At 67.7% G+C, this 56028-nt stretch carries 53 protein-coding genes and 1 pseudogene (1 of these 54 only partly in view); 18 read left to right on the top strand and 36 right to left on the bottom strand.

Annotated features, from left to right (window positions below; genetic code table 11):
* Both ACYSM9_RS11340 and ACYSM9_RS11335 read right to left on the bottom strand, forming a co-directional pair.
* Positions 1-281: the 5' end (the start) of a serine hydrolase gene (locus ACYSM9_RS11340; protein ID WP_461857058.1), read on the bottom strand. Its footprint begins 652 nt before the window's first position; only the first 281 of its 933 coding nucleotides appear in the window; the start codon lies at positions 279-281; the stop codon falls past the left edge of the window.
* Positions 282-420: 139 nt separating this feature from the next.
* Positions 421-774 carry a GNAT family N-acetyltransferase gene (locus ACYSM9_RS11335; protein WP_461857057.1) on the bottom strand — a complete coding sequence of 118 codons (354 nt, stop codon included), beginning with the start codon at positions 772-774 and terminating at the stop codon, positions 421-423.
* Between the two features lie 202 nt (positions 775-976).
* Here ACYSM9_RS11335 and ACYSM9_RS11330 point away from each other — a divergent pair, with 202 nt between their 5' ends.
* The 4 genes from ACYSM9_RS11330 (at position 977) to ACYSM9_RS11315 (ending at position 5377) form a co-directional block, all read left to right on the top strand.
* Positions 977-1951, top strand: coding sequence for an aldo/keto reductase (locus ACYSM9_RS11330; RefSeq protein ID WP_461857056.1), 975 nt, complete (start codon positions 977-979; stop codon positions 1949-1951).
* Positions 1952-1983: 32 nt separating this feature from the next.
* Positions 1984-2289, top strand: a complete 306-nt coding sequence (locus tag ACYSM9_RS11325) for a DUF6457 domain-containing protein (RefSeq protein WP_461857055.1) — start codon at positions 1984-1986, stop codon at positions 2287-2289.
* Positions 2290-2472: 183 nt separating this feature from the next.
* On the top strand, positions 2473-4140 hold the full coding sequence (locus ACYSM9_RS11320) for a RecQ family ATP-dependent DNA helicase (protein ID WP_461857054.1): 1668 nt from the start codon (positions 2473-2475) through the stop codon (positions 4138-4140).
* A 37-nt stretch (positions 4141-4177) separates the two neighbouring features.
* Positions 4178-5377 (top strand): TerC family protein, encoded by a 1200-nt coding sequence (locus ACYSM9_RS11315; protein ID WP_461857053.1) that lies wholly within the window; start codon positions 4178-4180, stop codon positions 5375-5377.
* A gap of 14 nt (positions 5378-5391) precedes the next feature.
* Here ACYSM9_RS11315 and eda read toward each other — a convergent pair whose 3' ends face one another.
* The 6 genes from eda to ACYSM9_RS11285 form a co-directional block, all read right to left on the bottom strand.
* On the bottom strand, positions 5392-6018 hold the full coding sequence (gene eda / locus ACYSM9_RS11310) for a bifunctional 4-hydroxy-2-oxoglutarate aldolase/2-dehydro-3-deoxy-phosphogluconate aldolase (protein ID WP_461857052.1): 627 nt from the start codon (positions 6016-6018) through the stop codon (positions 5392-5394).
* Positions 6011-7402 carry a mannitol dehydrogenase family protein gene (locus tag ACYSM9_RS11305; RefSeq protein WP_461857107.1) on the bottom strand — a complete coding sequence of 464 codons (1392 nt, stop codon included), beginning with the start codon at positions 7400-7402 and terminating at the stop codon, positions 6011-6013. Before ACYSM9_RS11305 ends, eda begins: the two co-directional genes overlap by 8 nt.
* A gap of 74 nt (positions 7403-7476) precedes the next feature.
* Positions 7477-8436, bottom strand: a complete 960-nt coding sequence (locus tag ACYSM9_RS11300; protein ID WP_461857051.1) for a sugar kinase — start codon at positions 8434-8436, stop codon at positions 7477-7479.
* A complete protein-coding gene (manD, locus tag ACYSM9_RS11295) occupies positions 8433-9644 on the bottom strand; it encodes a D-mannonate dehydratase ManD (protein ID WP_461857050.1) in 1212 nt (403 codons plus the stop codon). The genes ACYSM9_RS11300 and manD overlap by 4 nt, the downstream gene beginning before the upstream one ends.
* 91 nt (positions 9645-9735) lie before the next feature.
* A complete protein-coding gene (locus ACYSM9_RS11290; RefSeq protein WP_461857049.1) occupies positions 9736-10758 on the bottom strand; it encodes an L-idonate 5-dehydrogenase in 1023 nt (340 codons plus the stop codon).
* Positions 10755-12149: an MFS transporter gene (locus tag ACYSM9_RS11285; RefSeq protein WP_461857048.1), complete on the bottom strand. Its 1395-nt coding sequence runs from the start codon at positions 12147-12149 to the stop codon at positions 10755-10757. The genes ACYSM9_RS11290 and ACYSM9_RS11285 overlap by 4 nt, the downstream gene beginning before the upstream one ends.
* Before the next feature lie 191 nt (positions 12150-12340).
* Between ACYSM9_RS11285 and ACYSM9_RS11280 the strand changes: the two genes are divergently transcribed.
* Positions 12341-13066 carry a GntR family transcriptional regulator gene (locus ACYSM9_RS11280; protein WP_461857047.1) on the top strand — a complete coding sequence of 242 codons (726 nt, stop codon included), beginning with the start codon at positions 12341-12343 and terminating at the stop codon, positions 13064-13066.
* Positions 13067-13157: 91 nt separating this feature from the next.
* Here the strand turns inward: ACYSM9_RS11280 and ACYSM9_RS11275 are convergent, their stop codons facing one another.
* Positions 13158-13421, bottom strand: a complete 264-nt coding sequence (locus ACYSM9_RS11275; protein WP_461857046.1) for a hypothetical protein — start codon at positions 13419-13421, stop codon at positions 13158-13160.
* Between the two features lie 347 nt (positions 13422-13768).
* Between ACYSM9_RS11275 and ACYSM9_RS11270 the strand changes: the two genes are divergently transcribed.
* Positions 13769-17401: a TM0106 family RecB-like putative nuclease gene (locus ACYSM9_RS11270; protein ID WP_461857045.1), complete on the top strand. Its 3633-nt coding sequence runs from the start codon at positions 13769-13771 to the stop codon at positions 17399-17401.
* Between the two features lie 12 nt (positions 17402-17413).
* Here the strand turns inward: ACYSM9_RS11270 and ACYSM9_RS11265 are convergent, their stop codons facing one another.
* The 3 genes from ACYSM9_RS11265 to ACYSM9_RS11255 all read right to left on the bottom strand — a co-directional run bounded on the left by ACYSM9_RS11265 (position 17414) and on the right by ACYSM9_RS11255 (position 20092).
* Positions 17414-17743 (bottom strand): acylphosphatase, encoded by a 330-nt coding sequence (locus ACYSM9_RS11265; protein ID WP_461857044.1) that lies wholly within the window; start codon positions 17741-17743, stop codon positions 17414-17416.
* A 100-nt stretch (positions 17744-17843) separates the two neighbouring features.
* Complete coding sequence (locus ACYSM9_RS11260) at positions 17844-18767, bottom strand: pullulanase X25 domain-containing protein (protein WP_461857043.1); 924 nt, start codon at positions 18765-18767, stop codon at positions 17844-17846.
* A 263-nt stretch (positions 18768-19030) separates the two neighbouring features.
* Positions 19031-20092 carry an adenosine deaminase gene (locus ACYSM9_RS11255; RefSeq protein WP_461857042.1) on the bottom strand — a complete coding sequence of 354 codons (1062 nt, stop codon included), beginning with the start codon at positions 20090-20092 and terminating at the stop codon, positions 19031-19033.
* 233 nt (positions 20093-20325) lie between these two features.
* On the opposite strand from ACYSM9_RS11255, the gene ACYSM9_RS11250 reads away from it, so the two are divergent.
* Positions 20326-20967 (top strand): transglycosylase family protein, encoded by a 642-nt coding sequence (locus ACYSM9_RS11250; protein WP_461857041.1) that lies wholly within the window; start codon positions 20326-20328, stop codon positions 20965-20967.
* Positions 20968-21108: 141 nt separating this feature from the next.
* Here ACYSM9_RS11250 and ACYSM9_RS11245 read toward each other — a convergent pair whose 3' ends face one another.
* Complete coding sequence (locus ACYSM9_RS11245; RefSeq protein ID WP_461857040.1) at positions 21109-21696, bottom strand: hypothetical protein; 588 nt, start codon at positions 21694-21696, stop codon at positions 21109-21111.
* A 156-nt stretch (positions 21697-21852) separates the two neighbouring features.
* Here ACYSM9_RS11245 and ACYSM9_RS11240 point away from each other — a divergent pair, with 156 nt between their 5' ends.
* From ACYSM9_RS11240 to ACYSM9_RS11230, 3 genes are all read left to right on the top strand, one after another.
* Entirely contained in the window at positions 21853-22767 is a 915-nt protein-coding gene (locus ACYSM9_RS11240; protein WP_461857039.1) for an MSMEG_6728 family protein, read from the top strand.
* Between the two features lie 3 nt (positions 22768-22770).
* A complete protein-coding gene (locus tag ACYSM9_RS11235) occupies positions 22771-23631 on the top strand; it encodes an NAD-dependent epimerase/dehydratase family protein (protein ID WP_461857038.1) in 861 nt (286 codons plus the stop codon).
* 160 nt (positions 23632-23791) lie between these two features.
* On the top strand, positions 23792-24601 hold the full coding sequence (locus ACYSM9_RS11230) for a glycoside hydrolase family 16 protein (RefSeq protein WP_461857037.1): 810 nt from the start codon (positions 23792-23794) through the stop codon (positions 24599-24601).
* Here the strand turns inward: ACYSM9_RS11230 and ACYSM9_RS11225 are convergent.
* The 9 genes from ACYSM9_RS11225 to ACYSM9_RS11185 form a co-directional block, all read right to left on the bottom strand.
* Positions 24598-25656 (bottom strand): hypothetical protein, encoded by a 1059-nt coding sequence (locus ACYSM9_RS11225; RefSeq protein ID WP_461857036.1) that lies wholly within the window; start codon positions 25654-25656, stop codon positions 24598-24600. The genes ACYSM9_RS11230 and ACYSM9_RS11225 overlap by 4 nt on opposite strands.
* Positions 25653-25859 carry a hypothetical protein gene (locus ACYSM9_RS11220; protein WP_461857035.1) on the bottom strand — a complete coding sequence of 69 codons (207 nt, stop codon included), beginning with the start codon at positions 25857-25859 and terminating at the stop codon, positions 25653-25655. The genes ACYSM9_RS11225 and ACYSM9_RS11220 overlap by 4 nt, the downstream gene beginning before the upstream one ends.
* Entirely contained in the window at positions 25856-26191 is a 336-nt protein-coding gene (locus ACYSM9_RS11215) for a hypothetical protein (protein WP_461857034.1), read from the bottom strand. The genes ACYSM9_RS11220 and ACYSM9_RS11215 overlap by 4 nt, the downstream gene beginning before the upstream one ends.
* Positions 26188-27996, bottom strand: a complete 1809-nt coding sequence (locus tag ACYSM9_RS11210) for a glycosyltransferase (protein ID WP_461857033.1) — start codon at positions 27994-27996, stop codon at positions 26188-26190. Before ACYSM9_RS11210 ends, ACYSM9_RS11215 begins: the two co-directional genes overlap by 4 nt.
* Positions 27993-29252 carry a polysaccharide biosynthesis protein gene (locus tag ACYSM9_RS11205; RefSeq protein WP_461857032.1) on the bottom strand — a complete coding sequence of 420 codons (1260 nt, stop codon included), beginning with the start codon at positions 29250-29252 and terminating at the stop codon, positions 27993-27995. Before ACYSM9_RS11205 ends, ACYSM9_RS11210 begins: the two co-directional genes overlap by 4 nt.
* 20 nt (positions 29253-29272) lie before the next feature.
* The gene (locus ACYSM9_RS11200; RefSeq protein WP_461857031.1) at positions 29273-30085 is read right to left on the bottom strand and encodes a glycosyltransferase; all 813 of its coding nucleotides are present in this window, start codon (positions 30083-30085) and stop codon (positions 29273-29275) included.
* Between the two features lie 13 nt (positions 30086-30098).
* Entirely contained in the window at positions 30099-31190 is a 1092-nt protein-coding gene (locus ACYSM9_RS11195; protein ID WP_461857030.1) for a hypothetical protein, read from the bottom strand.
* Positions 31191-31293: 103 nt separating this feature from the next.
* Entirely contained in the window at positions 31294-32289 is a 996-nt protein-coding gene (locus ACYSM9_RS11190; RefSeq protein ID WP_461857029.1) for a glycosyltransferase family 2 protein, read from the bottom strand.
* Between the two features lies 1 nt (position 32290).
* Positions 32291-33016 (bottom strand): glycosyltransferase family 2 protein, encoded by a 726-nt coding sequence (locus ACYSM9_RS11185; protein ID WP_461857028.1) that lies wholly within the window; start codon positions 33014-33016, stop codon positions 32291-32293.
* Between the two features lie 19 nt (positions 33017-33035).
* On the opposite strand from ACYSM9_RS11185, the gene ACYSM9_RS11180 reads away from it, so the two are divergent.
* On the top strand, positions 33036-33221 hold the full coding sequence (locus tag ACYSM9_RS11180; RefSeq protein WP_461857027.1) for a hypothetical protein: 186 nt from the start codon (positions 33036-33038) through the stop codon (positions 33219-33221).
* Between the two features lie 271 nt (positions 33222-33492).
* Entirely contained in the window at positions 33493-33687 is a 195-nt protein-coding gene (locus ACYSM9_RS11175) for a DUF2071 domain-containing protein (protein ID WP_461857026.1), read from the top strand.
* On the opposite strand, the gene ACYSM9_RS11170 is transcribed toward ACYSM9_RS11175, so the two are convergent.
* Both ACYSM9_RS11170 and ACYSM9_RS11165 read right to left on the bottom strand, forming a co-directional pair.
* Positions 33656-33976 carry a hypothetical protein gene (locus ACYSM9_RS11170; protein WP_461857025.1) on the bottom strand — a complete coding sequence of 107 codons (321 nt, stop codon included), beginning with the start codon at positions 33974-33976 and terminating at the stop codon, positions 33656-33658. The genes ACYSM9_RS11175 and ACYSM9_RS11170 overlap by 32 nt on opposite strands.
* Positions 33977-34025: 49 nt before the next feature.
* Complete coding sequence (locus tag ACYSM9_RS11165) at positions 34026-36449, bottom strand: Tex family protein (protein ID WP_461857024.1); 2424 nt, start codon at positions 36447-36449, stop codon at positions 34026-34028.
* Between the two features lie 152 nt (positions 36450-36601).
* On the opposite strand from ACYSM9_RS11165, the gene ACYSM9_RS11160 reads away from it, so the two are divergent.
* Entirely contained in the window at positions 36602-36898 is a 297-nt protein-coding gene (locus ACYSM9_RS11160) for a hypothetical protein (RefSeq protein ID WP_461857023.1), read from the top strand.
* Between the two features lie 235 nt (positions 36899-37133).
* On the opposite strand, the gene ACYSM9_RS11155 is transcribed toward ACYSM9_RS11160, so the two are convergent.
* The 4 genes from ACYSM9_RS11155 to ACYSM9_RS11140 form a co-directional block, all read right to left on the bottom strand.
* Entirely contained in the window at positions 37134-38204 is a 1071-nt protein-coding gene (locus tag ACYSM9_RS11155) for an alkene reductase (RefSeq protein WP_461857022.1), read from the bottom strand.
* A 95-nt stretch (positions 38205-38299) separates the two neighbouring features.
* Positions 38300-39064, bottom strand: a complete 765-nt coding sequence (locus ACYSM9_RS11150) for a hypothetical protein (protein WP_461857021.1) — start codon at positions 39062-39064, stop codon at positions 38300-38302.
* A gap of 164 nt (positions 39065-39228) precedes the next feature.
* On the bottom strand, positions 39229-39888 hold the full coding sequence (locus ACYSM9_RS11145; protein ID WP_461857020.1) for a DUF6318 family protein: 660 nt from the start codon (positions 39886-39888) through the stop codon (positions 39229-39231).
* Between the two features lie 161 nt (positions 39889-40049).
* The gene (locus tag ACYSM9_RS11140; protein ID WP_461857019.1) at positions 40050-41777 is read right to left on the bottom strand and encodes a purine-cytosine permease family protein; all 1728 of its coding nucleotides are present in this window, start codon (positions 41775-41777) and stop codon (positions 40050-40052) included.
* A 221-nt stretch (positions 41778-41998) separates the two neighbouring features.
* Here ACYSM9_RS11140 and bsaP point away from each other — a divergent pair.
* The 3 genes and pseudogenes from bsaP (at position 41999) to ACYSM9_RS11125 (ending at position 43525) form a co-directional block, all read left to right on the top strand.
* A pseudogene (bsaP, locus tag ACYSM9_RS11135) lies at positions 41999-42583 on the top strand (biotin synthase auxiliary protein BsaP).
* A gap of 32 nt (positions 42584-42615) precedes the next feature.
* Entirely contained in the window at positions 42616-43050 is a 435-nt protein-coding gene (locus ACYSM9_RS11130) for a pyridoxamine 5'-phosphate oxidase family protein (RefSeq protein ID WP_461857018.1), read from the top strand.
* A gap of 19 nt (positions 43051-43069) precedes the next feature.
* Entirely contained in the window at positions 43070-43525 is a 456-nt protein-coding gene (locus tag ACYSM9_RS11125) for a very short patch repair endonuclease (protein ID WP_461857017.1), read from the top strand.
* A gap of 7 nt (positions 43526-43532) precedes the next feature.
* On the opposite strand, the gene ACYSM9_RS11120 is transcribed toward ACYSM9_RS11125, so the two are convergent.
* Positions 43533-44759: a glycoside hydrolase family 26 protein gene (locus ACYSM9_RS11120; RefSeq protein ID WP_461857016.1), complete on the bottom strand. Its 1227-nt coding sequence runs from the start codon at positions 44757-44759 to the stop codon at positions 43533-43535.
* Between the two features lie 223 nt (positions 44760-44982).
* On the opposite strand from ACYSM9_RS11120, the gene ACYSM9_RS11115 reads away from it, so the two are divergent.
* Positions 44983-45393: an Hpt domain-containing protein gene (locus ACYSM9_RS11115; protein ID WP_461857015.1), complete on the top strand. Its 411-nt coding sequence runs from the start codon at positions 44983-44985 to the stop codon at positions 45391-45393.
* Here ACYSM9_RS11115 and ACYSM9_RS11110 read toward each other — a convergent pair.
* Positions 45366-46130: a response regulator transcription factor gene (locus tag ACYSM9_RS11110; protein WP_461857014.1), complete on the bottom strand. Its 765-nt coding sequence runs from the start codon at positions 46128-46130 to the stop codon at positions 45366-45368. The two genes, ACYSM9_RS11115 and ACYSM9_RS11110, sit on opposite strands and share 28 nt — an antisense overlap.
* Before the next feature lie 94 nt (positions 46131-46224).
* Between ACYSM9_RS11110 and ACYSM9_RS11105 the strand changes: the two genes are divergently transcribed.
* Positions 46225-47889 (top strand): sensor histidine kinase, encoded by a 1665-nt coding sequence (locus tag ACYSM9_RS11105; RefSeq protein WP_461857013.1) that lies wholly within the window; start codon positions 46225-46227, stop codon positions 47887-47889.
* On the opposite strand, the gene ACYSM9_RS11100 is transcribed toward ACYSM9_RS11105, so the two are convergent.
* The 6 genes from ACYSM9_RS11100 to ACYSM9_RS11075 form a co-directional block, all read right to left on the bottom strand.
* Positions 47858-49120, bottom strand: a complete 1263-nt coding sequence (locus tag ACYSM9_RS11100) for a 5-methylcytosine restriction system specificity protein McrC (protein ID WP_461857012.1) — start codon at positions 49118-49120, stop codon at positions 47858-47860. The genes ACYSM9_RS11105 and ACYSM9_RS11100 overlap by 32 nt on opposite strands.
* Positions 49107-51338, bottom strand: a complete 2232-nt coding sequence (locus ACYSM9_RS11095; RefSeq protein ID WP_461857011.1) for an McrB family protein — start codon at positions 51336-51338, stop codon at positions 49107-49109. The genes ACYSM9_RS11100 and ACYSM9_RS11095 overlap by 14 nt, the downstream gene beginning before the upstream one ends.
* Before the next feature lie 73 nt (positions 51339-51411).
* Complete coding sequence (locus ACYSM9_RS11090) at positions 51412-51666, bottom strand: hypothetical protein (RefSeq protein WP_461857010.1); 255 nt, start codon at positions 51664-51666, stop codon at positions 51412-51414.
* An 81-nt stretch (positions 51667-51747) separates the two neighbouring features.
* Complete coding sequence (locus ACYSM9_RS11085; protein ID WP_461857106.1) at positions 51748-52164, bottom strand: acyl-CoA thioesterase; 417 nt, start codon at positions 52162-52164, stop codon at positions 51748-51750.
* Positions 52165-52202: 38 nt separating this feature from the next.
* Positions 52203-54233, bottom strand: a complete 2031-nt coding sequence (locus ACYSM9_RS11080; RefSeq protein ID WP_461857009.1) for an ABC transporter ATP-binding protein — start codon at positions 54231-54233, stop codon at positions 52203-52205.
* Positions 54230-55963, bottom strand: coding sequence for an ABC transporter ATP-binding protein (locus tag ACYSM9_RS11075; protein WP_461857008.1), 1734 nt, complete (start codon positions 55961-55963; stop codon positions 54230-54232). The genes ACYSM9_RS11080 and ACYSM9_RS11075 overlap by 4 nt, the downstream gene beginning before the upstream one ends.
* Between the last annotated feature and the right edge of the window lie 65 nt (positions 55964-56028).

Genomic DNA, 56028 nt, shown 5'->3' with positions numbered 1-56028 from the left:
TATTCGTCCGCCTCGTCCAGGATGGAGTCCACGCTCGCCTGCAACGACGCCGGTGCTGCCGCCACCGGGGAGGCAGGCACCGCCGGCTGCGCCGGAACCGCGCCACCCGTGCGCGGTTCCGAGCGGACCACGGCGAGCGTGATGGTGCCGGCGATCACCAGCACCACCGCGATGAACAGGAGGGCCAGCCGCTGTGCCGCCTGCCGTGCACCGGGCAGCGGGCCAGGTGCTGGCGGGGGTACGTCGCGGTGCGGCGGGGGCACCATGGGGTGCTCGGACATGCGGGGGCTCCTGTCCCGGAACGGTGGTCACAAACAACGTCAGCGTGGCCCGGAGCCACGCTGGCAGGAGTGATTAAATCACCGGTTTTTGGGAGCTTCCTGATGGCCGGCGGAGTGTCGTCTTCCGGGTCCCTTCGGGCTAGGCGCGGGTGCGTGCCGCGAGCGCCGATTCCAGGAATTCCAGGTGCGCCGGGGTGACCGCTGCCACGCTGCCCAGGTACTCCGGATGCTTGGCCACGAACTTCTTGATGAACGGGCAGACCGGGACGATCCCGATCCCGGCCTCCACGGTGCTGTCCAGCGCGGCCTCCGCCAGCCGGCCCGCGAGCCCCTGGCCGCCGTATTCCTCGTTGATCACGGTGTGGTAGAAAATCCGCTGCGGCGCCGTGCCGCCGTCGTAATCCTTGTATGCCGCCTTGCCGATCCTGTTGCCGGCGTCCAGGATTTCGAAACGCTCGCGCCCGGGGTTGTGGCGGACGGTGATCTCAGTCAAGGGAAACTCCTTCGTTGCGGGGTACTGCTGCCCGTGCAAAGCCTAACCCGGCCCGGGCAGCGCATATTTCCGCGCGGGAGCTTCCCTTGTTGATGGTCGCGTCCGGGAGGGGACCTGCCTATAGTGGCTTACGCTGCACCAGCCGGTTTCCGCGCAGGCCGCGGGCCGGTCCCCGGCACGTTCCACGCCTAAGGAGAACCGCATGAAAACCCGTACCATCGGGCAACTGACCGTCTCCGCCCTGGGCCTTGGCTGCATGGGCATGAGCGAGTTCTACGGCGAGGGCGACGAGCAGGAATCGCTCGCCACCATCCACGACTTCCTGGACGCCGGCGGAACCCTGCTGGACACCGCCGACATGTATGGCCCGTTCACCAACGAAGAGCTGGTGGGACGTGCCATCGCCGGCCGCCGCGACGAGGTGGTGGTGGCCACCAAGTTCGGCAACGAACGCCGGCAGGACGGGTCCTGGGTGGGTATCAACGGCCGCCCCGAGTATGTCCGCTCCGCCTGCGACGCCAGCCTCCGCCGGCTGGGGGTGGACCACATCGACCTCTACTACCAGCACCGCGTGGACAAGACCGTGCCGATCGAGGACACCGTGGGCGCCATGGCCGAACTGGTGCAGGCCGGAAAAGTCCGGCACCTGGGCCTGTCCGAGGCGTCGGCGGAGACCATCCGCCGGGCCCATGCCGTGCACCCCATCACCGCGCTGCAGACCGAGTACTCGCTGTGGGAGCGGGAGCCCGAGACCAAGGTGTTTCCCGTGCTTGCGGAGCTGGGCATCGGGTTTGTCCCGTACAGCCCACTGGGCCGAGGCTTCCTCACCGGGCAGATCCGCAGCGCCGACGACTTCGCGGAGGATGACTTCCGCCGGCACTCGCCCCGGTTCCAGGGCGACAACTTCACCCGCAACCTCGAACTCGTGGACCGGGTCAGGGAACTCGCGGGCCGGAAGCAGTGCACTCCCGGCCAGCTGGCCCTGGCGTGGCTGCTGGCCCAGGGCAGCCACATCGTGCCGATTCCCGGGACCAAGAAGCGGGACCGGCTGCGCGAGAACCTGGGCGCAGTGGATGTGGAGCTGAGCCAGGACGACCTCCAGTTGCTCGACCAGCTGGCACCCGCCGGAGCCACGGCCGGCGCCCGCTACCCCAACATGTCCACCATCGACACCTAAACCCCCGCCCACCCACCAGCAAGGGAGAACCCATGGCCATGAACGACGACGAAGCGCAGGTCCTGGACCAGTGGAGCAGCCGGCTGGCCCAGGCATTGCAGATTCCGGACCTGGACGTGGACCATGAACTGCTCCTGGACCTCGCCCGCAAATCCTCGGACAACGTCATCCATGCCGCCGCCCCCATCACCACCTTCCTGGTGGGGTACGCCGCGGCGCTTGAGGCCGGGACGGGAAGCCCCGGGGACCGGGAGGCAGCGGCCGCCGCAGTGGCCCAAGCCGCTCGGGTGGCGTTCCAGCTGATCGGCGAAGGCGGGCGGGGCATGCCCGCGCAGTAGCCGGCAGGACATGGGCTGCCCCTCCCCGCATAACCGTTGGGTGGCAGCACCGTCTATGCGGGCTGGGGCCGGTCATGCGGGGTGCGGGTTCCACGTACGACGGCGGCACGCGGCTGGCGTAGGCTGGTTGCCAAGGCTGAAGCCACCGGCCGTGTTTCCTTCCTGCCGTGCGGAGCCTGCTACATGTCCGACGAACCCGCCCTTCGCGCCCTCGCCGCGTCCGCCTTCTCCCTCCCGGACCTTCGTGCAGGCCAGCTGGACGGCATGGCCGCCCTGACGGATGGCCGTGACGTCCTGGCCGTGATGCCCACGGGCTACGGCAAATCGGCCATCTACCAGGTGGCGGCACTGCACCTGCACCGCGCAACGGGACGCCCCGCCGTCGTGGTGAGCCCCCTCATCGCGCTGCAGGAGGACCAGCTGGACGGGCTGGCCGACGACCTGGGCCCGGAGGCGGCCGTCGCCATCAACTCGTCCCACAGCGACTCCGAGGTGGCCGCGGCGTGGAAGGCTGCAGAGGACGGCAAGGCAGCGTTCCTCTTCCTCGCCCCAGAGCAGCTGGCCAAGCAGTCCACCGTGGACCGGATCGCAGCCCTGGATATCTCCCTGTTCGTGGTGGATGAAGCGCACTGCGTCTCCTCCTGGGGCCATGACTTCCGCCCTGACTACCTGGGGCTTGGCAACGTCCGCACGCAGCTGGGAAATCCGCCGGTCGCCGCGCTGACGGCCACCGCATCACCACCCGTGCGGGACGAAATCGTGGAGCGGCTCGGCATGGTTGACCCGCTGGTCCTGGTCCGCGGCTTCGACCGGCCCAACATCAGCCTGGACGTGGTCCGCCACCACGAGGACAAGGGCAAACGCAAGGCGGTGCTGGCGCAGGTACTGGACTTCGCCAGGCAGGGCCCGGGGCTGCTGTATGCCGCCACGCGGAAGGACACCGAAAAGTATGCCGCCAAGCTGGCCAAGGAAGGGCTCCGCGCGGAGGCCTACCACGCCGGCCGTTCCGCCCGCGACCGGGAACGCATCCACGAAGAGTTCCTCAACGGCGACCTGGACGTGGTGGTGGCCACCACCGCATTCGGGATGGGGATCGACAAGCCCAACGTCCGCTTCGTGGTCCACTCCGACATCCCGGAGTCCCTCGACGCCTACTACCAGGAAATCGGGCGTGCCGGCCGGGACGGCGGGCACGCGTCCGCCGTCCTGCATTACCGCTCGGAGGACCTGGGGCTGCGGAAGTTCTTCGGCACCCACTCCCCCGACCCGGACTCGCTCCTCGCGGTCCTGAAGGTCCTCAAGGCAGCCGACGGCCCGGCACCCAGGTCGTCCCTGGCGGAACTGACAGGGTTCCCGGCCCGGCGCATCACCGCCCTGCTCAACCAGCTGCAGGAGGCCGGCGCCGTCAGCCCCGGCAAGCGGGGCGTCCGGCTGGCCTCCAAGGCCAAGCTGCCCGCACTGGTGGAGGCCGCCGTCGAACGCTCCGAAGCCCGGCAGCGGGTAGAGCATTCCCGGCTCACCATGATGCGCGCCTACGCGGAGGCGGACGGCTGCCGCCGGCAGTTCCTGCTGGGCTACTTCGGCGAGGACCTGCCCGGGCCGTGCGGCAACTGCGACGGGTGCGCCGAGGCCAACCGGCATGTCCCGCGCAAGGCGTCCGACGGCGGCGGCGACGGCTCTGCAGTTGGCGAGCCCTTCCCGCTCCAGTCCGCCGTGGTCCACAAGGAGTGGGGGCCGGGCCTGGTGATGCGGCACGAGGACGACGTCATCACGGTGCTGTTTGAACAGGAAGGGTACAAGACGCTGTCCCGCGCCGCCGTCCTGGAGCACGGGCTCCTGAAGCCCGCTTAGGTAGGCTGGGGGGACAACCCCGACGAAAGGCCGCCGCGTGGAAGTACCTGCCCTTGCCTGGACCCTGACCATTGCGGGAATCGTGGGGCTGCTGGCCTTCGATTTCTTCTTCCACGTCCGCAAGGCCCACACGCCATCCCTCAAGGAGTCCGCCACCTGGTCCGCGATCTACGTGGGCATCGCGCTGGTGTTTGGACTCGGGGTGCTCATATTCGGCGGCCCCACCATGGGCACGGAGTACTTCGCCGGCTACGTCACGGAGAAGGCCCTGTCCGTGGACAACCTGTTCGTGTTCCTGATCATCATGGCCAGCTTCAAGGTGCCCCGCGCGGACCAGCAGAAGGTGCTGCTGTTCGGCATCGTGTTCTCCCTGATCGCCCGGACCGCGTTCATCTTCCTGGGCGCTGCGCTGATCAACAGCTTCGCCTGGGTGTTCTATATCTTCGGGCTCATCCTGCTGGTCACCGCCGGCAACCTGCTTAAGCCGGACAGCCACGACGACGACTCCGATGGCCTGGTGGTCCGGCTCGCCAGGAAGTTCCTGCCCGCCTCGCAGCACTACGACGGCGACAAGCTGTTCACCGTCGAAAACGGCAAGCGGGTGCTGACGCCGATGCTGCTGGTGATGGTGGCCATCGGCGGCACGGACATCCTGTTCGCCCTCGACTCGATCCCGGCGATCTTCGGCCTGACCCAGAACGTCTTCATCGTCTTCACAGCCACGGCGTTCTCCCTGATGGGCCTGCGGCAGCTCTTCTTCCTGATCGACGGCCTGCTGGACCGCCTGATCTTCCTCTCCTACGGCCTGGCCGTGATCCTGGGCTTCATCGGCGTGAAACTGATCCTTCACGCCCTCCACGAGAACACGCTGCCGTTCATCAACGACGGCAAGCACGTCAACGTGGTGGAAGTCAGCACCGGACTCTCGCTCAGCGTGATCCTGGGGGTCCTGCTGGTCACCATCCTGGCGTCCGTCTTCAGCCCCAAGGGCAAGGCCAAGAACGCGGTCTCCGGTGCCCGCCGGCACGCCACCGAGTACCTTGACCTCAACTACGAGACGGACATGGCGGAGCGGGACAAGATCTTCACCAAGATGGTCCGCGAGGAGGAGCAGATCCGGAAGCTTCCCGAGAAGTACAAGCGGCTGATCCGGCACGAAAGCGAGTTCCTGGAACTGCTCCGCAACGCCCACACCGAGCATGACAAGGCCCAGGTGCGGGCGGACGCCCAGGCATGACCTAGTTGGGGGGCTTACCGCTGGAGGGCCGCCGCGCCGGAGGCCAGGTCCGTGATGCGGGCCCAGTCCTTGGCCGCGACGGCGTCTGCCGGGGTGAGCCAGCTGCCGCCCACGCAGGCCACGTTGGGCAGCGCCAGGTAGTCCGGCGCGGTGGCCAGGCTGATGCCGCCGGTGGGGCAGAACTGCACGTGCGGGATGGGTGCGCCGATGGCCGCCAGGTACTTCGGGCCACCGGCGGGGCCGGCAGGGAAGAACTTCATGGCGTCCAGGCCGGCCTCCAGGACGGCCATCACCTCGCCCACCGTGGCGACGCCGGGAAGCACCGGGACCTCCAGCGACAGCATGGAGGTGAGCAGGGCGGGCGTGACGCCGGGGCTGACCAGGAACTTCGCCCCGGCCTGCACGGCGGCATCGGCCTGCGCCGGGGTGAGGATGGTGCCGGCACCCACCAGGATGTCCGGCACCTCCTCGGCGATGAGCTTCAGGGAGGTCAGCGCGGACCCGGTCCGGAGGGTCAGTTCGATGATCTTCACGCCGCCGGCCACCAGCGCGCGGGCCAGGGGCACGGCGTCCTGTGGGTCGTCGATGGTGACCACCGGGATGACCGGTGAAACGTTCAGGACGGCGGACGCGTCAGCCATGGTTGATCTCATTTCCCGGGCCGGTCAGCCCGTTGTCGATGGTGCCGCTGTCGAAGGTGCGGTACCAGTGCAGGAGCAGGTTGCGGAATTCTTCGTGCCCGGCCAGGTCCGGGCCAAAAACGGCCCTGAAGCCAAGCAGTGCGGGCACCACGGTGTCCGCCGTGCGGGTTTCCGGAAGGGCAGCCTGCAGCTCCTTTGCCAGGGGATCGTCCAGGTCCGCCTCCGGGGTGGTGGCCACATGGTGCATCCAGGCGGCGACGGCGAGCGCGGCCCACCGTGGTTCGCGGCCGGCGTCGAGCGTTCCGCGGATGGTGGGAAGCAGGCGCAGGCCGATCTTCTGGGAACCGTCGCTGCCAACCTTGGCGGTGGTGTGGCCCAGGGCGGGATTTGCGAACCTGCGGAGGACTTCTTCGCAGTACCGCTCCCCTTCCAGCTCCGCGGGCAGGGTGATGCTGGGCAGGGCTTCCTCCAGCATCATGCGCCGGCAGGCGGTGCGGAACGCGTCGACTCCGACGGCGTCGCTGATGGTTTCCTTGCCGGCGGCCAGGCCCAGGTAGGCCAGCATCGAGTGGCTGGCGTTGAGGAGCCGCAGCTTGGCGGATTCCCACGCGGCGACGTCGGTGCTGAAGAGGGCGCCGGCGTCTTCCCAGCGGGGCCGTCCGGCGGCGAAGGTGTCCTCGATGACCCACTGTTTGAAGGGTTCGGCCACCACGGCGGCTTCGTCCCGCAGGCCGAGTCCGCGTTCGACGGCGCCAAGGTCGCCGTCGGTGGTGGCGGGCACCATCCGGTCCACCATGGTGGAGGGGAAGGCTGTGTTGGCATCGATCCAGGCCAGCAGGTCATCACCCTCGGGTGCCGGCAGCGCGGACGCGAAGCCGCGGACGAGCGTCCGGGTGAGTTCGCCGTTGCCGGGCAGGTTGTCGCAGGACACCACGGTGACGGGCCCGGCGCCGGTCCGGGCGCGTTGCTGCAGGCCCCGCGCGATCTGTCCGATCGCCGTCAGCGGCGCCTGCCCGCCGAGGTCCGCCTGGATGTCCGGGTCGGCCAGGTCAAGGGTGCCGGTGCGCGGATCGAACCGGTAGCCCTTTTCCGTGATGGTGAGGGTGACGATCTTCGTGGCAGGTGCGGCGATCCGTTCCACCACCAGGTCCGGGGTGTCCCTGCCGGAGATGGCCTCGACGATGCTGGAGACGATGCGTGCCGGAGCTGCGCCGTCACCGCGTTCGGCCACGGTGAAGAGCCCGTCCTGCGGCGCCAGCTGACGCGCGACCGTGTCCGAGCGCTGGGTGACCCCGACAATCCCCCACCCAAAATCGCCGGTGGACAGCATGGCGTCCTCGGTGAAGACGGCGGTGTGGGCTCGGGCGAAGGCCCCGAGACCCAGGTGGACGATGCCTGGCTGGAGCTTGTCGGGGCGCAGCCGCGGCTGCCGGCCGGTGGCCGCCAGGCTGGTACGGCTCAGGCGTTCGATGGCACTGTTCCCTCCAGGAAGGTCCCGGCCGCGTGGGCCCGGGTCTGTTCGAACGTGGGAATGAAGCCGGTGCCGCCCTTGCCGCCCACCACCAATGACGACGCCGCCGCACCGTAGCGGGCCGCCGTCGGGAAGTCGTCCCCGAGCACCAGGCGTGCTGTCAGGGTGCCGACGAAGGCGTCGCCTGCACCGGTCTGGTCCACCACGGCAGGTGCCGGGATGGCCGGGACCCAGGCGGAGATGCCGTCCGCTTCGAGTTGCACGCCCTTGGCGCCGCAGGTGACGGCGACGTTGGCGGCGCCCAGGGAGCGCAGTCGTGCGGCCGCGTCTTCGGCCGAGGAAACGCCCAGCAGGGCGCTGGTTTCGCCGGGGAAGGATGGCGTGACCAGGAAGGCCTGCGGCGCGAGTTCGGTGAGTGCCGCCGCCGCGTCTTCCGCCGTAGTGAGGCGGGGGCGGTAGTTCGGATCGTAAACAAACCGCTTGGCCAGGCCCGCGGCTTTGACGACGGCGGCGCGTGCCGTCGTCGAAATTGCGCAGGCGATGCCGCCCGCCACCACGGCGCCGGCCCCGGCGAAAACGTCCGGGTCGACGTCGTCCGGGCCCAGAGTGGAGCCGACGCTGCGGGAACGTGCGTAGGAGAACTCGCGTTCGCCGTCGGGGTCGCTGTGGACCAGGTAGACGCCCTGCTGGCCGCGGCGGAACTTCAGGAGCGCGGTAGAGATGCCCAGTTCGTCGATCCGGGCAGCGATGGCCTGGCCCAGGTCGTCGTCGGTCAGTACGGACAGCAGCCCCACCCTGGCGCCCGCTGCGGCGGCGGCCGCGGCGACGTTGAGGGCGTCGCCGGAGATGCCCAGCTGCGCCGGGACGCCGTGGGCGAAGGGCAGGTCGGTGGCGACCTCGACGAGGATCTCCCCCATCACCACCACGTCGAAAGCTGAAGTGTTCACCAGTCGTGCACCGATCCGTCGAGGCGCCGGTTCACCGGCAGGTACTTGGGGTCGAAGGGGAACCGAGTGGCGGCTTCCTCGTTGAACTCTACGCCCAGGCCCGGTGCGTCGCCGGGGTGCATGTAGCCGTCGTTGAAGGAGTAGGAGGTGGTGAAGACCTCGCCCGCCGGGTCGCGGTGGCCCATGTATTCCTGGATGCCGAAGTTGGGAATGGACATGTCCACGTGGAGCGCTGCGGCGAACGAGACCGGGGAAAGGTCCCCGGCGCCGTGCGAGCCGGAGCGGACGCCGTACAGGTCCGCAAGCGAGAATATCCGCCGCAGGTGGGTGATGCCGCCGGCGTGCGAGACGGACGTGCGGATGTAGTCGATAAGGCGCTCGGTAATCAGCTGCTGGCAATCCCAGATGGAGTTGAACACCTCACCGACGGCGATGGGCGTGGTGGTGTGCTGGCGGATCAGCCGGAACGCGGACTGGTCCTCGGCCGGCGTCGGATCCTCGATCCAGAACGGCCGGTACTGCTCCAGCGAAGCACCCAGCCGGCCTGCCTCAATGGGCGTCAGCCGGTGGTGGACGTCGTGCAGAACGTGGACGCCGTACCCGAATTCATCCCTGACGTGGGCCATCATTCTGGGCGCGAAGTCCAGGTAGGCGGTGGTTTCCCAGGCGTCTTCCTGCGGCACGTTGCCGCTGGCCGGCTCGTACAACTTTCCGTCCACCGGCGCGATGCCGTAGGTCTTATCCAGGCCGGGGACTGCGGCCTGGGCCCGGATGGCCTTGTAGCCGAGGTCCAGGTGGTGCTGGAAATCCGCGCTGAGGTCCTCCAGGGTGGAGCCGCTGGCGTGCCCGTACACCATCACCCCCTCGCGGGCGGCGCCGCCGAGGAGTTCGTAGACGGGCATGCCGGCTGCCTTGCCCTTGATGTCCCACAGCGCGACGTCGATCGCGGCGATCGCCGTCATCGTCACCGGGCCGCGGCGCCAGTAGGCGCCCTTGTAGAAGTACTGCCAGGCGTCCTCGATCCGGCGCGCGTCGCGGCCGATCAGCAGCGGGCAGAGGTGCTCGGAGAGGTACGACGCCACCGCCAGTTCGCGGCCGTTCAAGGTGGCGTCGCCAATGCCGGTGATGCCGTCCTCGGTTTCAATAACGAGCGTCACGTAATTCCGTCCGGGCGACGAAACCACAACCCGTGCGTCGGTGATCTTCACTGGGAGTCCTTCAAATGGTGGATGTGCAATGTAGGTCGCAGTAGATGTCGTTTTGAGCCCTCAAAACGACATCTACTGCTAGTTAGTTGGGTCAGGAGAGGCGGAGCATGACCTTGCTGCTGCCGGCGGCCGGGTCCGCGGCGGTCCGCATGGCGTCCTCCGCGTCATCGATGCCGAAGGTGTGGGTGATGACGGGCGAGACGTCCAGGCCGTGGGCCATGGCCTGCAGCGCATCGGTGATCTCGTCGACGAACCGGTAGGAACCGATCCAGGTGATCTCCCGGGTGACGAGGTCGCCCAGTGCGGAGGCCGCGGGCGCGCCGGGCAGGTTGCCCACCTGGACGATGGTGCCGCCGCGGGCCGTGGCCCGCAGGACGCTGCCCAGCACCGCCGGGATGCCGGTGGCCTCGAAGACCAGTTCCACGTCCGCCGGGAGTGGGTTGTGTGAAACGTTCAGGACCTCGTCGGCGCCCATCGCCCTGGCAATCCGCAGCGACGCGTCGCTGATGTCGGTGGCGGTGATGCTCCTGGCCCCGGCGTACCTGGCCCCCGCGACCACCAGCGAACCGATGGGTCCGGCCCCGTTGACCAGGATGTCGCGCCCTGCCAGGCCTCCCGCCCGGCCCACGGCGTGCATGGCGACGGCGAGCGGTTCGGCCAGTGCCCCGCGGAGGGTGTCCACGCCGTCGGGCAGCGGACGGACCTGGAATGCCTTGGCGAGCTTGCGTTCGCTGAAGCCGCCGTCGGTGTGCGGGTCGAAGGCCGCCGAGCCGAAGTAGCGGATCTGCGGGTACAGGTTGGTGCGTCCGCGCAGGCGTTCCGGCATGGTGCCGTCCCCCACCAGTTCGGCCGGGTGCACCGTCACGGGCTGTCCCACTTCGAGGTGGTCGACGCCGGCACCGAGCGCTGCGATCCGGCCCGCCACCTCGTGCCCGAGGACGAGCGGTGACGTCAGCGCGGCCGTCCCCGACGCTCCGTGGCGCCAGTACGAAAGGTCGCTGCCGCAGATGCCGCCCCATTCGACGTCGAGCACTACTTCCCCGGGCCCGGCTGCCGGCTCGGGGCGTTCGTCGATGCGCAGGTCGTTGGCGCCGTGGACGACGACCGCTTTCATACGGCGTCCTCGAGGCGGACCATGTCGCGGCCGCGGACCTCGGGGCCGACGGCGGCGGAGACCAGGGTGATCAGCGAGTAGCCGATGAGCATGGCGGCCAGCGGCCACCAATGCCCGGTGACGGCGGTAAGGGTGGCTGCCAGGATGGGGCCGATGGCGGTGGCCAGGATGCCGCCGATTTCCTTGGCCAGGGCCAGCTGGGTGAAGCGGGTGCGGGCGCCGAAGAACTCGGCCATGGTGACGCTTTCCATGGCGAACAGACCCAGGACGCCGAGGTTCAGGCCGATCACCATGGCGATGGTGATGACGGCGGCATTGCCGCTGGTGATCATCAGCATCATCGGGACGGCGTACACGGCGGTCAGGGCGCTCAGCACCAGGTACAGCGGGCGGCGGCCGAAGCGGTCACCGAGGAGCCCGACCACGGGGATGGTGATGAAGCCGAGCAGGGAGCCGTACATGATGGCGTTGGTGCCCACGGTCTTGTCGGTGAGCAGCACGGTGGCCAGGTAGCCCACCAGGAAGGTCTGCACCAGGCCGGAGTTGCCGGCCTGGCCGAAGCGCAGGCCCAGTGCGATGAGGAACGACTTGCCCTTCTTCTGGTGCAGGGCGGCCTCGATGGTGCTGGTGCCGGAGAGTTCGGGGGTCTTGGCGGCGGTCTTGATCTTGTCCCGGGTGAGCGCGACACCGTCCACGACGTCGGCGCGCTGTTCGAAGACGGGGCTTTCCTTGATGGAGCGGCGGATCCAGACGGCGAAGATCATGATCACGAAGCTGGCCAGGAACGGAATGCGCCAGCCCCAGCTCAGCAGGTCTTCCTGGGAGAGCGATGCGACCAGGATGGCCCACAGCGCCGAGGCGCCGAGGGTGCCGGAGTTGGTGCCCAGGCACACCAGGGAGGAGATGATGCCGCGGCGGCGGGCGGAGGCGAACTCGGCCAGCATCACGGTGGCTCCGGCGATTTCCGCGCCGGCGCCGAAGCCCTGGATGAGCCGCAGGGCCACCAGCAGGATGGGGGCCCAGATGCCGATCATGGCATAGGTGGGAAGGACGCCGATCAGGGTGGTGGAGGCGCCCATCAGGGCGATGGTGATGTAGAGGACCTTCTTGCGGCCGATCCGGTCGCCCATGCGGCCGAAGTACACGGCCCCGAACAGGCGGGCCACGTAGCCCACGCCGTACGTGGCCATGGCGGCAATCAGGCCGATGACCGGGCTGACATCCGGGAAGAAGATCTTGTTGAAGACAATGGCCGCCGCCAGGGAATACAGCTGGAAGTCCATGAATTCCATGGCGGTGCCGAGCCAGCCGGAGACGGCCACCTTGGCGAGGTCGCGGGTGGTGCGGGCCTCGGCCTGGCTGCTGGTGGGCGGCGCAATGCTTTCGGTCATCAGTTGCTCCTTTGCAGGTGATGCTGTGGATGGGGACGTTGGAGGACGTTGGAGGGGAGGTGGTCAGCGGGAAAGCTGTGGGCTGCCCGGTCCGGGCCCTCAGGGTCGGCGCAGAGTGAGCGGCAGCACGTCGATTTCTACTACCATACAAGCACTACCATTCTAGTGTGTCAACCAGTTAGACTGATCGCATGGCAACGGACAAAAGAGGCGCCTCCCCCCGGCTTTCGGTGCGCGACCAGACCCTTGAGACGCTGCGGCGGCGGATCATTTCGCTGCAGCTGCCCCCCGGTGAGCCGTTGTCGGAAAACGAACTGGCGCAGGAACTGGGCGTCAGCCGGACGCCGGTGCGCGAGAGCCTCATCCTGCTCCGGGAGGAAGGGCTGGTCCAGGTCTTCCCGCAGATCGGCTCGTTCGTCTCCCTCGTGGACCTAGGCCGTGTTTCCGAGGCACAGTTCGTCCGCGAGGCCATCGAATGCGCTTCGCTGCGGGACCTGGCGGTGGACAGTGCGGGCATCGGCGGCCTGCGGGACATCCTCCGGGCCCAGTCGGACGCCGACGCCCGCGGCGACGTGGAGGAATTCTTCCGCCTGGACGAAGACTTCCACCGCGAACTCCTGCGCCTGGCCGGCCACGAATCGGCCTGGGCTGCGGTCAACTCCGCCAAGGCGCACCTGGACCGGGCCCGCCGGATGAGCCTTCTGGACACCAGGCCCGTGTCCACCCTGATCGAGCAGCACACCGCCGTGGTTGACGCGCTGGAAGCCAACAACCTCTCCGGTGCGGACAGCAGCCTGCGGCTCCATCTCCGCGCCGTCTTCGAGGACGTGCAGCGGATCCAGGAAGCCACGCCCGAGCTGTTTTCCGACGGCGCGGCACGCCGTCCTTCCCGCCGCAGCGTCGCGCGCCTGACCTAGCCGCATCCCGGGCAGGCGTACGACGGCGGGAGGTCCCGCCGTCGTACGCCTGCCGTGTTCCGGGGCGGCTTGTGGCGCCCGGGGCTACTCATCAATCGGGAAAGCACGCTTTCAGGGAACCCTCATGCAGCCGGGCTCCCTCCTGGACGAACTGCCCGAAATTGGGCGCATCCTCGTCCTCGGCCAGGTCCTTGAAGTAGTTCACGTCAAGCTCCCCCGCCTGCGCCTGGGTGGAAACAATGATGCCGACGCAGCTCGCGCCGTCGTTGGCGGCCTGTGCCGGGGTGACCCCGGCGGCAAAAATAGACAGCCCGGCAAGGCTGGCAACGGCGATGCGGCGAAGATGGATGCTCATGGTTGGAACCTCTTCTGGAATGGGGGAATAACCGCCGGCTGCCGGCGTTGGCAAGGCCCCCGCCCGCAGCCGATAGGGCCGGTTCGTTGCCCCCAGGTCGCAGACCCACACGCGGCGCCGGAATGGGACGGGCGCCTGCACCTGCCGGCCAGACGCTGTGGCGGCTGCCCGCAGTCACAGGGTACTGCGGGGTTGCGCCGGCGTCCACGAAAGATCCTGCCGTGGGCGTGCGGCAGCTCCGGATGGTCCGCGACGTCTTTTGTCGGTGCCCCTTGCTAGGTTTGAAGAAGCTGTTCACCAGGGCAGGCGGAACAGTCCGCCGGCCCGGAAATTGTTGGGGAGGCCCTGTGTTCCTGATCGAAGCTGACGGCCCCGGAACGCCGCCGGACCTGGTCTTTTCGGCCAGCGACCTCGTGGCCGCCAGCGAGTGCGAGTACCGCACGCTGCGGATCCTGGACGAAAAGCTGGGCCGCGCCGCGAAGGCGGAGTTTCCCGCCGACGAGATGAAGGTCCGGGCAGGCGAACTCGGCGACCGGCACGAACAGGCCGTCCTGGCCAGCCTGGTGGCCAGGTACGGCGGGTGGGACGCCAGCCGCGGCACGGGGGTCTACTCGCTGGAACGCGGCCAGCCCCTGCGCGGGGAACTCCAGGCCAAGCATGCGGAAACCGAGCTGGCCCTGCGCTCGGGCGCCGATGTGGTCTTCCAGGCCACGTTCTTCGACGGCGAGTTCCTGGGCTACGCGGACTTCCTGGTCAACGAAGCCGCCGGGACAGGAAACCCTGGCCGCTACGAGGTATGGGACACCAAGCTCGCCCGGCACGCCAAGGTGGGTGCCCTGCTGCAGCTCGCGGCGTACGGCGACCAGCTGCTGGCGATGGGACTTGAGCCCTCCCCCGTCGTCACGCTGGTCCTGGGCACCCGCGCCGGGGAGGACTGGCTCCGCAGCCACCATTCCCTGCCGGACCTGCTGCCCGTCTTCCGCGACCGGCGCCGTCGCTTCCGCGAGCTGACGGCCGGCCACCGCGCGGGCGACGCCGCCGTACAGTGGCAGCAGCCCGGCCTCGTGCACTGTGGCCGGTGCGACTACTGCGCCGAACAGGTGCAACTGCACCGGGACCTGCTGATGGTGGCCGGCATGTCCGTGGTCCAGCGGCGGAAGCTGCAGGCAGCGAACATCACCACGATCGACGAACTGGCGGCCATGCCGGCCGGTGAAGCCCATGATGCGGTGGTGCGGCTGCGCGCGCAGGCGCGGATGCAGCTTGGCCTGGACGGGGCCGCGGGATCCCGGACCTTCACCAAGGACGGCTCACCCCACACCGTCTCCTACACTGTCCTCCCGGAACACACCATCGGGTCGCTGCCGGCACCCAGCGACGGCGATATCTTCTTCGATTTCGAGGGCGACCCGCTCTGGCAGGACCCGGCCACCGGCGCCTGGGGCATCGAGTATCTGTTCGGCGTCATCGAAGCCCCGGTCCCGCGGGACAGCACGCCTGTCTTCCGGCCTTTCTGGGCACACTCCCGGGCCGGTGAACGCCGGGCCTTCCTGGACTTCCTGGACTATGTGGAAAATCGCCGTGCCCGCTACCCGGACATGCACGTCTACCACTACGCGCCGTATGAAAAGACGGCGTTGAGGAACCTCTCCCTGGCCCACCAGGCCGGAGAGGACACCGTGGATGACTGGCTGCGGCAGGGCCTGCTGGTGGACCTGTACGCCACGGTGAAGCACTCGCTGCGCATCTCAGAGGCGTCCTACTCCATCAAGAAGCTGGAACCGCTGTACATGGGCGGCAACCTGCGGTCCGGGGACGTCAAGGACGCCGGCGCCTCCGTGGTGGCCTACGCGGCGTACTGCGCTGCCCGCGATGCCGGGCGCAGCGTGGACGCCGAAACGGTCCTGGCCTCCATCTCGGACTACAACCAGTACGACTGCCTGTCCACGCTGCGGCTGCGGGACTGGCTGCTGCAGATCACGCCCCCGGCCTCCGCGGATGCCGCGTCCGTACCGGGTGGGGCGGCGTTGGAAGCCCGGGCAGCGGTCCCCATGCCGGATCCTGCAGACAGCAAGGACCCGGAAGCGGTGGCGGAAACCCCGGAGGAACAGCGGCTGCGGGAGTACCTGGCCGGCCTGCCGGACAACCGGCCCTGGACCGATGACGAACGCGCCATCGCGATGGTGGCTGCGGCCACGGGCTACCACCGCCGGGAACGCAAGCAGTTCTGGTGGCAGCACTTCGACCGGGTGGAGGCACCCCTGGAGAGCTGGTCCGGGCAGCGGAACGTGTTCATGGTTGAATCGGCCGAGGTTTCTTCCGACTGGGCGCTGGCGAAGCCCACCGAGCGGATGCGTACGCGTGTGCTGCACCTCCGGGGCACCATGTCGGAAGGGTCCGATTTCCGTCCCGACTCCACGTGGTGCCGCTTGTACGATCCCCCGGCCCCCGACGGCATGGCGGCCCCAAACGCCGCGCCCAACGCCCGGGCGTACACCTTCAAGACACGTATCGACGCCGTCAGGCCGGCTCCGGACAATCCGGGACACACCGTCATTACTATCTCCGAGAAAGAGTCCAAAAAGGTCGCCGCGTACCCGCACGTGCCGGTTGCGCTGACCGAGGACCAGCCCCTGGCCACCGCCGGCATCGAGGCGGCCATCGCAGCGATAGCCCAAGCTGTCGGTTCCTCGGTGCCGTCCATTCCCTCCCAGCCGGCACTGGACATCCTGCGCAAGCTGCCGCCGCGTTTCCACTCCCTCCCGGGGCCGGCGGAAGTACGGCACGGCGACGGTGCCGCCGATTACGCGGGCGCCATCACCGAATCCGTCCGGGACCTCGACCGGTCCTACCTGGCCGTACAGGGCCCTCCAGGAACGGGAAAGACGTACGTTGGCGCCCACGTGATTGGCGCCCTCGTGGCGGAGGGGTGGAAGGTGGGCGTCGTGGGCCAGTCCCATAACGTCGTCGAAAACCTGCTCTGCTGCGCCATTGCCCGGGGCGGCGTGGACCCGTCCCGGGTGGCCAAGAAGCTGGCCGCGCCGCATGATGTGCCGTGGAAGGCAACAGCCGACGGCGACGTGTCCCGGCTGTTGTCCTCCCCCGGGGGTTGCCTGGTGGGCGGCACCGCCTGGACCATGACCGGCAAGGAGGTCCCCGCCGGGTCGCTGGACCTGCTGGTCATCGACGAGGCCGGCCAGTTCTCCCTGGCCAACACGCTCGCAGTCAGCCGGTCAGCGTCCAGGCTGCTCCTGCTCGGTGATCCGCAGCAGCTGCCCCAGGTGACGCAGGGAGCCCACCCGGAACCTGTGGATGAGTCCGCGCTGGGCTGGCTCGCGGCCGGGCACCCCACCCTGCCCGCGGCCCTGGGCTATTTCCTGGCCGACACCTGGCGGATGCACCCGGAGCTTTGCCGTGCGGTCTCCATCCTCAGCTACGAGGGCAAGCTTCAGGCCGCTCCCGCCGCCTCGCTGCGGGAGCTGGAAGGTGTGGCGCCCGGAGTTGAGACAGTGTTCGTGGGCCACAGCGGCAACGCCACGGCCTCCAAGGAAGAAGCGGACGAGGTGGTGCGCCAGGCCCGGCGCCATATCGGATTGAAGTGGAAAGCGGGGGCGGACACCGAGGCCAGGCCGCTGGAGCAGCAGGACCTGCTGGTCGTGGCTGCCTATAACGCCCAGGTCCACCTGGTCCGGAAGGCCCTGGCGGAGGCCGGCCTGCCGGACGTGCGCGTGGGCACCGTGGATAAGTTCCAGGGCCAGGAAGCACCGGTGGTCATCGTGTCCATGGCCTGTTCAGCCGTCGCGGAGGCGCCACGCGGGGCCGAGTTCCTGCTCAACAGGAACCGGATCAACGTGGCGGTGTCGCGCGGGCAGTGGCGGGCCGTCATCATCCGTTCCCCGGAACTGACCAGCTACATGCCGCACAAACCGGGCGCCCTTGAGGAGCTTGGGGCCTTTATCGGCCTCAGCTCCCGGGGGTAGTGCCGGCGGGTGTCAGTGCGCCCGGAAGCCGCGGAATTCACCCGAGGCTTCAGCCATCGAGGCTTCCACGCTGTCCACGCGGCCCGGCGTGCGGCCGGAGTTAAGCCACTCGAGGAGTTGGCGCACCTTCGGCTCGGGCCCCTCGGCCACCACGGATACCGAACCGTCGTCCAGGTTCCTTACCTCGCCGGACAATCCAAGGTCCTCGGCCTGGCCCATGGTCCAGAAGCGGAAACCCACCGCCTGCACCATCCCATGGACGCGGGCCTGCAGCCGGACACTCTCCGGCGCCTGGCCATCCGGCGCTGAATCATCCGGTGCCGGACCTGCATGCCTGCCCATGGCGGGCCTCCTCGGGAAGATGGCCCCCAACCGGGTAGCAGTAGATGCCGTTATGGGCGCCCAAAACGACAGTTACTGCGACCCAGTTGGGATGCGCCGCCTAGTTGATGGTGATGTCGCGGGTGGCGTGGTTGTAGCGGATGGTGACCGTGCCGCCACCGTGGTGCAGTTCGTGGTTGGGGCCATCGAACGCGCCGAACGCGCCGTAGTTCTCAGTCCAGGAGCGGTTCAGGGCAATCTTGAACGTGTAGAAGCCGGCCGGCAGGTCCGCGCTCTTCTTCCATTGCTGGTCCAGGAAGTCGAATTCCATCTGGGCTTCGTCGTACTGCGGAGCCCAGTTTTCCGGGGCGCCCAGGATGGTGTTGAAATCGCCGGCGACAGCAACGGCTTCGGGCTGCGGGTGGGTCTCGACGTCCGGGCCCTCGAACGGCTCGGCCGGCGCAGCGGCTTCGACGTCAGCCTTCTTCGCCGGCGCCTTGCGGGTGCGGACGGCCTTCACCACAGGTTCGACGGCGTCTTCAAGCGCCTTCGCCGCCTTGCCCACGGCCGCGGCAGCCTTCTTCGCGGGAGCCTTCTTGGCAGGCTTCTTAGCCGCGGCCTCGGCGGCTGCCGGCACGGCAGCGGCCGGCTCCGCGAACTTGCGGACGAACCCGGCGGGCGCGGTGGGAACCGGGGTGTCCGCAGGTACCGGAGTGCCGGCGTCGAGGGCGGTGGCGAAGGAAACCGCGTCCGGGAAGGCCACCGTGGCACGCATGCCGTCATCGGTGATGGTCCAGCCGGAACGGCCCTTGACCAGCCAGCCTGCCTTGACCAGCTTGGCGGTGGCCGAGGTGAGGGTCTTGTGGCCGCGGGGGATGCCGCCGCTGAGGAGTTCGGCCTCGTGCTCGTTGAACGGCACGCGGGCGGTTGCTTCCGCGAGGACCTGGCCCGCGTTCAGTGCATCGCCGGACCACACGCCTTCGGTCAGGACATCCAGGACGGTCTTGAGTCGAAGGAACGTGTTTTCTGCGGTGGACTTGGCCATGATTCCCCTTTTATGAAAGCGATCGGTCTTAGGCATCATGCCAACTGCCGATTAAATCGCGCGACTTTAATTGGTTAACTCTGTGTGTCGTGACCGACTGTGAAGCGGATTACGCCGCAAGTGAGGCGGAGGTCTCAGGTAAGGGCTGTCTGCATAACCCTCAAAGCGCTGACATGGGTGCTGCCCTGCACTCCCCCGGACACGCCTGCGGCACACAGTTTACCGGGCCGCAGGCAGTGGTGTTGCGCCTGACACATTGGCGGTCAGGGGGCCACTTCCCGGCCGTTCAGTTCCGCCAGCAGCTCGGCCTTCCGCTCCTCGGTCGCGAAGGACGAGTGGATGGAGTTGGCGGCCAGGCGGGCCTTGTCGAAGTCGGAAAGATCGAATACCGCGGCCAGCTGGGCGAAGTTGTCATCCACGTAGCCGCCGAAGTAGGCAGGATCGTCCGAATTGACGGAAACGTTCAGCCCGGCGGCCAGCATGGCGGGCAGCGGGTGGTCGGCAAGCGTGTCCACGGCGCGCAGGCGGACGTTGGACAGAGGGCAGACAGTCAGCGGAATCCGGGCGTCGACGAGGCGCTCCACCAGCTCGGGGTCCTCCATGCAGCGGATGCCGTGGTCGATGCGCTCGACGCCCAGGATGTCCAGGGCCTCTGTGATGTAGGACGCCGGGCCCTCCTCCCCCGCGTGCGCCGTCAGCCGCAGGCCTGCTTCGCGCGCCTTGGCGTAGAGCCGTTCAAATTTGGCGGGCGGGTTTCCCACCTCGGCCGAGTCCAGTCCGATGGCACCGATGGGCGCGTTCATGGCCAGCAGCTGGCCGAAGACTTCCAGCGCCGAGTCCTCCGGAAGGTCACGCAGGAACGCGGCGATCAGCAGGGTGGAGATGCCGTAGTCCTCCTGGGACGTGGCCAGCACGGAGGCCACGCCGTTGACGCACACGTCCAGGGGGATGCCGCGGGAGAGGTGCGCCTGCGGGTCCATCATGATTTCGGCGTGCCGTACCCCGGCCGCTGCGGCGCGTTGGAGGTAGTCGCGGGTCATGTCGGCAAAGTCCTGCTCCGTGCGCAGTACCGCCATGTTCGCGTAGTAGAGGTCCAGGAAGGACTGCAGGTCCGTGAACTCATACTTTTCCCGGAGTTCGTCCAGGCCCGAGTAGGGCAGGGCGACGCCGTTGCGCTCCGCCAGGGCAAAAATCAGTTCGGGCTGCAGCGTGCCTTCGATGTGCAGGTGCAGTTCAGCCACGGGGAGTGGGTTGGCAGGGACCGCGGGTTCCGCGATGTCCGCTTCGGTTTCGGGCATGGTGCTGCCGCCGGCAAAGTTGTCCATCCGGTCAGGATAGTCCAACACGCCGGGCCGGTTTCGATTTGATAACGCCAAGGTGATGTCCTAGCGTGAAAAGCATGCCCGCACGGCGGGCTCATTGATTGCCAGGTGCTGCCTTCACCAGAACTGCCCAGCGGCAGCCACCGACATTGACCTCTATTCGTCAGGGGCGGGCAGTGGCGCGACGATCTCCGGGGACGGAACCAGCGCTGGTGGCCTTCAGGAGCATCACCACCATGAAAAACACCAAATTCCGTACTGCCGCGCGCCGCGGAGTCACCCTGGCTGCCGTCTCAGCGGCGGGTCTGGCGCTTTCAGCCACCGCGGCCAACGCAGCAACCCCCACCTCCACCTGGGATGCCCTGGCGCAGTGCGAAAGCGGTGGCAACTGGTCCACCAACACCGGCAACGGCTTCTCCGGCGGCCTGCAGTTCACCTCCAGCACGTGGGCCGCCTATGGCGGCACCGGCTCTCCGGCGGATGCCAGCCGGGATCAGCAGATCGCCGTGGCGGAGCGGGTCCAGGCCTCCCAGGGCTGGGGAGCGTGGCCGTCCTGCGCGTCCCAGCTCGGCCTCAGCGGCGGGGGCGGCGCGCCCGTGCAGAGCGCGCCCATCCAGAGTGCACCGGTACAGAACGCGGCCGCACAAAACGTCCAGGTCCAGAGCGCACCGGCCCAGCAGGCTCCGGCGCCGCGGCACGCCACGTCCGTCCCGGTCAGTGGCGAGACCTATACGCTGCAGGCCGGCGATACGCTGAGCATCGTTGCCCAGAAGCTCGGCATCGAGGGCGGCTGGCAGCACCTGGCCGACGCCAACCTGGACACCATTCCGGATCCGAACCTCGTCTTCGAGGGACAGGTCATCCAGCTTCCCGCGTAACAGCAGCGGCACGTGCCGCACCGCCTCCCAAGGCGACACAGGCAGGTCGGCGATAGACAAATTCCGTCGACCAAACGACGACGCCGGCACACCCCCAGAAGGGATGTGCCGGCGTCGTTCTTTTAATCCAGGAAGCCTGGCTTAGCTGGCGGGCAGCTCGCGGACGATCCGCACCTTCCAGGCGTGCTCATCGCTGGTGTCCAGGAGGGCGACCGTGCCGTGGGCCAGGTTCAGCGCGACCCGCTTGACGGCCAGCAGCTCCAGGTAGAGATGCTCGTTCATGCGGCTGGGGGTGTCGATCATGTACTTCACGGCGTCGCGTACCTTGCGGTAGTTGGCGCTGCGTTCACGGTGCATGTGCAGTTCCAGGGCGGAGCGCTGCTTGAGCCGCGGCTCGTGCCGGTTCAGCAGCGTCACGGCGGTGTGGACTGCGACGACCAGGGTGAGCGAAACGCCGTAGATCCACCATCCGCTGGAGAGCAGGAACAGGGGCAGGTTGCCGATGGCAACGAGGGCGATCACCACGCGCAGGGCTGCGATGCGGCGCACGGTCCGGGCGACGGCGGCCACGCCGTCGCGGAAGCGGTGCTGCTCCTTGCGCGCGGCTGCAGGGTCAATGGTGAACTCGTCGAGGACCAGGATGCCCTTCGCTTCCGGCCCGAGCATCTGCCCGTAGCGGGGCTGTGCGGGGCGGGTGCTGGCGAGGGTCTTTTCAGGAGTTGATGTCATGAGAGAGCTTCCAAAACGCGGGGGTGGTTGCGGAGATCTTAGTGGTTTAACCTGGAAGCCGTATGCAGGCGTCCATTATTTGGACACCACCCGTGCCTCTGTGTGGCCCCCTGCACAGCAATTGGTACTTCCGCCCGGTGCCGTCAGACTGAGTAGATGCAAACCTTCCTCCCGTACCCCGATTTCCGGCAAAGCGCCGCCGCCCTGGACACCGCACGGCTGGGCAAGCAGCGGGTTGAAGCCCTGCAGGCGCTGCGTGCCCTGGTGATCCCCGGGTACGGCTGGCAGACCCACCCGGCGATCCGGATGTGGATGGGACACGTCCCGGCCCTGACCATGTACGGGCTGGCCATGGTGGACGAATGGCTCGAACGGGGCCATCCGGACAACACGCGGGCCAACATCCTGGAGTTCGCGCCGCAGGCCGCCCATCCCGATTACGCCGCCAAAATCATCCTGCCGCCGTGGCTGGGCGATCCGGACTTCCACCTGAGCCACCGTTCCAAGCTGGTGCACAAGGAACCGAAGTTCTACACCCGGGTCTTTCCCGACGCCATTCCGGAGATGGACTACGTCTGGCCCGAGCCCCGGCATGAGTTCCTTCCGCAGGAACCCGAGGGCGAGATCCTGTGGATCCTCCGCGACCCGCATGACGACGTCGATGCCCGGTCGCTGGACACGGTGGCGCTTCCGCCGGTCAACCGCAGCGCCGCTGCCGCGGTGTCCGCCGGCGACGACGGCTACACCCCCGTCTACATCGAGGACGGTTCCAGGCGCCCCTCGCGGGCCCCGAAGAAGGCACCGCCGAGGCCCCAGGAGAAGAAACCCACCCGCAAGCGGCTGGCGCAGGAGGAGGCCTTCCGGACCCTCCCCGGCAAGACCCCGGTGGCGGTGCCGCTGGAGCGCGGGGCCAAGTTCGCGGTGGGCCACGTTCTGGGGCGCCCCATTACGCTTAAGGACGGCCGGTTCGGCCGGAACTTCGAAGTCACCGAAATCATCGACCGGTCAGCCTTTGCCTACCCTGCCCTCCTGCAGGACCCCCGGGTGTTCTTCCCCGTCGAGGCCCCGTAGCCCATGACTGTCCTTCTTGCCGGCTGCGGCGACCTCGGGACCGAGGCCGGCCTGCGGTTCGCCGCCCGGGGCCACCGGGTGGTGGGCTGGCGCCGTTCCCCCGCAAAACTGCCGGCCGCGATCGACGGGGCCGCGGCTGACCTGGGATCGCCCGACCTGCCGCCAGTCCCGGAGGATACCACCGCCGTCGTTATTGCCGTAGCCGCCGACGCACCCAGCGAGGAGGCGTACCGGACGGCGTACCTGCGCGGCGTCACCAACGTCCTGGACGCGCTGGAGCGTGACGGCGTGGCGCCCGGACGCGTCCTGTTCGTCTCCTCGACGGCGGTGTACGGCGACGCCGGCGGGGGCTGGGTGGATGAAGCCACGCCGGCGCAGCCGGGCGGCTTTTCCGGCCGGATCCTAATGGAGGCCGAAGAGCTGCTCCGCGGCCGGCTCGCGGGGACAGGGACGTCGGCGGTGTCGCTGCGGCTCGGCGGAATCTACGGGCCCGGCAGGACCCGGCTGATCGACCAGGTACGCACTGGTTCCGCCGTCATCCCCCGTGAGGTCCGCTACACCAACCGGATCCACCGCGACGATGCCGCGGCCGCCATCGTCCACCTCGCCACCATGGCCGCCGTCCCGGCACCGGCCTACGTCGGTGTGGACGACGACCCCGCCGACCTCGGCACCGTACTCCGGTTCCTTGCCGCGGAGATGGGCCTCGGGGAACCGCCGGTGGGCGACGCCGGGCCGGCCCGTGGCGGCAACAAGCGCTGCCGTAATGGCCTGCTCCGGGGCACGGGTTTCAGCTTCGCCTTTCCGTCCTTCCGCGAGGGGTACCGGGACATCCTGGCCGGCAACGGTGTGCGCCACCCGTAGGCGTCCCCCTATCTGTCGAGGGGGGCGAAAGCCCCGGCTCCGGCGTCACGGTCTGCAGTAGAGTGCCCTTATCGTGCAGACATCCAGGCGCCATCTGGTGGTGCGCCCCCTCGTTGCGGCAGTCGTGTTGTCGGTCCTGGCATACGGCTTAGCCAGCTGCGTGTCCGACACAACGCCGGCCCGGAGCGCTGCCGTGGAAGGGCCGGCGGCTCCGACCGTCAACTCCCCCAGCGGCGAAGCCATGCCCGTGGGCAACCTGCCCGGCTGGACCCAGGTCTTTACGGAGGACTTTGCCAGCGGGAACGTGCCGGTGGGCGGCTTCCCCGGCGCCCCCTACGGCCCGAAGTGGAGCGCCAACTACGCGGACGGCACACCGGACACCGCCGCCCAGCTGCACCAGTCGCGGTCCGGCTACTACCCGTCGAAGGTCCTCAGTGTCAGCGACGGCGTCCTGGACATGTACCTGCACTCCGAAAACGGCGTGTCGATGGGGGCCGCCCCGGCACCCAAGCTCACGGAAACCGGTGAGCGCCCCTACAACAGCCAGCTGTACGGGCGGTACTCGGTGCGGTTCCGGGCAGACTCCCTGGAAGGGTTCAAGGCGGCATGGCTGCTCTGGCCGGACAGCAAACACTGGCCGGAGGACGGCGAAATCGACTTCCCGGAAGGGGACCTGGCTGCATCGATCTACGCCGCCGTGCACGGCACGGACAGTTCCGACGGCGGCGCGGCCGACGTCTTCCACACGGCGTTTTCCTTCACGTCCTGGCACACCGCCACCACCGAGTGGAGTCCCGGGCGGGTTGAGTTCTTCCTCGATGGCAGCTCGATAGGCGTCAGCACCGCAGCCGTCCCGGACACGCCGATGCATTTCATGCTGCAGACGGAGTCCTGCCTCCCGGCGTGTCCGGACCCGGGAATTAGCGGCCACCTGTACGTGGACTGGGTGGCCATCTGGAAGAAGGGCTAGCCGCGCAGGCCGTCCGGGCGCCAGTACCGCAGGCCGCCGCTGGTGGACCCGTCGCGCGCCACCTTGATCACCGCGTAAGGGAAGACTCCCCGGTCCCGCTGGTCCGGCCCGTGGCCGCGCACGTCCGAACACCATGTGCCCGTGTTGATGTAACGGGTGCGGCAGCCGTCGAGCGGCGATTCGAGGGCCCGGTGGGTGTGCGCCGACACGTACCAGGCCACCGACGATCCATGCGCCTTGAGGGTTCGTGCGACCCGCCCGGCCGCGGCAGGGGCCTCCTCGCCGGCGATGCTCCGCCCGGCGGCCGCCAGCATCATGCGGGTGGCGGCGACCGGGAGCGCCGAAACCGTCCGGAACCGGGACAGGCGCGCCAGCTCCCGGACGGCCGTCCCGTCGAGCGCCAGTTTCCGCGACTCTGTCTGCAGCAGCTCACGGTACGCGGAGCCCCGGACGCGCAGTTCCCCCAGCTCGGATGCCACGCAGGCCCGGGCAACCTCCCCGGCACGGCTCAGCGGCGACCTGGCCGGATGCGCATGCCAGGCGGCGAGGGGCGGCAGTTCCAGCCCGTCGGTGCCGCTAACCGCCGTGCGGAGCACCTCGGGCAGCCGGTGCAGCGAATGATGCTGGTGCCCGTGCTCGGCCACCAGCACGTGCGGCACGTGCAGCAGCCAGGGATGCACCCGGACCCGTGCCGGGTCCCGGGGTGAGAGCAGCGTTGCCAGGCGTGCGGCCACCGACGGCCGCGCCAGCTCCACGTCGTGGTTGCCGCACACGAAGTGCAGTTCCACGCCGCGGGCTGCGCATTCCTCCAGCGCCCAGAATGTCTCGAGGTGGCGGCCCAGGATGGACTCGAGCCGGCCCAGGCTTTCGTCCTCGCCGTACCTCACCAGTTCGAACGTGTCGCCGACGAACACCACGTGCTTCCGCCGGCCGGCGGCCGGCAGGACCTTGCGGCGCAGGAACTCCGGCAGCACCTTGCCCGGGTCCCGGGGGTCGTCGTCGGACATTCCCAGGTGTAGATCGCTGACCAGCCACCAGCGGGCCGCGCTGCTCATGAGAGCAGTCCGATCACGCGTGGCAGGAAGAGGAGCAGGTAGGTCGCCCACATGATAGCGACCGCCCTGTGGCTCAGCATCCGGCCGGCGAGCCCCGACGGTGTGGCCTGGCCGGCATCCGGGCCGACGCGCCGCAGTTCCAGGGTGACCAGGGCGACGAGGAGAACGGCAGCAGCCAGCAGCCCTGCCACGTTGATGATCATGTTTCCTCCTGCCGGGCGCGCTCCAGGCACGCCAGGATGGTTATGACGGACATCGCGACGACGCATGCCTGCCAGGACCACACCGCGAGGTAGAACATCGCGGTGGACACGGCCGTGAGCATGGCGAGGCCGAGGACGGGGACGAGCAGTGCGCCGAAGGCCCGGTCGGCCACGTGCAAAAGCCGCGCCACCGCCTGGCCGGGAAGCAGGACAAGGACGACGGCGGCGGCGAGCGCCTGCACCGGCGCCGGCAGTCCGATGAGGGTCACCACGGACAGCACGACGGCGGCAAGCCCGACTGCCAGGGTCACCCGGCTGACGCGGCCGTTCATGGCGCCACCTCGGGCGCTGCCACCTCGAAAGGGGCCAGCCGGTACACGCGCGCGTCATCGTTGCTGAACACGAGCTGCACGGTGTCCTGGGTGCGCAGCCACTGCTCGAACTCATCGAAGCCCTGCTCGGTAATGTCGCCCTGGAGCACCAGGCTCGCCTCCGACGACCGCGTCAGCAGGATCAGCCCGCCGGCGGGATTGTGCCGGGCATAGTCGTAGACCAGCGGCCCGCACGTCGCCACGGCAAGGCCGGACTTGCACAGGTCATCGACGGTCCGGTAGCGGTGGTCGACGTACCCCTCGTTGCGCCACGGCGTGGGATGCGCTGCCGAGATGACCGCCGAGCCCTCGGGTGCCAGGCGCTGCACAGCCTTGACGGCGGCCAGCTCGTTGTCGGTGAAGACGTCGTACCGGGCGTTGCCGAACCGGCCCGTCACCGTCATCACGGCCAGCAGGCAACAGCAGACGGCAAGGGCACCCGCGGCCAGGAAGGACGGACGTGCGCCGCCGCGCGCGGGAAGCAGGACCGAACTGGCCTGCATGGCGATGAAGGGCAGCGCGAACAACGAAACGCGGATCAGCATCTCCCCGCCGTACGACTGCGTGGGGAAAAGCAGGGGCGGGGTGACGGCGAGGAGGACCACCCTGAGGTCCAGGCGCTTCCTGCGCCAGTCCCACACCGCACCTGCCAGGGCGAGCAGCCACAGGACGACGGTAAGGAGCATCCGCACCTGCACCACCAGCAGGTGGCCGGGGGTGCCGATGACACGGTCGACGATGTTGGCCTGGGTCGCGGCCTGGAGTCCTGCATCCGCCAGTGGCGGGTGGCCGTCCAGGTAGGCGCTCGCGGGATAGGCGAGCCAAAGCGCCAGCACGACGGCGATAATCAGTGGCAGCCGTCCGGGCCAGACCCGTCCGCTGAGGGTAAGCGCCGTGACGGCGATGAGCACCATGAAGGGGGTCAGCTGGTGGCTCGCGCTGATGACCACGACCAGCAGGAGGGTCACCACGAGTGCGCTGAGCCGGCGTGCGGGCTGCGTTTCGACGGGTGTGCGGCCCCGCCACCATGCGGCCAGCTCGGCTCGTTTGAAGCCGCGGAAGGCTGGCGGCTGTGCTCCGAGCGGGCCGATGACCAGTGCCAGGACGACGAGGTAGAGGAAGAGTCCGAAGGCCTGGGGTGAGAGGTAATCCTGGTCCTGCCAGTTTCCGAGGCAGAAAATCCAGAGCACGAGCCAGCGCCGCCGGGGATCGGCGGTCAGCTGGCGTACCAGCACACCGAGGGCTGCCAGCCACAGCCCCATGTCCACCACGGGCGCCCAGAGGGCAAAGGACACGGGGTCGATCCCGGTTGCCTTCAGCAGCGTGGCGAGGAGGGCGAAGAAGCCGGGCCAGTTGAAGTATGCGTCGATGTCAGGGTTGATGTCCTGGGTGCTGGCCAGGGCGTCGGCGATGCCGAGGTGGCGGAACGCAACCTCGCCCCGGGGTATGTCGGTGACGAAGATTGCCGTGCCGAACAGCATGAGCACCAGCACGGCGAGGAGCCAGATCATGACAGGCCGGCTCGCCGGGCCGGCCGTACCGCCGCGCAGCGCCACAACGAAGGCGAGGTTCAGGAGGACCACCCCGGCCCAGAACGGGTACGGCAGCACGGCGACGAGTCCAAGGTCGCTGTTGATGGGCACGGACACCGTGGAAGCGGCCCAGACGCCAAGCGCCAGGGCAGCGGCTCCGGCCAGGGCGCACAGGATGTCACGGGACTTGACGCGGCCCCTGGGGCGGCTGGCTGTTTCGACCACGGTGATCATCGTGCCTCCAGCTTGATGCGCCGCAGGACGGCCAGCAGCCGCACGCCGACCGCCGCGGCGCCGATGGAAAGCACCACCAGCCAGGCGAGGGCCATGTTCGTGGCGCCCTTGTCGGCGGCCAGCAGGGCGGAGGTGCAGAGCGTTACGCCGAGCACCACACCCACCACGATCGGCTCCGCGTAGCGGCCGCGGGCCCGGTAGACGGCGTTGTAGGCCTGCAGGACCGCGTATGGCACCAGCCCGGCTGCCAGCAGTTGCAGGGCACCGGCCGACGAGTCGGCGTACTGGGTCCCGAGCAGGCTGAGCAGCGGCCGGGCGAGGAGCACCAGGACGGCGGCGGCGAGGCCTCCCACGGCGAGCGACCAGCGCAGGCTGGCCCAGGTGGTCGCCGCCAGGCGTTGGGGATCACGGACGCCCTCGGAGAACTGGACGATTCCCATCAGCACCGGCGCCGTGTACGCGGCCCAGGCCATCATCCATGCGGGATACCAGTAGGCGGCTGCCTCGGGCGCCACGGTGTGGGCGAGCAGGAGCGGCAGGACCAGCCCCGGGGCACGTTCGGTGAGGGTGAGGAGCTGGTTCGGGATGCCGACGGCCAGGAGCGGGCGGTCGCGCATCGAACGGAAGGACGGCCGCGGCCGGTAGCCCATCAGCCGCCGCAGCTGGATCGCGCCGATAACGCAGGCGACGGCGGAGCCGAGGGCCCAGCAGGCCATCAGCACGTCGGCGGGGGCCCCGTGCGCGAGCCAGGCGACGAGCGCCGCGGCACCGAGTGAGACGGCGCCACCCACCGTGTACCTCGACGTCGCGCTGGCGCCGCGTCCCAGGGCCACGAGGGCTTGGTCGAGCACGATCACCATGGTGCCGGTGACCGCGGCGACCAGGAATGTGAGCCAGAAGAGAACGGAAGTTGACGCCGTGTCCGGTGCCACGGCTGTCTGCAGGATGAGATAGCCGGCTGCCAGCACCGTGCCCGCGATCCCCACGGTGGCGAAGGCGGCGTCGAGGACCCGTGCGGGAGGTTCGCCGCGGCCCACCGAGACGATCACCGCGGAGCCGGCACCGAGCACTGCGAGCTGCGTGCAGATCATGACGGCCGCCACGGCGGCCGTGGTGAGGCCGACTTCACGGTCGGACGTGGCACGCGCTGCCACGATCCAGAAAGCGAACCCGGCGCCCGTCTGGGCGGCCTTGGCCAGGACGAGGCCCAGCGAGCTGCGCAGGGCGGAGTGCCGGACGCCCGAATCGTCCGTCACAGCCGCCCCGCGCGCGGCCCTCACGACGCGAGGCCCCTGGCCAGGCCGGCGTAGTTGTACCAGCAGAAGGCGGCGTAGTACTTGAGCCACCGGGGTTGGCCTTTAGCCAGGCTCAACGCGCTGCCGCGCACTGCCGCGGCGGCGGGCAGCAGCGCCAGCCTCGCGCCGCGCCAGCCGTGTTTGCGGATCATCCGGCCCAGTCCGGTTCCGTCCATGAGGAACTGGTCGAGCGCGAAGTCGAAGTCGTCTGCGGCGAAACGGTGTTCAACAAAGACCCGGCGCGACACCGCTGTGCGGAGTCCGGACTCCCGCATCCGCCAGCGCAGTTCGATGTCCTCGCCCGATTTGAACGAATCGTCGAACCCCATGCCGAGCATCAGTTCCCGGTCCACGATGGTGGCCACCAGTCCGAACCAGTTGCGGCTGCGTCCGGTGCGGTGGTGGTGTGCCAGGGCCTGCCCCCAGTATCCCGGGCCGCTTACGCTCTCCAGGCCGGCCTGGAGGGCGTCGTGGCCGTCCTCCACCAGTTCCTTGAGCAGGTCGGCTACGCCGGAGGGCCTGAACACGACGTCGGCATCGACCAGCAGCACCCATGGGGTGTTGCTGCTGCGCACCCCGAGGGTCCGCGCCCACGGCAGGCCCCTGCCCTCATCGCTGAGGACCCGGGCGCCGGCCGCGCGGGCGATGTCGACGGTGCCGTCGGTGGACAGTCCGTCCACGACGATGATTTCGGCGACACCGGACTGGCGCAGTGCCTCGAGGCAGCGCGGAAGCAGGCTTTCGGCGTTGCGCGCCGGAACGACCGCGGTGACCTCGACGGGGCTAGGTTCCATGGTGTCCCACCCCTCAGGCCTGCTCGTCCACGACCGACGGCAGGAGCTGCTCGAGGTACCGGACGATGTCGTCCGACGCTTCGTCCGCGGTGTAGGCGGAGGGCACCTGGAGCAGGTGGCAGGGCCGCCCGTCGAGGGCCTTGCTCAGCACGATCCCCTTGGCCGTGAAGTGCTCGCGCCACGGGACCACGGACGTAGCAGCCAGGCCCGTGACGACCCGCTGCGAGAAGCCTGCCATTTCGATGTGGAAGTTGCCGAGCATGCGGTCCACCATCCACTCGCTCGTCCGCTCGACCAGCCGGGACCGGGTGCCTTCGAACCGCTCGACATAGATGGCCGCGGCGAGCGGGGCCGACGTGGTGACGTCCCGCCCCGGGAATGCGGTTGCGGGAGTGACCATCCGGTGTTCAGGGGACCACCGCCGCGAGAAGTCCGCGAGGCGCGGATAACGGATGACGTACGGGTGGACCAGGGTGGTGAGCCGGCTGACGCTGGTGGAGAGCTGCGACGGGACAAGGGGCTTGCGGACCCCCTCGAACAGGTGCGGGTAGATGGCCCGGTGGTGGGGCTTGATGAACATCGGCTTCGCGTAGCCGAGCAGGGTGGCGTCCTCGGCGAGGAAGGCCCAGTCGTCGCCCATGAAGGACCACCCGTCCCGCCGCATCAGTTTCGCGACGGTGCTCGTCTTGCCGGTCCCACCGGCGGCGGGAAGCGCGATCGCGTGGCCCCGGTACGCCATCGTCGCCGCGTGGATCATCCCGGCGCCCTTGCCGACCATGGCGGCATCGAGGACAGGGACCACCGACGTCAACAGCTCGCCGGGACCGTGGATACGCCATTGGTCTGCGTCCCGCACGATCTGGACCCGGTCGGCCTGGAACCGCACACTGTTCGCCGTGTAGGCGAGTTCGTGCTCCACCAGGCCCGCGTCCGGCATCGGTTCCGGCCGGTCGTCGACGAGGATGTCGGCCGGCCGTTCCGTGTCGGTGGAAAAGCATGCCAGCATGCTCTGGAGTTGGGCCGCTGCTGGCGCCTTGGCGTCAACGCGGATCGTGACGCGGCCGTGGATGTCGAAGTGCGGTGCCTTTGTCTGCCGGGTGCGCATGATCGTCCCCTGTCTGGGTGGTGTTGGTCGGATGGTCTGCTGCTGTGGGCGGTCCTGACGGGTCAGCCGGGCGGTCACGGCGGGGGGTGCCTGGCGGGCCGGTTCACTTAACCTCCCGCCACGGGCTAACCCCGGCCAGCACGGGCTGGTTCAGGGGGCGGCCGGGAACGTGCGCCAGCTGCCGTCCCCGGAGGTAGCCCGCCGACGTGCAGGCCACAACTGCCACCAACGCGGCTGCGCGGCTCAACCCGGCGGCATCTCCGCGGCTCCAGTCACCGATGCCCCTGATGAAGGCCCGGGTGAGGACGTTGCGGACGTACCGCCTCTCCGGGCCCAGGGCCCGTTTGTGCCCCACGATATGGCTCACCTGGGCCTTTGAAATCCCCTCCGACCAGGATCTGGCCAGCATGTAGCGGACCGTGCCCCTGCGGGCGGGCACATGGTGGCGGACCAGCGCTGCGGGCTCGTAGACGATGCGGCCGCCCGGTGAGCCCATCTTCGACCGGATGCAGATCTCCGTCTCCTCGCAGCCCAGGGGGATGGCGCCCCGGCGTCCCAGCGCGAGGTTGAAACCGCCTGCCTGCCGCACGACGTCCAGCCGGAACGACATGTTGGCGCCGATGACGTTCCTGACCTCGGATGCCACCCGTGGCAGGCCCCGGTGGCTGCAGCCAACAATCCAGTCGAGCTCTTCGCCGAAGAAGCCGGGGCGTCCCGCCTCCCATACCGGTTCCACCCGGCCGCCCACGGCGAGCACTTCCGGGTCGTCATAAAGGGCCAGGATGCGTTCAAGCCAGTCGGGCGCCGCCTCGGCGTCGTCATCCAGGAAGGCGACGACGTCGGAGTCGGCCAGGCCCACGCCGGTGTTGCGTGCCCCGGAGAGGCCGCGCGGACCGGTGTTCCTCACGATGGTGACGTCGTCCACGGTCTCGGTCAAAAGGTCGAAAAGTTCCTCGTTGTGGTCGATGACCACCAGGACTTCCTTGGGCATGCAGGTCTGGGCGCGGAGGGACTCAAGGACGTCCAGCAGCCAGCCCCAGCGCTCGGAGGTATAGGCGCACACGATCACCGTGACACTCGGTGTGGGAATGTGGTCCATGTCAGGAACCGCTGATCACGGACAGGACGCTTGTCGGATCGGTCGGCGTGCGCGGGAAGCTCACCCTGGCGTAGGCGTACTTCACGCGCCGCAGCGCCTCGGGACGCGCCCCGGCCGTGGGAGCCTCCCACAGGAAAAACTCGTGGGCCATCGTCCCCAGCACCCGCCAACCGTCGCGGAATGTCTGCAGGTTCGAGGCGCCGGAGATGCGGTCCAGTTCCAAGCTTGGGACTTCGGCGATCCGCAGGCCGGCCTTGGCTGCCCGGACGATCAATTCCGTCTCGATCTCGAATCCGTCGGATTCCAGTTGCAGGACTTCGAGGCATTCACGCCGGAAGGCGATGTAGCCGTAGCAGAGGTCGGAGTAGTTGCTGTGGAGGACTGCGTTCGCCAGTCCGGTGAGTGCACGGTTTCCCGTCCGCCGCAGCCACGTCAGGTCCTCCGACCCTCCGCCCGTGACGTACCGGGAACCTTTGACGAAGTCGTAATCATGCTGGAGCGGGGAAACGAACCAGCCGATTTCCTGGGGATCCATGCTGCCGTCGGCGTCCAGCATCACGATGATGTCGCCGCTTGCGGCAGCAAATCCTGACCGCAGCGCCACACCTTTGCCTTTGCGCTGCTCGTCCACCACGAGAATGTCTTTTCGAATGGCCCTGGCCACCCCGACCGTATTGTCCGTCGACCGGCCGTCAACGATCAGGACCTCATCCACGTATAACGGCATGCGGCGAAGGACCCACGGTATGTTCTGGGCTTCGTTCAAAGTTGGAATTACTACGCTGATGGACGCTCTTTGCGGCACTACTGCCGGTTTGGAAATCGAGATTGGGGGCTGGGTGGAAATCGACAAAAGCCTCACCACTTCATGGCGCAATAACGACGTTTGCCATTGGGCGGCCCGCAACGTTGAGGACACCCTTCGGCTCTGACCGGACCAAGTCTTTCCGCGGTCCCGGCATTTATCAGCCGGCGCCTCAAGAGGGATTCGAACCCCCGACCAGTGGTTTCAATAGATGTCTGTCCGTGGCACGAGCATACGAGCGGCCAAGCGCCAGAAGCACCAGTACTGGGTACTCTGTTTTGATAACTCCTCATACGTAGGGATTGCCGGTGCTCGATCGGCGTCCAGAGTTAGGTACGTTGGGGGAATCATGCCGCTGGTGCCTTAGGTGGACAGGGGGCAAATGAATCAACACCCGGATGCCGCTTCCCGCTGGCCCGACCCGCCCGAATTTCCGCCCCCCACCATGGGCCGTCGACCCCTTATCGGTTTTCCTCACGGCGCGGTTCGGCATGCACGGGACCTTCCGGGGCCGCAGCATTTACCTCCCCAACACCCACAAGCCGTGGCCGCTGCGCGAGCCTAGGCGTCCTGCCAGCCGCTGCCTTCGCTGAAGGTGGCAACAAGTGTTCCCACGCCCGCTTGCAGTGAGTTGGAGGGGTCGAAATACAGGGATGCTTCTGACGCCCGGCTGTGGGTGATCAGTTGCTCTGCCTCAAGCTTCGCTTCCGGTACCGTGGCGCCGAGAATGCCGGTGCGGGCGGGCAGTTCGGGAGTATGGACCACCTCGGCGCCCGTCTGGCTCAGCGGCACGGTGGTGCCTGGATTGATCTCGTCATGGGGGAAATCGAACCCGGAATCTCCGGATGCGGCAGGAACGGTGTACTCCAGGAAATAGGTCATATCCCCACCTTTGCAGACATGCCGACGCTGCCAAAAGCCCCCGGAGCGCTTACCTGCCCAGTCCCGCCTTCCGCAGCGCCTCGGCCATCGCCGTGTTCACGGCCTTCGGTGCGGGAGCCTGCTTCCCGGCACCGCCGCCGCCCGGGGAGCCGGGGTTGCGGGGGTTTCCTGTTCCGCGTTCACCCGTTCCCGGCTTTCCGCGCTTTCCGCCGTCGGGGCTGCCCGCGCCCCGCCGCCCGGAACCTTGCCCGCCGCTGGAGGGTTCGTCGTCGAGCCTGAGCGTGAGGGAAATCCGTTTCCGCTCCGGGTCCGCCTCCAGCACTTTCACGCGGACCACTTGCCCGGACTTCACCACCTCGCGGGGGTCCGAGACGAAGCGGTTGGCCAGGGCTGAGACGTGGACCAGGCCGTCCTGGTGGACTCCCACGTCCACGAACGCGCCGAAGGCGGCCACGTTGGTGACCGTCCCTTCCAGGACCATGCCCGGTTTGAGGTCGGAAATCTTTTCGATTCCCTCGGAGAACGTGGCTGCCGCGAACGCCGGGCGCGGGTCCCGGCCTGGTTTGTCCAGTTCGGCCAGGATGTCCCGGACGGTGGGCAGGCCGAAGGTGTCATCCACGAAGTCCCGCGGGTCCAGGGACGTGGCCGGCGACGAACCGGCGGCCGCCCGGATCTTCCGGGCCACGGCGTAGGCTTCGGGGTGGACGCTCGAGGCGTCCAGGGGCTCCGCTCCCCCGGTGATCCGCAGGAACCCAGCGCATTGCTCGAAGGCCTTCGCGCCGAGCCGCGGGACCTTCTTCAGATCCGTGCGCCGGGCGAAGGGGCCATGCTCGTTCCGGTACGCCACGATGTTTTCGCTCAGCAGGGGTCCGACGCCGGCCACCCGGCTTAGCAGCGCGGGCGAGGCGGTGTTGACGTCGACCCCCACGGCGTTCACGCAGTCCTCTACCACCGCGTCCAGGCTGCGGTCCAGTTTCGAGGCCGTGACGTCGTGCTGGTACTGGCCGACGCCGATGGACTTAGGATCGATCTTGACGAGCTCGGCCAAGGGGTCCTGCAGGCGCCGGGCGATCGAGACGGCGCCCCGGAGGGAAACGTCCATGCCGGGCAGCTCGGCGGCGGCGAGCGCGGAGGCGGAATAGACCGACGCCCCGGCTTCGGACACCACGAGTTTTTGCGGCTTGCGGTCCACTTCCGGCAGGAGCTTGATCAGTTCGGCGGCCAGCTTGTCCGTCTCGCGGGAGGCGGTGCCGTTGCCGATGGCCACGAGTTCAACGTCGTGCTGCCGCGCCAGCCGGACCAGGGTGGCCAGCGCTTCGTCCCACTTCCGTGCAGGGGCGTGGGGGTACACGGTGTCGGTGGCCACCACCTTGCCGGTGCCGTCCACGACGGCGACTTTCACCCCGGTCCTCAGTCCCGGGTCCAGGCCCAGGGTGGGGCGGTTGCCCGCGGGCGCGGCCAGCAGCACGTCGCGGAGGTTGGCGGCGAACACGCGCACGGCTTCATCCTCCGCGGCGGCGAACATCCTGGCGCGGAGATCGGAGGTCAGCCGGGCCAGCACCCGGGATTTCCACGCGGTCTGGGCGGTCTGCATCAGCCAGCTGTCGGCGGGCCGGCCGCGGTCGGCGACCCCGAGGAACCTGGCCACCGCGGATTCGTAGCGGGCCCGGGCGGCGGCCAGGCCGGCGTCGTCCGCGGGATCCGCTTCGGCGAGGTCGAGCTCAAGGACGCCGTCCTTCTCGCCGCGGAGCAGGGCGAGCACCCGGTGGGACGGCATCCCGGCCGGTGCCTGCGCGAACTCGAAGTAGTCGGAGAATTTCTGGCCTTCGGCTTCCTTGCCTTTCCTGACGCGGGACACCATGCGGCCCTGGGTCCACAGCCGGTCCCGCAGGGTGGCGGCGAGGTCCGGATCCTGGGCGACGCGTTCCACCAGGATGGCGCGGGCGCCGGCCAGGGCGGCGGCTGCGTCGTCCACGCCCTGTTCGCTGCTGAGGTACTTGCCCGCTTCACGGTCCGGGTCGAGGTCCGGCCGCTTGAGGAGGTCGTCCGCCAGCGGTTCGAGACCCGCTTCGCGGGCTATCTGGGCTTTGGTGCGGCGCTTGGATTTGAACGGAAGGTAGATGTCCTCGAGCCGGGACTTGGTGTCCGCGGCCAGGATGGCGGTGCGCAGTTCCGGTGTCAGCTGGCCTTGGGCCTCTATCGCCTCAAGGACTGCACGACGCCGGTCGGCGAGTTCGCGGAGGTAGCGGAGCCGTTCGTCGAGCTCGCGGAGCTGGGTGTCGTCGAGGGTGCCCGTGGCTTCCTTGCGGTAGCGGGCGATGAACGGGACGGTGGACCCGCCGTCGAGCAAAGCGACGGCCGCCTTCACCTGCCAGGCCTTGACGCCAAGTTCGGCAGCGATCTGGGCGAAGATGGCGTCCTCCGGGGCCTGGGCGGCAGCGGGGGCGGGGGAAGGAGCTGGCTGTTGGGTCACCAGAACATCTTGCCCTACCTGGCTCCGGCGCTCCACAGGCCGGGACCGCGGCGCAGCGGCATCGAGGATGTGCCGGGTATTCCGCTGGGGCCTGCAAAGTGCTGTAGTGGACATGCCGTCGCTGGCACCAATTTCTCGAGGAAGAGGCCACCATGCGGGAACTGCTTATCGTGTTTCAGGAGGGGTTCGAGGAGGCCAACATCACCGTGACGGTGAACGGCAAGGAGGCGCGGCGGGACCTGGGCGTCTCCACGAATCCCATCCTCGGCATCGCCAATGAGGTTTCGGTGGAGCTGCCCGCGAAGGGGGCGCAGGTGGGGGTTGAGGTGACCAACCGGGGCCTCAAAGCCATCACCAAAGTCAGTGGGCGGCCCAAAAGCGTGCTGGTGTGGATCGAGGACGGGCGGCTGGTGATGAAGGAAGGAACCGGCCGGGAGGCTGTGCTGTAGCGTCGTTTTCGGGGGCCGGAAACACGCTCTGGTAAGAGTCCATTCGTTGGAGTATCATCTGATCACCGCCGGCTTCCAGTGGGGTCCGGCGGGCCAATCCCACCAGTTTTCAGTCCGGGGTCGTCGGATGGCCCCGGGCGCCGGCTGCCAGGACCAGCACCCCGGACAGCCCGCGACGGCGACACCCAAAGCGGGGTGCCGCCGTCGTCGTTTTGTGCCGCGGTGTTGTGGCGCCTTAGCCCTGGTACGCGGGGTAGTCCGTGTATCCGGTGGCACCCTCTGCGTAGAAGGTGGACGGGTCGGGCTCGTTGAGCGGAAGGCTTTCCTTCCAGCGCCGCGCGAGGTCCGGGTTGGCGATCGCAGGCCGGCCCACCACCACGGCGTCCGCGTGGCCGTCGGCCACGAGGTTCACGGCTTCTTCCCGGGTGGTGACCACGCCGAAGCCGGTGTTCACGAGGAAGGTTCCGCCGAAGCGGGCGCGCAGGTCCTGGACCAGTTCGCCGGTGGGCTCGTGGTGCAGGATGCTCAGGTAGGCCAGGTTCAGCGGGGCGATGCTGTCCACGAGGACTTCGTACGTGGCGCGGACATCGGCTGCGTCGGTTTCGGCGATGCCCTGGACGTTGTGTTCCGGTGAGATGCGCAGGCCCACGCGGTTGGCGCCGAGTGCTGCCACCACTGCGTTGATGGTTTCGATGACGAAGCGCGCGCGGTTCTCCGGTGATCCACCGTAGGAGTCGGTGCGGACATTCGAGTTGGGCGCCAGGAATTCGTGCAGGAGATAGCCGTTGGCGGAGTGCAGCTCCACGCCGTCGAAGCCCGCCTCGATGGCATTCAGGGAGGAGTTGACGATTTCCTGGATGACCATGGGCAGTTCGTCGGTGGTGAGGGCGTGCGGCACCGGGTAGGGCTTCTTGCCGGCAGGGGTGCGGACTTCGCCGTCGATGGCGACGGCGCTGGGTGCCACGATCGGCAGGCCACCGGTGATGTCCGGGTGGGAGACGCGGCCGCCGTGCATGATCTGGGCGAACATCCTGCCGCCTTCGGCGTGGACGGCGTCGGTGACCTTCTTCCAGCCGGCCACCTGCGCTTCGGTGACGATCCCGGGCTGGCCGGGGTAGGCCTGGCCGGCCGGGGTGGGGTAGGTGCCTTCGCTGACGATGAGTCCGAGGCTGGCACGCTGGCGGTAGTGCTCGACGACGAGGGGGCCCGGGACGCCTTCCCCACCGGCGCGGAGGCGGGTCAGGGGTGCCATCACCAGGCGGTTGGGAAGTTCAAGTTCGCCGAGGGTGAGCGGGGAAAACAGCATGCGCGGTTCCTTTCGAAGGCTGAAGACGTACTGTCCATGCCAACTGTGGGGCGCGTGCAACTATTCCGGGTGTTAGGCGAATCACAACTGTCGGGTCATTGCCCTGTCGGAGCGCCGGGGCAGCCCTGGCCTTGCGGGTTGGCGTTGCAGTCGTCGGCGTAGTTGCGGGTCAGCGAACGCCACACGCTGACGGTCTGCGGCGGGGCGCTGAACTGGCCCTGGCCAGGTATCGGCAGCGGCGGCCCGGAGTTCACCGAGTAGGTTCCCGTGAACGACGTCGTCAGGACCACCTGGAAATCGCCGGTGGCCGGGTACGCGTGGCTGGTCCTGGTCTTCTCGCCCCACCGGTCCTGCGGCAGCGGGCCGCCCATGGACGGCTGGGGTCCGAAGACGGTGCCGTCGCCGTAGTTCCAGGTGTACTGGACCGGTGTGGCCACCACGTGCACCTGCTGGCCGAACATGGTGATGTCGAACTGCTGTTCTCCGGCGTCCGCGTAGAAGTTGGTTTCGGCGCCGCGGAGGGTGTTCGGGCTCGGCTGGGCCACGACCGTTCCGGCGTTGACCGGGAGGTTCTGGAACTGCCGCTGGATGTCGGCGGCGATGCGGGGTAGGAGGTCCTCGGGCTTCGGGTCGTACAGGCAGGTCGGTCCTGAGTGATGGGCCCACACCGCCCCGGCTACGCCTCTTGGCCGTGACAGCCACATGACCGGGATGCCCTTGGCGCCGTCCGCACGGTCCTTGCATTCGAGCTGGCGGGCGAGGCAAGGGGTGTCGAAATCACCCCCGCCAAGATGGCACTGGAGCTCGTACTTGTACTCATTGGGGTCGGTTGGGACTGTGCCGGGTGCAGGCGGAGACATGTGACCGGTGGCCGGATCCCTCGTCCACGTGTCCAGGTCAATTCCCACTTCACCGAAATCAGCTTCAAGTCCATCGTCTGCGACTGAAGGAACTGTTGGCACCCCGCTGAGAACCAAGGACAAGAAAAGCAGAGTGAAAGCGCTTTGCCACCTTGAACGAGGCATCAGCGTATCGGGTGCAGGTCATTGACGCGCCAAGCGCCATTCACGAAGTCCGCCAGTAAGACGTTGCCTGTGTTTGAACCATTACTTGCGGCTCTGAACTCCTTACCGCCGGGCTCGTAGTAGCTAACTGGAGTCTGCAGAACCTGCAAAACGACCTGAAAGTTGCCGTCATCGGATCTCTCAAATGACGTGGTGCTGGCCGGCGTAGTGATTTTTCCACCGGCCAGCCAGCGACCCCCCTGGTAGTTAGTGGTCAAGGAAGTCGCTAGCTTAGAGCAGTACTCACAGTTAGGGGAAGTTACAGCCTGCAGGCCCGCAACGTCGCCCGTTTGGTACGCATAGTTCAGCAGCTCAAACCAATACCGCGTAAACGCTTCGAGCCCCTCCTTCGTCTCCGCCTTCGCCGCCTCGGGCAGCACGGGGACGGGAACGTTTTGGGCGGGGCCGGTCGCGTCGGCCGGTTTGTAGACAGCGCTAGGCGTGGGCGTTGGAGTGGCCGAGGCGCTGGGCGTTGCGGCCTCCGATGCTGCCGGAGAAGTGGCGCCGGGATCTGCCGGTGCTCCCCCGGCACAGCCTGCCAGCACCAGCGCGCCCACGGCGAGCAAAGCCCCAACGCCGGAACGCACAGCAGGTGACGCAAAGAGGTTCTGTGATGTCATGGGCCGCTATTCCCCCAGTAGTTTCAAGACGGCTTGCTCCGAACAGTGCCTTAAGGGTAGCCCACATCACACTTTGCCGATCAAACTTATCCACAGGCAAAAGGAAAGCCGGCGCACTATCGATGCGCCGGCTTTCCTTCCCCCAAAACTTCCCGCCCGGGCTACTTCTGCGCCGGCAGCACCAGCTCCCCTGTCTTGTCCGTGGACAAGGCGAGCGAAGAAACGTACTGCGGGCCGCCGTCGGGCCCGTCCTGGGCCGAGCGCACCATGTCCGGCCGCTCGAACTCGATCCCCGTCACGTGGCACAGGAGCTTGGCGTCGCTGGGGTTCCCCTCGGCATCGAACATGGGCAGGCCGATCCCGTCATCGGTGCGGCGGAGGTAGTACTTCCCGCGGGTCAGGACCGCCAGAACCGGCGGCAGCACCAGCGCCAGGCCCACCGCGAAAATCGGCGAGTACGGCTGGATCCCGGAACCAAAGGCGCCGAAGAACACCGCGATGGAAATTCCCGCCGAAGCCAGCATGGACACGAAGCCCACGGGATTCACGGCATAGAGCATGCCGCGGCGGAACTCCGGGACTTTCGGGGAGATCTTGAGCAGGTACTTGTTGATGGCGATGTCGGCCGCCACCGTGACCACCCAGGCCATGGCGCAGTTGGCGTAGAAGCCGAGGATGGTGTTGAGGAAGTCGAACATGTTGGCTTCCATCAGGACCAGCGCGATAACCAGGTTCACCACCACGAACACCATCCGGCCCGGGTACGTCTTGGTGATGCGTGTGAAGGAGTTGGTCCAGGCCAGCGAGCCGGAGTACGCGTTGGTGACGTTGATCTTGATCTGCGAAATGACCACCAGCACCACCGCCAGCGTCATGGCCAGCCAGGCCGGCATCATCTCCTGGTAGACGCCCAGGAACTGGTGCACCGGCTCGTTCGCGGTGGCAGACGCGGCCGGATCCAAGGTGGCGATCAGGTAGATGGCGATAAACATGCCAACAATCTGCTTGATGGCACCGAAGATCACCCAGCCCGGGCCCGCGAGGATCACGGCCCGCCACCAGGCGCCCCGGTTAGCGTCGGTGCGGGGCGGCATGAACCGCAGGTAGTCGATCTGCTCGGCGATCTGCGCCATCAAGGACAGGCACACCCCGGCCGCGAGCATCACGGACGCAAGGTTGGGCCCGCCGTCGCCGGTTGCTCCCGTGTAGGCGAAGAAGCTGTCGATGCTCTCCGGGTGGGAGACCAGCAGGTAGCCCACCGGCACCACCATGAGGAGCAGCCAGAGCGGGGTGGTCCACACCTGCAGCTTGGCCAGCGTGTTCATCCCGTAAATCACCAGCGGAATGATGATCACGGTAGATGCGGCGTACCCCAGCCATTGCGGAATGCCCAGCCCCAACTCCAGCCCCTGGGCCATGATGGAGCCCTCGAGCGCGAAGAAGATGAACGTGAACGTGGCGAAGATGACGTTGGTGACCACGGACCCGTAATAGCCGAAGCCGGAGCCGCGGGTGATCAGGTCCAGGTCGATGTTGTAGCGGGCCGCGTAGTACGCCAGCGGAAAGCCGGTGGCGAAGATGACGACGGCGGCCACCAGGATGCCGAGGACCGCGTTGACGGTGCCGTACGAGATGCCGATGTTCGCGCCGATCGAGAAGTCCGCCAGGTAGGCGATCCCGCCCAACGCGCTGGTGGCCACCACCCCGGCGCTCCACTTGCGGTAGGAGCGCGGGGCGAACCGCAGCGTATAGTCCTCCAGGCTTTCCTTGGTGGCGTTGAGGGCAGCGGCGTTGCCCGCGGCTGTGGTGGCCGGAGAACCCCCGACGACGGCGGCAGCGGGCGGCGCCGCGGGCTCCAGTAATTGCGTCGACTGTGTGTCGTTGTCCATAGGGTGCGTCGCTTTCGTTGACAGGCTTTTCGTTGTCTGCCAGCGACGCTATCCAGCGGGAAAGACAGCCCGGTCACAGCATCATTTCCGGAGTGTTAAGTCTTGACGGGTTCTGTCAACAAATGCTGTGGGCCCTCGGTTGTGGGCACTCCACAAGACCTGCCGGCCACCACAGAACTAGCGTCGGGAAGAGAATTTCCTTCCGAGCAAAAGGACCATCGATGACGCAGTACGGAATCCTGGAAACGGCCCGCCAACAGGTCCTGCAACAGGGCATCGGCCTCTCCGAGGCACAGCTGGTGGAGGTCCTTCGCCTCCCGGACGAGGCGCTCCCGGACGCCCTGGAACTGGCCCACCAGGTGCGCCTGCGCCACTGCGGGGGAGGAAGTGGAAGTGGAGGGCATCATCTCCATCAAGACCGGCGGCTGCCCCGAGGACTGCCACTTCTGCAGCGCGGCCCCGACATCAGGCTGATGAACCGGATCAAGTTCGCGATCGACCGGATCCGGGAAGAAGTGGACATCAACATCACCTGTTCGCTGGGCATGCTCACCCAGCGGCAGGTGGACCAGCTGGCGGAGTGGGGCGTCCACCGCTACGACCACAATCTGGAAACGGCGCGCAGCTATGTCCCGCAGGTGGTCACCACCCACAGCTACGAAGAACGCCTGGAAGCCTGCGCGATGGTCAAGGGCTTCTGCACTTCCTGCGGGCGCCGGCAGAAGGTCCAGGTGTCCCCGCAAGGGTGGTGGGCCAGGTGCTCCCGGCACGGCGTGACGGCGTCCATGCAGGACAAAGGGCCCTAGCGCATTTCTACCGAAGGTAGAACAATGGCTCCATGATGTTTGAACACGCGGACGGCAATCCCGTCCTGGAACTCGATGATGAGCAGTCGTGGCGCCTCCTGGCAGCTACCAAGCATGGCCGGCTGGTGGTCTCGGTGGCTGGAGAACCGGACATCTTCCCCGTCAACTACGTGACGTCCAACCGCAAGGTCTACCTGCGCACGGCACCGGGCAACAAACTGGCCCAGCTGACCATCAACGCCCACGTGCTTTTCGAAACCGACGGCATCCTGTCCGAGGAGGCGTGGTCCGTCGTCCTCCGCGGGAGCGCGCGGGTCCTCAGCACCTCGGACGAACTGGCGGCCGTTGAAGCGCTCGGCCTGAAGACCTGGGTCCCCACCCTCAAGGACTTCTACGTGGAGATCGAGCCCAAGTCCGTCAGCGGGCGGCACTTCGTGTTCGGCGAACAGCCGGAACGGGAGATCTAGCCGCTCCTAGACTGGAGGGGTGGCGGAGAACACCAGCGCGGACAGGCTCACCCCGGAGCAGCGAAGCTGGAACATGTCCCGGATCCGCGGGAAGAACACCAAGCCGGAACTTGTGGTGCGCCGGCTCCTGCACGCCAAGGGCTACCGCTACCGGCTGCACGGCACCAGCGGCGGCATGCGGCTGCCCGGCAACCCTGACCTCGTCTTCGCCGGCCGCCATAAGGTCATCTTCGTCAACGGCTGCTTCTGGCACTTCCACGACTGCAGGGTAGGCCAGCACGCGCCCAAAGCGAACGCCGAGTTCTGGGCCGCCAAGCGTGCCCGCACCCGGGAGCGCGACGCCAGCCAGCGGCGGCAGCTGGAAGCAGCCGGCTGGGAGGTCCTGACGGTCTGGGAATGCGAACTGAAGGACAGCTCCGCCCTGGAAGCGCAGCTGGTGTGCTTCCTGGAAGCCGGCGCGGTTCCGGAGTCCTGAGGCAGCCCTAGCTTCTCCGGGCCAGCAGGGCGGCTTTGAAGGCCGTCGCCGACGAGTCACTGCTGTTGATGCGCCAGTCCACTTCCTTCTGCAGATGGAACCAGACAAAGCCCATGACATCGGACTGGGCCGCCAGGTAGGACACCAGGTCCGTGTTCCACGTGGCTTTGGATCCGCCCAGCTCGCTGGACGCCACCTCGGCGATCAGGATGGGCTTACCCGGCGCCAGGCCGCGGAGCTGCGAAATGCCGGGAGCGAAGAGGTCCACCGGGGAAACCCAACTGCTCCAGGTTTGCGATGTGCCCCAGTTGTAGCCGTCCAGGGCGACGATGTCTGCGTAACCTGGGCCGGGGAACAGGCCGGCCAGGTCCGTCGATCCCCAGTACGGAACGTTGGGCGACCACACCCACTGGACGTTGCCGGCACCCGTGGCGGCGACGACGTCGTGCACATGCCGCCACGCGGCGGCGTAGTCTCCTGCCTGGTTGCCGTTCACGCCTTCGGCCCAGGGGTACCAGTTGCCGTTCATTTCATGCGCAAAGCGCAGCATGACCGGTTTGCCCCAGGCGGCGAAGGAACTACCCCACTGGGTGATGAGTCCGTCATAGTCACCAGCGGTGATCCGGTCCAGGGCGTAGCCAGGCTGGTCCACGCCGCCACCCCATGCCCACGGCTCCCAGGTCACCAGGGGTGTGGCGCCGCGGGCGCGGACGGCGTCCATCTCGCTGATCGGCGGTGCCTGCAGGAAGTCCTTGTAGATCATGACCATGGACGGGCTCTCCCCCGCCAGGGCGGCCACTTCGTCCAGCTCGGCACCGGCCAGCGGGCCACCCATGGTGGCCACCCCGAAGCGCAGGGCGGCCGTGCTGATTGCCGGTGGCTGCGGTGCCGGGGCAGCCTGGACCACGAAGACGGCCGAGGCCTTGATGGAGGAGGTCTTGGCAGTAATGGTGAGGTTGCCGCTGGACGTGGCCGGGATGGTGATCCCGGTGCTGAATCCGCCCGTGGCTGTGGTTTGGAACTGGAACGTAGTGGAACCCACAATCACCGTTCCGGTGGTGGATGCCTTGAACCCGGTGCCGGCAACAGTCACCGCCGAACCAGCCGGTCCCGACGCCGGATTCAACGTGATCTGGGCTGGTGAAGCCGCCGCAGCGGCCGGCTGGACCACCGACAGGGCAAGTCCGGCGGCCACCACAAAAGCAAGAAGCAAGGTCTTCAGCGTACGAATCACGGCAATCCATCCCCAGATGTGGAAGCGGCTGGGCCGCTGGCGTGGCAGAACCAAAAAGCACTGGCTTGATGATATGGCCCAAAAACCGCAATCTCATCAAGAAACCCACAATTCTTCTTCCGGCCCCGGTCGCGGTGGGGGAACAGCCCTAACCTGAACAAGAACAAATACCCCGCCTTTTCCCCTGTTACCGAGCTGAAAACCCCCAGCAGAAAGGAGTGTCATGAGCACCCCGGATGATGCGCCCAGGCCGCTGGTGGACCAGTCCGTTTTGGACCGGCTGCGTGAGGAACTCGATGAGGAAGAGGGGTACAGCAGGGTCTTCGTCGGGAACTTCATCGACTTCCTGCCGCAGCGGCTTGACCGGCTTCGGCTGGCGCTCACCACGGGAGACCTGGAGGGCTCCATGGACGCCGTCCTGAGCCTGAAAACGTCAAGCCAGATGGTCGGAGCGGAACGCCTTGCGGGCCTGGCCATGGACCTGGAGGCCGAGATCCGGGCCGAGGCCCGGCATGCCGACATGGCTGTTGCGTTGCCCAGGCTGGCCGCGGCATTCCTGCGGCCCATCACCCTCTGCAGCAGGCAAACCACCCACCGGTTGCAGGCTCAGTGCTGTCCCGGCGCCAAGCGGTAACCCACGCCACGCACGGTCTGCAGCCACCGGGGCTGCTGCGGCGAGTCGCCCAGTTTCTTCCGCAGGTTTCCCATGTGCACCTCGACGGACCGCTCGTCGGCCTCGCTGATGTAGCTGCCGACGTCGTAATCCTCATCGCGGAGCCGGCGCACCAGGTCCGATTTGGTCCGCACGGTGCGGCCCGCCTCAAGGAGCGCGTACAGGAGCTCGAACTCCGTGCGCGTCAGGTTCATTTCCTTGCCGTCCACGGCGACCGTGCGGGACGCGTAGCTCAGCTCCAGCCCGTTGTGGCTGAAGTTGCCCCGTTCCGGATGCGCGGAGCCGTCTGATGAGGGATCCACCGCAACGTCGCCGGGATCGGCGGCTGAACGCGGACGCCGCATCATGGCCGCGACCCGGGCGCGGAGCTCCCGCGGACGGAACGGCTTGGTGAGGTAGTCGTCCGCACCGGACTCGAGCCCGATGAGGGTGTCCAGTTCCTCGGTGCGCGCCGTCAGCATCACAATGTAGGCGTCCGAAAATTCGCGGATCTGGCGGGAAACCTCGAAGCCGTCGATGTCCGGCAACCCAAGGTCCAGGGTGATCACATCCGGATTCAGGGTTTTCGCCAGGAGGACGCCCTCGGCCCCGCCGCTCGCGACGGTCACCTCGAACCCGGCCTGGGTCAGCACCGTGCGAACCAGTTCCCGAATGTCGTGGTCATCCTCGATGACCAGACCGACACGTGCCTCACTCATAGAGCCCCCTCAGCAGCCGACGTCAGAAGTATAACTGGCTGCGGATATCCTGCTGGTATGGTCTTGCGCACCCCGACGTCCACGCGTCCCCGCGATGAGTAACCCGGTAGCCTGGTCCTCCGGGAGGCTGCGGTTCTTCAAACGCCCCTTCCACGAGTACCGGCTGACGGACCGGGTGGCGATGAGCCAGATGCCCCTGTTCGTGACCACCCTCCTGACGGCGTTCCTGATGTGGGCGTTCTTCACGGAAACCATGGACAATCCGCTGTTCGTGGCCTTCCTGGTCTCCCAGCTGGTCCTGATGGGTCTGTGCTACCTGATCCCGTGGGACCGGCTGCCGTACACGAGCTTCCTGGCCATCCCCATCCTGGACTTCGTCTCCATCGCGTTGGGCCGGGAAGGCGGCCAGGAGAGCCTCACCGGCATCAGCTTGCTGGCAGTATTTCCGGTCATCTGGCTGTGCGCGTCAGGCTTTTATCCCAGGACTGCCCTCTGGTTTTCCTTCCTGGCGCCACTGGCCATCATCTGGGTGCCCCTGTTGCTCAAGGGCCACTACACGCCGCAGGATTTCGCCCGGTCCCTGCTCCTGCCGGTGATGATGCTGGGCATCGGGGTGTCGGTGAGCGTCCTGACCCTGAGCATGATGCGGCAGCAGAGACAACTGGAGGAGAAAGACGACCAGCTGCGGGCCAACCTGGGCACCAGCAAACGCCAGGAGGAACTGCTCAACACGGTGCTGGAGACCGTGCACCTGGGCGTGCTCGCCGTGGACGCCGACGGGCACGACATCCTCATGAACCGGAAGCAGCGGGCCAACCATGAACTGGCCCGGCCCAAGGACATCGCGGATCCCAACGAATCCCAGCTGCTCGTGTTCGGCCCTGACCGGACCACGCCCATTCCCGTCCAGGAGCGCCCGGTCCGCCGCGCCGTCCTGGGCGAGACCTTCACCGACTACCTGGTGTGGCTCGGCGAAGGGAAGGAACAGCGGGCCCTTGTGACGACGGCCCGCGCCATGAAGGACGGCGACGGCAACTTCGCCGGGTCGGTGATCGTCTTCAGCGACGTGACCGACCTCGTGAACGCCCTGGCCGCCAAGGACGATTTCGTCTCCAGTGTTTCGCACGAGTTCCGGACGCCGCTGACTTCCATCCTGGGCTACGTGGAGATCCTCCTCGGGGACGGACCGGACGAACCGCAGCGCGACATGCTGGAGATCATCCGCAGGAATTCGGAGCGGCTGCTCACCCTCGTCTCGGACCTGCTGTCCAGCCGCAACGGCCAGCTGATCGTCACGCCGTACACCGTGGACGTTGCCGACCTGGTGCGTGCAAGTGTCTCCTCCGCGATTCCCCGGGCCGCGGCGGCCGGCGTGGAGCTGGACGCCAGGACGCCCGAGCGGCTCGAAGCCAACGTGGACAGCGCCCGGATCTCCCAGGTCCTGGACAACCTGGTGTCCAACGCCATCAAGTACTCGCCGGATGGCGGCAGGGTTGTGGTTTCCCTGGCCCGTGAGGACGGATACCTGGCCTGCCGGGTCAGCGACACCGGCATGGGCATGACCCCGGAGGACGCTTCCGAGGTTTTCGCCAAATTCTTCCGCACCAGCAGCGTGCGGCGCACGGCCATCCCCGGCGTGGGCCTCGGCCTGCCGATCAGCAAAGCCATCGTCGAGGCCCACGGCGGCACGATCGATGTGGAGAGCGTGCTCGGCGAAGGGACGACGTTTACGTTCCGGGTGCCGCTGCAGCTGTCCTGACCACTTCACCCCACGACTGGTGCGCCAGGTCCTTGACGGACTCCAGGATCTCCGACGGCGGCCGGCTGAGATCCAGCGGAAATTCCACGATGTCGATGTCTGTGTTGAGGATGCGGCGGAGTTTCGTCTCGCCCTTTCCCGCGTACACCAGCCAAGCCGTGGGAACGGCGAGCGCCGTGCAGTGGGCGAGCATCTGGTAGTGGTCGGCGGTCAGGGATGCGCCGGCGTCCGAGGCGGCACGGTATTTGGCGTTGTAGGCCACCACCGGCCGCCCTCCGAGCATATGGACGGCGTCCGGCCGGACCGACAGGCGGTCGGAGTCGCGGACCGCCTCGCTGAGGAGGGCGTTGTAGCGCAGGCGCAGCTCCCCCGGGTACGCGGCCATTGCCGTGCGCAGGGCAGTGCCCACGAAGTCCTCGAACACCTGTGCCATGTCCACCACGAAGGACGCGGTCTGCTGCCTGCCCTCGCCCGGTTCGGCGGAGGCGTTGCGCAGGATGAGCTCGGCAAGCCTCAGCACCGAGTGGTAGCGCAGGTTCATCCGCGTGGCCTTCCACGCCGGAAGCGGGGCGCCGGCGGGAAGGCGCGTGACGCCGTCGAGCTTTCCCTTCAGCTGGCGCAGCCGGCCCAGCACGTCGGCGCGTACGCCCGGCACCTGGGACATGCGCTCCAGCGCGGCGCGCAGGATCCGGTTCTCGGCGATGTCCTCGGTGAACTCGTCGTAGGACACCTCCAGGGGGACCAGCATGCCGGGGCGGCGGGAGATCTGGTCCGAAATCCGGATGCGGCCCTTGACGGTGCGCAGCGACTCGTCCACGGTCAGGTACCCCTGCAGCACGCCGCGGGCCAGGGCCCGCTCGGCCAGCTGCGCCAAGGATTCGGCCAGGGCACTCCACAGCTCCCGGTCCTCGTCCGCCGCCACGGTGTCCGGCCGGAACCCCTGCTCCCCCGCGTAGCTGAGCAGGAACAGCAGCCGGCTCAGGCCAAGCCGGTCCTTGGGCCGCACATCCAGCTGCACGGTGGAGGTGCGCACCGACCCCACTTTCCCGGTGGGTTCGATCCGGTACAGGCCCATCCCCATGGGCGATGCCTTGGCCAGGCCGCTGGAATTCAGGAAGGCGGCACTCGGCGCGTCCAGCCGCTCCACCAGCCCGCTGGACAGCTCATCCAGGACCAGGTGCCGCGCCGGGCCGCCTGACGTGCCGGCGCCACGGGGATCAGCGGGGCGCAAGGCGTCCCAGCAGCTGGTCCAGCCCGAAACGCTCCTCCAGCTGCGCCCGGGTGAGCTGGCCGTGGTAGTGCTCCTCCAGCAGCGGCATCAGCTCGTACTTCCAGATCCGGCGCAGCCCGGCCGGTGTCTGGGCGGCCCGCTTCATGAAGTAGGACGGTCCGATCATCAGGTCGCGATCCCACTCGTCGATGGCCCCATTGAGCGCGTCCAGCAGCAGTGCCGGAGTGGGGTCGAGCTGCCGGGCCTGCAGGAAGCGGTGCAGCGACCCCTTGACGGGTTCGGTCTGCGGGTGCAGTTCGATGAACGAGAACCGGCGGCGGATGGCGGCGTCCATCATGGCGATGGACCGGTCCGCGGTGTTCATGGTGCCGATGATGTACAGGTTGTCCGGCAGCGTGAAGGGCTCGTTGGGGCTGTACTGCAGGTAGATCCGGTCGTCCCGGTATTCCAGCAGGAAGTACAGTTCGCCGAAGACCTTGGCCAGGTTGGCCCGGTTCATCTCGTCGATGATGAGGAAGTACGGCTTCTTCTCGTTCCCGGGTTTGGCGGCCTCCTCGGCCAGGCGGCGCAGCGGCCCGGCCACGAGTTTGAAGGACACCTGGCCTTCGTCGGTCTTGTCCGGCCGGTAGCCTTCGAAGAAGTCCTCGTACGCGTACGACGGGTGGAACTGGACCAGCTTGACCCGTTCATCCGTGCTGTCGTCGGCGAGCTCGGCGGCGAGGTGCTTGGCCAGGTACGTCTTTCCGGTGCCGGGCGGACCGTAGAGGACAAGCTGCCGGTTCTCCTCCAGCAGGTCTGCGATCTCCTGCAGGGGTTCGAGCTCCATGTGCAGGGAGGCGGCGAATTCGTGCGTCAGCGGCCGGAAACCTTCCTGGACGGGAAGGACGACGGCGGGGCCTTCCGTCTCGGCGTCGGGCTCGGTTTCCGCCTCGGCGGGCAGCAGGGCCTGCAGCGCCTGCACCACCCGTGTCAGGTCCACCACGATGCCGGGCGTGGCGAGCTGGCGCTGGACGTGCCGCGGCAGGCTGGTGGTGGTGTGGCCGTCGTCGAACCAGCGCACCTTGCGCCGCAGCCGGCGGTTGTCTTCGTTGTACTCCGGCTCCCCCAGGACGCCGCCCAGGCGGACGGTGCCGGAGTGCTGGTAGAGCACCAGGTCCCCTGGCTTCATGACGGTCAGGAAGGCGAAGACCGCGGTCTTGGTGTCCTCGCGTTCCACGTAGCCCAGGTGTTTGTAGTCCTCGTCCACGGCGTGCTGGACCAGGCCGGCCGTCACGCCGGGGTCAAGGTGCCGGAGGTGTTCGACGTCGAGGGTCACCTTCTCCTCGCCGTGCCAGGCGGTGAGCAGGTCGGCGTGGTCGCTGTGGGTCCGGAGCAGCCAGGCGCGCCGCCCGGGGTCGCCCACCTTGCGCCACTGGCTGACGAGCTGGCGGGAGTACCAGTCGATGCGCTGGCCCGCCTGCTCGTCCAGGTGCAGCCGGATGCGGTGGATGTCCGCGGTGATGTCCTCTTCGCTGTCACCGTTCGCCCCGCCCACCAGGGAGGCAAAGGCGTCCCTGATTTCCTGCCGTTCCACGTCCGCGACCACCGGCTCGAAGTAGCTGGGCCAGGCCAGGAATTCGATGCTGCGGCGGATGGCCGGCTGGTCGTCCGGGGTGGAGGCGGCGAGGTGGTGGAACTGCAGCGGATCCTTGATGGCCGCCTGGACCACCTGCGCCGGCCGCTGGGCGACGTTCCGGACGAACCGGCAGAGCCATTTGAGGTGGTCCCAGATGGTCCAGTTGAATTCCGCGGTCCGGTCCCGGATGACGCCGTGGTCCGTCATGCCCGCGTACAGCTCCCCGGGCAGCTCCAGCGGCGGTTCCAGCCAGCCCGCGGCTTCGGCCACGCGGGCGCGCTTGACCTTGAGGGACTTCACTTCGTGGGCAAGCGGAAGGGATTGCAGGAAGAGCAGTTCCACGGCGAGCTGCTTGGCCCCGCGGGAAGCCCCCTCCAGGTTGTCCCGGAGGTTGGTCATCATCGGGGCCTTGGGATCCGGGGTGCCCCGCTCCAGCCGGTCGAGCAGCTCTGTGGCGGCAGGAACGGACCAGGTCCGGGTCCGGCCGTCCAGCGGCGACGCCTTGCCCTGGAGGCCGGGGCCCAGCACGAACCAAGCCGCGTCCTCGATCTCTTTGGAGATGCCCGGGGCGCGGGTCATGGCAAGAGTGGCAATGGGGGTCATGCCCTCAAATTTACAGGGTCAAGCTGGGCGCCCGCTTAAAGCCCCCGGGAACGCCCTGCCGCCGGCCGGAGTATCAGGCGGCCGGGACGCGCTTGCGGCCGAAGATGAAGTACCCCATGGGCCCTACGAAATTGACGAAGGAGGCTGCCCGCCACGCGGCCTTCGGCCCGTTGATCAACTCCGCGGGACGCCGGGAGATGTCCCGTTGCGCCGCCGCCAGGAGGGACATTTGGATGATGCCCACCACGATCGTGCCCACCTTGGACGGGGTGGACATCTCCTTCCAGGTCTTCTTCTTCCTGCCGACCCGGGTCTTGTTCCTGGCCATCTGCGCTTCCTTTCGCTGTGGGTGGTTTCTTTGATGGTGGTCCATCCAGTCCAGTGTGTCCGGCCGGTCCTGCCCAGAGTCTTAGTGCCTGTAAGGGGCCATCCGGTCCTTCTGTTCCTGGGTCAGCCGCTGCACCCGGCCGCTGGACTCGTCGACAAAAGCCAGGTGGCTGCTCGCCTTCACGCAGTCCTCGCGCGTGACCGGATCCTGCAGCAGGTAGTGGATGTCGAAGCTGGCACCCTTGACCGCACCGATCCACACCTGCACGACGGCGGGAACGTTGCGGTACTCCAGGGTCCTGACATAGCGGATCTTGTGGTCCACCACCAGGGCCAGGGTCCCCTCGGGGACATCGTTGAAAAGGGACACCCTGGGCTCGGTTCCAGGAAGGCCCGCCCCGCGCGGCGGCCCGAAGGCGGCGATCCGCGCTTCCTCGAGCATCCTGACGATCTGGACGTTGTTGATGTGGCCGTAGGCGTCCATGTCGCCCCAGCGCATCGGCACCAGGACCTCGATCCGGTGGCCGCCGTGCGCGCTCAGCTGCGCACCGCCGTCGAATCATCCACCGCTGCGTCGCCGGCGTCCGCCCCGGCAAACTGGGACATGTACAGGCGGTGGTAGGCGCCCCCGGCAGCGAGCAGCACCTGGTGGCTGCCCTGTTCGACAATCCGTCCGTTTTCCATAACCAGGATCGTATCGGCATCGCGGATGGTCGAAAGCCGGTGGGCGATCACGAAGCTCGTGCGGTCGGTGCGCAGCGCCGCCATGGCCTTCTGCACCAGCAGTTCGGTGCGGGTGTCCACGGAACTCGTGGCCTCGTCAAGGATCAGCAGCGAGGGGTTCGCCACGAAGGCCCGGGCGATGGTGATCAGCTGTTTCTCGCCGGCGCTGACGTTGTTGCCTTCCTCGTCGATGACGGTGTCATAGCCTTCCGGCAGCGCCCGGACAAAGCGGTCCACGAACGTGGCCTTCGCCGCGGCCATGACCTGCTCCCGGGTGGCGTCCAGGTTGCCGTACTGGATGTTGTCGTAGATGGACCCGCCAAACAGCCACGCATCCTGCAGCACCATGCCCACCTTGGACCGCAGCTCTGAACGGCTCAGGTGGGTGATGTCGACACCGTCCAGCCTGATGGACCCCGAATCCAGCTCGTAGAAGCGCATGACCAGGTTCACCAGCGTGGTCTTCCCGGCGCCGGTCGGCCCCACGATCGCCACGGTGTTTCCGGGCTCGGCGGTGAAGGACAGGTTTTCGATCAGTGGCTTGTCCGCCGTGTAGCTGAAGGTGACGTTGGTGAAGTCCACATGCCCGTCGGTCTTTGCCGGCAGGTGTTCGGTGGCCGTCTCGTGGTCCTGCTCGTCCGCGTCCATGAACTCGAAAACGCGCTCGGAGGATGCCACGCCCGACTGAAGCATGTTGGCCATTCCTGCCATCTGTCCCAGTGGCTGGGTGAACTCGCGGGAGTACTGGATGAACGCCGTCGCATCGCCCAGGGACATGGCGCCGGAGGCCACCCGCAGGCCGCCCACCACCGCGATGCCCACGTAGCTGAGGTAGGAGACGAACTGCATGACGGGGAAGATGATGCCGGAGACGAACTGGGCTCCGAAACTTGCCCGGTACAGGGCTTCGTTGCGTTCCTCGAACCTCGCCAGCATGTCCGCATCCCGGCCGAAGACACGGACGAGGTCGTGCCCGGAGAAGGACTCCTCGATCTGCCCGTTCAGGCTGCCGGTGTTCTTCCACTGCGCGGCGAAAAGCTTCTGGCTGCGCACCCCGATAAGGCCGGCGGCAACCCCGGATAGCGGGAGGGCGACGAGCGCGATCAGGGCAAGCTGCCAGGAGACGATGAACATCATGATGACGATGCCCGCCACGGTCAGCACGGAGTTGACCAGCTGCGCGAAGGCCTGCTGGAGCGCCTGCTGGATGTTGTCGACGTCGTTGGTCACCCGTGACAGGACGTCACCGCGCTGGCGGGTGTCGAAGTAGTTCAGCGGCAGCCGGTTCAGCTTGCTTTCGGTGTCGTCGCGGAGCCGCCGGATGACCTTCATGACGATGCGGTTCAGCACGTACCCCTGCAGCCACATGAAGATGTTGGCTACGAAGTACATGAGCAGGACCACGGCGATGAGCAGGGTGAGCTTGTCGAAGTCGATGCCGGCGCCGGGAACCAGGTCCATCCGCGAGAGCATGTCCGCGAGATTGTCCTGGCCCTGCTGGCGGAGGCCTGCGACGAACTGGTCCTTGCTGGCGTCGGCGGGCAGCTGCCGGCCCACGACCCCGGCGAAGATGACATCCATGGCCTGGCCCAGGATCTTCGGGGCGATGACGTTCAGCACCACGGAGATGACCACCAGCCCCACCACGAGGGTGATGCCCGGCGCTTCCGGTTTGAGCAGGCCCATCAGCCGCTTGGCTGACGGCCAGAAGTGTTCGGCCTTCTTGGCGGGCATGGCACCGAACGCGCCGCCATCGGCTTCGGTGGGCTGGAACTCCTCCTCGACAAAGTCGTCGTCGTGCCCGGCCTCTGCCGTGCCGGCGGGGCCGTTCCTGCGCGGGCTCATGCCACTTCCTCCACACTCAGCTGGGATTCGACGATTTCCTGGTAGGTGGGCGAGGTTTCCAGGAGCTCTTCGTGCGTGCCGCGGTCAACGATCCTGCCGTTGTCCAGGACCAGGATCTGGTCGGCGTCGGTGATGGTGGAAATGCGTTGGGCCACGATGAGGACGGTGGCGTCGGCGGTGCTGCGCTTGAGGGCGGCCCGGAGCCGGGAATCCGTGGCGACGTCCAGGGCGGAAAAGGAGTCGTCGAAGAGGTAGACGCGGGGCTTGGTGACCAGGGCGCGGGCGATGCAGAGGCGCTGCCGCTGGCCGCCGGAGACGTTGGTTCCGCCCTGGGCGATCCGGGAGTCCAGGCCGTTCTTCTTCTCGCGGACAAACGATTCGCCCTGGGCGACGTGCAGCGCGTCCCACAGTTCCTGGTCGGTGGCGTCGGTCTTGCCGAACCTCAGGTTGTGGGCGATGGTGCCGGAGAAGAGGTAGGGACGCTGCGGCACCAGTGCCACGCGCTTGGTGATCTCGGCGCGGTCCAGCCTGTGGACCGGCACTCCGTCCAGGAGCACCTCCCCTTCGGCTGCATCGTAGAGCCGCGGCAGCAGGGACAACAGCGAGGTCTTGCCGGCGCCGGTGGAACCGATGATGGCGATGGTCTGGCCGGGTCGGGCCGTGAAGCTGATGTTGCTCAGTACCGGCGATTCGGCGCCCGGGTACGCGAAAGTCACGTTGCGGTACTCCACCACGCCGGCGAGCCGGGCCGGCGCCTCGGGATGCAGGGGGTCATGGATGGAGGGCTCTACGCCGAGCACCTCGCCGATGCGGTCGGCGCAGACGGAGGCGCGCGGGATCATCATGGTCATGAAGGTGCCCATCATGACGGCCATCAGGATCTGGAGCAGGTACTGCAGGAATGCGGTCAGGGACCCCACCTGCATGGCACCGGCGTCCACCCGCTGGCCGCCGAACCACAGCACCGCGGCGGTGGACAGGTGCAGGATCATGCTGATCGCCGGGAACATGAGGACGAACAGGGCGCCGATCCGGAGGGAGACGTCCGTAAGCTCCCCGTTTGCCTCCCCGAAACGGCGGGTTTCGTAGGGTTCCCGCACGAACGCGCGGACCACCCGGATCCCGATGATCTGCTCGCGCAGCACGGCGTTGATCCGGTCGATTTTCTTCTGCATGGAGCGGAACAGCGGCATCAGCCGGACCACCAGGTAGCCCACCACCACAACCAGCAGCGGCACGGACACCCACACAAGCCAGGACAGGTTGATGTCCTCCCGCAGGGCCATGATGATGCCGCCCACGCACATGATGGGTGTGGCCACCATGAAGTTCAGCCCCATCAGCAGGAGCATCTGCACTTGCTGGACATCGTTGGTGCCGCGCGTGATCAGCGTGGGGGCGCCGAACGCGTTGACGTCCCTGGCCGAAAAACTGGTGACCTTGCCGAACACGGCACGCCGGAGGTCCCGGCCCACCGCCATGGCGGTCCTGGATCCGAAGTAGACGCCGGCGATGGCAGCGGCGAGCTGCGCGAAGGCCACCAGCAGCATCAGCGCACCGGTGCGCCAGATGAAGTCCGTGTCGCCGCGGGAGACCCCTTCGTCGATGATCCTGGCGTTCAGGCTGGGGAGATACAGGGCCGCGATGGTCGACGCGAGCTGGAAAGCCACGACGGCCAGGATGTACGGCAGATACGGTCTGGAGTACCGCCGGAGGAGGGTGAGGAGCATGTGCTCAACTCTAGTAGTACTTTGTTAGGTTTTTCGGCTAAAAGCTTTTAATCGCCGGTCTGAGC

The sequence above is a fragment of the Arthrobacter sp. C152 genome (assembly GCF_054890965.1).
This window is presented reverse-complemented; position numbering and strand designations above follow the sequence as displayed.

Excerpts from the sequence above, each read along its gene's own strand:
- ACYSM9_RS11330 (WP_461857056.1), top strand. The coding sequence starts at position 977 with ATGAAAACCCGTACCATCGGGCAACTGACCGTCTCCGCCCTGGGCCTT.
- ACYSM9_RS11200 (WP_461857031.1), bottom strand. The coding sequence starts at position 30,085 with ATGGAACCTAGCCCCGTCGAGGTCACCGCGGTCGTTCCGGCGCGCAAC.
- ACYSM9_RS11080 (WP_461857009.1), bottom strand. The coding sequence starts at position 54,233 with ATGAGCCCGCGCAGGAACGGCCCCGCCGGCACGGCAGAGGCCGGGCAC.
- ACYSM9_RS11190 (WP_461857029.1), bottom strand. The coding sequence starts at position 32,289 with ATGGACCACATTCCCACACCGAGTGTCACGGTGATCGTGTGCGCCTAT.
- ACYSM9_RS11280 (WP_461857047.1), top strand. The coding sequence starts at position 12,341 with ATGGCAACGGACAAAAGAGGCGCCTCCCCCCGGCTTTCGGTGCGCGAC.
- ACYSM9_RS11235 (WP_461857038.1), top strand. The coding sequence starts at position 22,771 with ATGACTGTCCTTCTTGCCGGCTGCGGCGACCTCGGGACCGAGGCCGGC.
- ACYSM9_RS11325 (WP_461857055.1), top strand. The coding sequence starts at position 1,984 with ATGGCCATGAACGACGACGAAGCGCAGGTCCTGGACCAGTGGAGCAGC.
- ACYSM9_RS11265 (WP_461857044.1), bottom strand. The coding sequence starts at position 17,743 with ATGGGCAGGCATGCAGGTCCGGCACCGGATGATTCAGCGCCGGATGGC.
- ACYSM9_RS11275 (WP_461857046.1), bottom strand. The coding sequence starts at position 13,421 with ATGAGCATCCATCTTCGCCGCATCGCCGTTGCCAGCCTTGCCGGGCTG.
- ACYSM9_RS11195 (WP_461857030.1), bottom strand. The coding sequence starts at position 31,190 with ATGCGCACCCGGCAGACAAAGGCACCGCACTTCGACATCCACGGCCGC.
- ACYSM9_RS11110 (WP_461857014.1), bottom strand. The coding sequence starts at position 46,130 with ATGAGTGAGGCACGTGTCGGTCTGGTCATCGAGGATGACCACGACATT.
- ACYSM9_RS11225 (WP_461857036.1), bottom strand. The coding sequence starts at position 25,656 with ATGAGCAGCGCGGCCCGCTGGTGGCTGGTCAGCGATCTACACCTGGGA.
- ACYSM9_RS11220 (WP_461857035.1), bottom strand. The coding sequence starts at position 25,859 with ATGATCATCAACGTGGCAGGGCTGCTGGCTGCTGCCGTTCTCCTCGTC.
- ACYSM9_RS11290 (WP_461857049.1), bottom strand. The coding sequence starts at position 10,758 with ATGAAAGCGGTCGTCGTCCACGGCGCCAACGACCTGCGCATCGACGAA.
- ACYSM9_RS11085 (WP_461857106.1), bottom strand. The coding sequence starts at position 52,164 with ATGCGCTGGGGCGACATGGACGCCTACGGCCACATCAACAACGTCCAG.
- ACYSM9_RS11185 (WP_461857028.1), bottom strand. The coding sequence starts at position 33,016 with ATGCCGTTATACGTGGATGAGGTCCTGATCGTTGACGGCCGGTCGACG.
- ACYSM9_RS11240 (WP_461857039.1), top strand. The coding sequence starts at position 21,853 with ATGCAAACCTTCCTCCCGTACCCCGATTTCCGGCAAAGCGCCGCCGCC.
- ACYSM9_RS11140 (WP_461857019.1), bottom strand. The coding sequence starts at position 41,777 with ATGGACAACGACACACAGTCGACGCAATTACTGGAGCCCGCGGCGCCG.
- ACYSM9_RS11215 (WP_461857034.1), bottom strand. The coding sequence starts at position 26,191 with ATGAACGGCCGCGTCAGCCGGGTGACCCTGGCAGTCGGGCTTGCCGCC.
- ACYSM9_RS11260 (WP_461857043.1), bottom strand. The coding sequence starts at position 18,767 with ATGGCCAAGTCCACCGCAGAAAACACGTTCCTTCGACTCAAGACCGTC.
- ACYSM9_RS11170 (WP_461857025.1), bottom strand. The coding sequence starts at position 33,976 with ATGACCTATTTCCTGGAGTACACCGTTCCTGCCGCATCCGGAGATTCC.
- ACYSM9_RS11320 (WP_461857054.1), top strand. The coding sequence starts at position 2,473 with ATGTCCGACGAACCCGCCCTTCGCGCCCTCGCCGCGTCCGCCTTCTCC.
- ACYSM9_RS11075 (WP_461857008.1), bottom strand. The coding sequence starts at position 55,963 with ATGCTCCTCACCCTCCTCCGGCGGTACTCCAGACCGTATCTGCCGTAC.
- ACYSM9_RS11250 (WP_461857041.1), top strand. The coding sequence starts at position 20,326 with ATGAAAAACACCAAATTCCGTACTGCCGCGCGCCGCGGAGTCACCCTG.
- ACYSM9_RS11285 (WP_461857048.1), bottom strand. The coding sequence starts at position 12,149 with ATGACCGAAAGCATTGCGCCGCCCACCAGCAGCCAGGCCGAGGCCCGC.
- ACYSM9_RS11095 (WP_461857011.1), bottom strand. The coding sequence starts at position 51,338 with ATGACCCCCATTGCCACTCTTGCCATGACCCGCGCCCCGGGCATCTCC.
- ACYSM9_RS11175 (WP_461857026.1), top strand. The coding sequence starts at position 33,493 with ATGCCGCTTCCCGCTGGCCCGACCCGCCCGAATTTCCGCCCCCCACCA.
- ACYSM9_RS11130 (WP_461857018.1), top strand. The coding sequence starts at position 42,616 with ATGATGTTTGAACACGCGGACGGCAATCCCGTCCTGGAACTCGATGAT.
- ACYSM9_RS11155 (WP_461857022.1), bottom strand. The coding sequence starts at position 38,204 with ATGCTGTTTTCCCCGCTCACCCTCGGCGAACTTGAACTTCCCAACCGC.
- ACYSM9_RS11145 (WP_461857020.1), bottom strand. The coding sequence starts at position 39,888 with ATGACATCACAGAACCTCTTTGCGTCACCTGCTGTGCGTTCCGGCGTT.
- ACYSM9_RS11150 (WP_461857021.1), bottom strand. The coding sequence starts at position 39,064 with ATGTCTCCGCCTGCACCCGGCACAGTCCCAACCGACCCCAATGAGTAC.
- ACYSM9_RS11115 (WP_461857015.1), top strand. The coding sequence starts at position 44,983 with ATGAGCACCCCGGATGATGCGCCCAGGCCGCTGGTGGACCAGTCCGTT.
- eda (WP_461857052.1), bottom strand. The coding sequence starts at position 6,018 with ATGGCTGACGCGTCCGCCGTCCTGAACGTTTCACCGGTCATCCCGGTG.
- ACYSM9_RS11090 (WP_461857010.1), bottom strand. The coding sequence starts at position 51,666 with ATGGCCAGGAACAAGACCCGGGTCGGCAGGAAGAAGAAGACCTGGAAG.
- ACYSM9_RS11180 (WP_461857027.1), top strand. The coding sequence starts at position 33,036 with ATGTTCTGGGCTTCGTTCAAAGTTGGAATTACTACGCTGATGGACGCT.
- ACYSM9_RS11160 (WP_461857023.1), top strand. The coding sequence starts at position 36,602 with ATGCGGGAACTGCTTATCGTGTTTCAGGAGGGGTTCGAGGAGGCCAAC.
- ACYSM9_RS11245 (WP_461857040.1), bottom strand. The coding sequence starts at position 21,696 with ATGACATCAACTCCTGAAAAGACCCTCGCCAGCACCCGCCCCGCACAG.
- ACYSM9_RS11255 (WP_461857042.1), bottom strand. The coding sequence starts at position 20,092 with ATGGACAACTTTGCCGGCGGCAGCACCATGCCCGAAACCGAAGCGGAC.
- ACYSM9_RS11105 (WP_461857013.1), top strand. The coding sequence starts at position 46,225 with ATGAGTAACCCGGTAGCCTGGTCCTCCGGGAGGCTGCGGTTCTTCAAA.
- ACYSM9_RS11210 (WP_461857033.1), bottom strand. The coding sequence starts at position 27,996 with ATGATCACCGTGGTCGAAACAGCCAGCCGCCCCAGGGGCCGCGTCAAG.